The 57671-nt window shown below is 41.3% G+C and carries 51 protein-coding genes (1 of these 51 running past the window's edge); 29 read left to right on the top strand and 22 right to left on the bottom strand.

Annotated features, from left to right (window positions below):
• On the top strand, nt 1-114 hold the 3' end of the coding sequence (locus ACYRY3_RS31845) for a hypothetical protein (RefSeq protein WP_460205668.1). 426 nt of this gene lie to the left of the window's left edge; only the last 114 of its 540 coding nucleotides appear in the window; the start codon falls outside the window, past its left edge; its stop codon occupies nt 112-114.
• A 660-nt stretch (nt 115-774) separates the two neighbouring features.
• Here the strand turns inward: ACYRY3_RS31845 and ACYRY3_RS31840 are convergent.
• Nucleotides 775-945 (bottom strand): hypothetical protein, encoded by a 171-nt coding sequence (locus ACYRY3_RS31840; RefSeq protein WP_460205667.1) that lies wholly within the window; start codon nt 943-945, stop codon nt 775-777.
• A 309-nt stretch (nt 946-1254) separates the two neighbouring features.
• Between ACYRY3_RS31840 and ACYRY3_RS31835 the strand changes: the two genes are divergently transcribed.
• Nucleotides 1255-2010, top strand: a complete 756-nt coding sequence (locus tag ACYRY3_RS31835) for a DUF3800 domain-containing protein (RefSeq protein WP_460205666.1) — start codon at nt 1255-1257, stop codon at nt 2008-2010.
• A 205-nt stretch (nt 2011-2215) separates the two neighbouring features.
• On the top strand, nt 2216-2428 hold the full coding sequence (locus tag ACYRY3_RS31830) for a hypothetical protein (protein ID WP_460205665.1): 213 nt from the start codon (nt 2216-2218) through the stop codon (nt 2426-2428).
• Here ACYRY3_RS31830 and ACYRY3_RS31825 read toward each other — a convergent pair.
• Nucleotides 2421-2867 carry a hypothetical protein gene (locus ACYRY3_RS31825; RefSeq protein WP_460205664.1) on the bottom strand — a complete coding sequence of 149 codons (447 nt, stop codon included), beginning with the start codon at nt 2865-2867 and terminating at the stop codon, nt 2421-2423. The two genes, ACYRY3_RS31830 and ACYRY3_RS31825, sit on opposite strands and share 8 nt — an antisense overlap.
• 309 nt (nt 2868-3176) lie before the next feature.
• Between ACYRY3_RS31825 and ACYRY3_RS31820 the strand changes: the two genes are divergently transcribed.
• The 3 genes from ACYRY3_RS31820 to ACYRY3_RS31810 all read left to right on the top strand — a co-directional run bounded on the left by ACYRY3_RS31820 (nt 3177) and on the right by ACYRY3_RS31810 (nt 6329).
• Entirely contained in the window at nt 3177-3521 is a 345-nt protein-coding gene (locus ACYRY3_RS31820; protein WP_460205663.1) for a hypothetical protein, read from the top strand.
• 53 nt (nt 3522-3574) lie between these two features.
• Complete coding sequence (locus ACYRY3_RS31815; RefSeq protein WP_460205662.1) at nt 3575-5713, top strand: pentapeptide repeat-containing protein; 2139 nt, start codon at nt 3575-3577, stop codon at nt 5711-5713.
• A 124-nt stretch (nt 5714-5837) separates the two neighbouring features.
• The gene (locus tag ACYRY3_RS31810) at nt 5838-6329 is read left to right on the top strand and encodes a hypothetical protein (protein WP_460205661.1); all 492 of its coding nucleotides are present in this window, start codon (nt 5838-5840) and stop codon (nt 6327-6329) included.
• Between the two features lie 120 nt (nt 6330-6449).
• Here ACYRY3_RS31810 and mtnA read toward each other — a convergent pair whose 3' ends face one another.
• From mtnA to ACYRY3_RS31785, 5 genes are all read right to left on the bottom strand, one after another.
• Nucleotides 6450-7511, bottom strand: coding sequence for an S-methyl-5-thioribose-1-phosphate isomerase (mtnA, locus tag ACYRY3_RS31805; RefSeq protein WP_460205660.1), 1062 nt, complete (start codon nt 7509-7511; stop codon nt 6450-6452).
• A 180-nt stretch (nt 7512-7691) separates the two neighbouring features.
• Nucleotides 7692-7838 carry a hypothetical protein gene (locus ACYRY3_RS31800; protein WP_460205659.1) on the bottom strand — a complete coding sequence of 49 codons (147 nt, stop codon included), beginning with the start codon at nt 7836-7838 and terminating at the stop codon, nt 7692-7694.
• Between the two features lie 99 nt (nt 7839-7937).
• Nucleotides 7938-9635, bottom strand: coding sequence for a R3H domain-containing nucleic acid-binding protein (locus tag ACYRY3_RS31795; protein WP_460205658.1), 1698 nt, complete (start codon nt 9633-9635; stop codon nt 7938-7940).
• A 602-nt stretch (nt 9636-10237) separates the two neighbouring features.
• Nucleotides 10238-10897, bottom strand: a complete 660-nt coding sequence (locus ACYRY3_RS31790; protein ID WP_460205657.1) for a Uma2 family endonuclease — start codon at nt 10895-10897, stop codon at nt 10238-10240.
• Nucleotides 10898-11125: 228 nt separating this feature from the next.
• On the bottom strand, nt 11126-11311 hold the full coding sequence (locus ACYRY3_RS31785; protein WP_460205811.1) for a hypothetical protein: 186 nt from the start codon (nt 11309-11311) through the stop codon (nt 11126-11128).
• Nucleotides 11312-12204: 893 nt separating this feature from the next.
• Between ACYRY3_RS31785 and ACYRY3_RS31780 the strand changes: the two genes are divergently transcribed.
• From ACYRY3_RS31780 to ACYRY3_RS31760, 5 genes are all read left to right on the top strand, one after another.
• Entirely contained in the window at nt 12205-13371 is a 1167-nt protein-coding gene (locus ACYRY3_RS31780; protein WP_460205656.1) for a DegT/DnrJ/EryC1/StrS family aminotransferase, read from the top strand.
• A gap of 177 nt (nt 13372-13548) precedes the next feature.
• The gene (crtB, locus tag ACYRY3_RS31775) at nt 13549-14451 is read left to right on the top strand and encodes a cyanoexosortase B (RefSeq protein ID WP_460205655.1); all 903 of its coding nucleotides are present in this window, start codon (nt 13549-13551) and stop codon (nt 14449-14451) included.
• A 75-nt stretch (nt 14452-14526) separates the two neighbouring features.
• Complete coding sequence (locus ACYRY3_RS31770; RefSeq protein ID WP_460205654.1) at nt 14527-15237, top strand: cyanoexosortase B system-associated protein; 711 nt, start codon at nt 14527-14529, stop codon at nt 15235-15237.
• A gap of 114 nt (nt 15238-15351) precedes the next feature.
• Nucleotides 15352-16722, top strand: coding sequence for a polysaccharide biosynthesis/export family protein (locus tag ACYRY3_RS31765; protein WP_460205653.1), 1371 nt, complete (start codon nt 15352-15354; stop codon nt 16720-16722).
• Between the two features lie 176 nt (nt 16723-16898).
• Entirely contained in the window at nt 16899-19052 is a 2154-nt protein-coding gene (locus ACYRY3_RS31760) for a GumC family protein (protein ID WP_460205652.1), read from the top strand.
• Nucleotides 19053-19202: 150 nt separating this feature from the next.
• On the opposite strand, the gene ACYRY3_RS31755 is transcribed toward ACYRY3_RS31760, so the two are convergent.
• Genes ACYRY3_RS31755 through ACYRY3_RS31745 form a run of 3 tightly spaced genes read right to left on the bottom strand, consistent with a single transcriptional unit; the run spans nt 19203 to nt 19761 of the window.
• A complete protein-coding gene (locus tag ACYRY3_RS31755) occupies nt 19203-19385 on the bottom strand; it encodes a DUF6887 family protein (RefSeq protein WP_460205651.1) in 183 nt (60 codons plus the stop codon).
• On the bottom strand, nt 19366-19554 hold the full coding sequence (locus tag ACYRY3_RS31750) for a DUF6888 family protein (protein WP_460205650.1): 189 nt from the start codon (nt 19552-19554) through the stop codon (nt 19366-19368). Before ACYRY3_RS31750 ends, ACYRY3_RS31755 begins: the two co-directional genes overlap by 20 nt.
• Nucleotides 19555-19566: 12 nt before the next feature.
• The gene (locus tag ACYRY3_RS31745; RefSeq protein ID WP_460205649.1) at nt 19567-19761 is read right to left on the bottom strand and encodes a hypothetical protein; all 195 of its coding nucleotides are present in this window, start codon (nt 19759-19761) and stop codon (nt 19567-19569) included.
• 715 nt (nt 19762-20476) lie between these two features.
• On the opposite strand from ACYRY3_RS31745, the gene ACYRY3_RS31740 reads away from it, so the two are divergent.
• Nucleotides 20477-22693 carry a GTPase family protein gene (locus ACYRY3_RS31740; protein ID WP_460205648.1) on the top strand — a complete coding sequence of 739 codons (2217 nt, stop codon included), beginning with the start codon at nt 20477-20479 and terminating at the stop codon, nt 22691-22693.
• Between the two features lie 177 nt (nt 22694-22870).
• On the opposite strand, the gene ACYRY3_RS31735 is transcribed toward ACYRY3_RS31740, so the two are convergent.
• From ACYRY3_RS31735 to ACYRY3_RS31720, 4 genes are all read right to left on the bottom strand, one after another.
• Complete coding sequence (locus tag ACYRY3_RS31735) at nt 22871-23035, bottom strand: hypothetical protein (RefSeq protein ID WP_460205647.1); 165 nt, start codon at nt 23033-23035, stop codon at nt 22871-22873.
• Between the two features lie 243 nt (nt 23036-23278).
• A complete protein-coding gene (locus tag ACYRY3_RS31730) occupies nt 23279-23512 on the bottom strand; it encodes a hypothetical protein (RefSeq protein ID WP_460205646.1) in 234 nt (77 codons plus the stop codon).
• Nucleotides 23513-23852: 340 nt separating this feature from the next.
• Nucleotides 23853-24428, bottom strand: coding sequence for an FAD-dependent oxidoreductase (locus ACYRY3_RS31725; protein WP_460205645.1), 576 nt, complete (start codon nt 24426-24428; stop codon nt 23853-23855).
• Between the two features lie 99 nt (nt 24429-24527).
• Nucleotides 24528-26891: a tetratricopeptide repeat protein gene (locus ACYRY3_RS31720; RefSeq protein WP_460205644.1), complete on the bottom strand. Its 2364-nt coding sequence runs from the start codon at nt 26889-26891 to the stop codon at nt 24528-24530.
• A 280-nt stretch (nt 26892-27171) separates the two neighbouring features.
• Here ACYRY3_RS31720 and ACYRY3_RS31715 point away from each other — a divergent pair, with 280 nt between their 5' ends.
• Both ACYRY3_RS31715 and ACYRY3_RS31710 read left to right on the top strand, forming a co-directional pair.
• Complete coding sequence (locus ACYRY3_RS31715) at nt 27172-27990, top strand: hypothetical protein (protein ID WP_460205643.1); 819 nt, start codon at nt 27172-27174, stop codon at nt 27988-27990.
• A gap of 156 nt (nt 27991-28146) precedes the next feature.
• Nucleotides 28147-28380 (top strand): DNA-binding protein, encoded by a 234-nt coding sequence (locus tag ACYRY3_RS31710; protein WP_460205642.1) that lies wholly within the window; start codon nt 28147-28149, stop codon nt 28378-28380.
• An 86-nt stretch (nt 28381-28466) separates the two neighbouring features.
• On the opposite strand, the gene ACYRY3_RS31705 is transcribed toward ACYRY3_RS31710, so the two are convergent.
• The 5 genes from ACYRY3_RS31705 to ACYRY3_RS31685 form a co-directional block, all read right to left on the bottom strand.
• On the bottom strand, nt 28467-29825 hold the full coding sequence (locus tag ACYRY3_RS31705; protein ID WP_460205641.1) for a hypothetical protein: 1359 nt from the start codon (nt 29823-29825) through the stop codon (nt 28467-28469).
• On the bottom strand, nt 29822-31015 hold the full coding sequence (locus ACYRY3_RS31700; RefSeq protein WP_460205640.1) for a caspase family protein: 1194 nt from the start codon (nt 31013-31015) through the stop codon (nt 29822-29824). The genes ACYRY3_RS31705 and ACYRY3_RS31700 overlap by 4 nt, the downstream gene beginning before the upstream one ends.
• Complete coding sequence (locus ACYRY3_RS31695; RefSeq protein ID WP_460205639.1) at nt 31012-32220, bottom strand: hypothetical protein; 1209 nt, start codon at nt 32218-32220, stop codon at nt 31012-31014. The genes ACYRY3_RS31700 and ACYRY3_RS31695 overlap by 4 nt, the downstream gene beginning before the upstream one ends.
• A 179-nt stretch (nt 32221-32399) precedes the next feature.
• Nucleotides 32400-32630, bottom strand: a complete 231-nt coding sequence (locus ACYRY3_RS31690; protein ID WP_460205638.1) for a response regulator — start codon at nt 32628-32630, stop codon at nt 32400-32402.
• Nucleotides 32631-32646: 16 nt separating this feature from the next.
• Nucleotides 32647-33384 carry a PAS domain-containing protein gene (locus ACYRY3_RS31685; RefSeq protein ID WP_460205800.1) on the bottom strand — a complete coding sequence of 246 codons (738 nt, stop codon included), beginning with the start codon at nt 33382-33384 and terminating at the stop codon, nt 32647-32649.
• Between the two features lie 268 nt (nt 33385-33652).
• On the opposite strand from ACYRY3_RS31685, the gene ACYRY3_RS31680 reads away from it, so the two are divergent.
• Nucleotides 33653-34510, top strand: a complete 858-nt coding sequence (locus ACYRY3_RS31680) for an RNA-guided endonuclease InsQ/TnpB family protein (RefSeq protein ID WP_460205637.1) — start codon at nt 33653-33655, stop codon at nt 34508-34510.
• Here the strand turns inward: ACYRY3_RS31680 and ACYRY3_RS31675 are convergent.
• Nucleotides 34472-35389, bottom strand: a complete 918-nt coding sequence (locus ACYRY3_RS31675) for a S1C family serine protease (RefSeq protein WP_460205636.1) — start codon at nt 35387-35389, stop codon at nt 34472-34474. The two genes, ACYRY3_RS31680 and ACYRY3_RS31675, sit on opposite strands and share 39 nt — an antisense overlap.
• 33 nt (nt 35390-35422) lie before the next feature.
• Between ACYRY3_RS31675 and ACYRY3_RS31670 the strand changes: the two genes are divergently transcribed.
• The 5 genes from ACYRY3_RS31670 to ACYRY3_RS31650 all read left to right on the top strand — a co-directional run bounded on the left by ACYRY3_RS31670 (nt 35423) and on the right by ACYRY3_RS31650 (nt 40833).
• Nucleotides 35423-35557, top strand: a complete 135-nt coding sequence (locus ACYRY3_RS31670; protein ID WP_460205635.1) for a hypothetical protein — start codon at nt 35423-35425, stop codon at nt 35555-35557.
• 33 nt (nt 35558-35590) lie between these two features.
• Complete coding sequence (locus ACYRY3_RS31665; RefSeq protein ID WP_460205799.1) at nt 35591-36172, top strand: MAPEG family protein; 582 nt, start codon at nt 35591-35593, stop codon at nt 36170-36172.
• A gap of 63 nt (nt 36173-36235) precedes the next feature.
• On the top strand, nt 36236-36427 hold the full coding sequence (locus tag ACYRY3_RS31660) for a hypothetical protein (protein WP_460205634.1): 192 nt from the start codon (nt 36236-36238) through the stop codon (nt 36425-36427).
• Nucleotides 36428-36908: 481 nt separating this feature from the next.
• On the top strand, nt 36909-39728 hold the full coding sequence (locus ACYRY3_RS31655; RefSeq protein WP_460205633.1) for a GAF domain-containing protein: 2820 nt from the start codon (nt 36909-36911) through the stop codon (nt 39726-39728).
• Nucleotides 39729-39777: 49 nt separating this feature from the next.
• The gene (locus ACYRY3_RS31650; protein WP_460205632.1) at nt 39778-40833 is read left to right on the top strand and encodes a CHAT domain-containing protein; all 1056 of its coding nucleotides are present in this window, start codon (nt 39778-39780) and stop codon (nt 40831-40833) included.
• Between the two features lie 115 nt (nt 40834-40948).
• Here the strand turns inward: ACYRY3_RS31650 and ACYRY3_RS31645 are convergent, their stop codons facing one another.
• Both ACYRY3_RS31645 and ACYRY3_RS31640 read right to left on the bottom strand, forming a co-directional pair.
• Nucleotides 40949-43561 (bottom strand): CHAT domain-containing protein, encoded by a 2613-nt coding sequence (locus ACYRY3_RS31645; RefSeq protein ID WP_460205631.1) that lies wholly within the window; start codon nt 43559-43561, stop codon nt 40949-40951.
• Nucleotides 43562-43573: 12 nt separating this feature from the next.
• The gene (locus ACYRY3_RS31640) at nt 43574-46618 is read right to left on the bottom strand and encodes a two-partner secretion domain-containing protein (protein WP_460205630.1); all 3045 of its coding nucleotides are present in this window, start codon (nt 46616-46618) and stop codon (nt 43574-43576) included.
• A 94-nt stretch (nt 46619-46712) separates the two neighbouring features.
• Between ACYRY3_RS31640 and ACYRY3_RS31635 the strand changes: the two genes are divergently transcribed.
• From ACYRY3_RS31635 to ACYRY3_RS31595, 9 genes are all read left to right on the top strand, one after another.
• A complete protein-coding gene (locus ACYRY3_RS31635) occupies nt 46713-46877 on the top strand; it encodes a hypothetical protein (protein ID WP_460205629.1) in 165 nt (54 codons plus the stop codon).
• 655 nt (nt 46878-47532) lie between these two features.
• On the top strand, nt 47533-49977 hold the full coding sequence (locus ACYRY3_RS31630) for an NF038122 family metalloprotease (RefSeq protein ID WP_460205628.1): 2445 nt from the start codon (nt 47533-47535) through the stop codon (nt 49975-49977).
• Between the two features lie 589 nt (nt 49978-50566).
• On the top strand, nt 50567-51304 hold the full coding sequence (locus ACYRY3_RS31625; protein WP_460205627.1) for a DUF928 domain-containing protein: 738 nt from the start codon (nt 50567-50569) through the stop codon (nt 51302-51304).
• Between the two features lie 235 nt (nt 51305-51539).
• Nucleotides 51540-54125 (top strand): EAL domain-containing protein, encoded by a 2586-nt coding sequence (locus ACYRY3_RS31620; protein ID WP_460205626.1) that lies wholly within the window; start codon nt 51540-51542, stop codon nt 54123-54125.
• A 223-nt stretch (nt 54126-54348) separates the two neighbouring features.
• Nucleotides 54349-54483, top strand: a complete 135-nt coding sequence (locus ACYRY3_RS31615; RefSeq protein ID WP_460205625.1) for a hypothetical protein — start codon at nt 54349-54351, stop codon at nt 54481-54483.
• A gap of 138 nt (nt 54484-54621) precedes the next feature.
• Nucleotides 54622-56319 carry a tetratricopeptide repeat protein gene (locus tag ACYRY3_RS31610; protein ID WP_460205624.1) on the top strand — a complete coding sequence of 566 codons (1698 nt, stop codon included), beginning with the start codon at nt 54622-54624 and terminating at the stop codon, nt 56317-56319.
• A 162-nt stretch (nt 56320-56481) separates the two neighbouring features.
• Nucleotides 56482-56613 carry a hypothetical protein gene (locus tag ACYRY3_RS31605; protein ID WP_460205623.1) on the top strand — a complete coding sequence of 44 codons (132 nt, stop codon included), beginning with the start codon at nt 56482-56484 and terminating at the stop codon, nt 56611-56613.
• Nucleotides 56610-56879, top strand: coding sequence for a TniQ family protein (locus ACYRY3_RS31600; protein WP_460205622.1), 270 nt, complete (start codon nt 56610-56612; stop codon nt 56877-56879). The genes ACYRY3_RS31605 and ACYRY3_RS31600 overlap by 4 nt, the downstream gene beginning before the upstream one ends.
• Nucleotides 56880-57230: 351 nt before the next feature.
• On the top strand, nt 57231-57671 hold a 441-nt coding region (locus ACYRY3_RS31595), incomplete at its 3' end, for a type II toxin-antitoxin system antitoxin SocA domain-containing protein (protein ID WP_460205621.1).

Here is a 57671-nt window from a genome sequence, read left to right as displayed (position 1 = left end):
CTTCGCATTCCCACTCCTTCAGTCCTCGTCTTTAAAAACGGTGAAGTAGTAAAGTCTATTCCTAGTTCCAGTTCACCACAAGAAGTATTAAAATACATCAACAGCATATCTTGAGATGATTTTCTGAACATCACGAGTTTTAGAACCCTGGTTTCTTTGAAAAACTGGGGTTCTTGTTGCCCGAACCGTATTGCCTAATAATCCATAAAACGCGGATATAACCTATCATTCCTTCCCCTTAGGCGAAGATTTGCCGTGAATGTCACCTAAGGAATGCTGGTAAAGCGATCGCTACTATTTTTCTCAGTCAGCGATCGCCGCTTTTTTGTTCACCTCTTTGTTATCTAGTGCATTGCCACAACCGTTCCAAGCGAAGTAGTAGTTTCGTAGTAGTTTCGTAGGGTGGGCACTGCCCACCGTTAACTAATTGACTAAGTCAGTCGAGCACACATAATCTCATCACCGTGCTCAGATGCTTCTTGCTGGAATAGACTGGAGAAATTATCTGATACTAAATCCGGTTTATAAACCCCTTTTTTATGAAACCGCCAAGACGCAAAGAGCGCCAAGAGAAGACAAAGAAGATAAAAGGAGAGCTAACCCGGATTTGTTATGATAATTGGCTTCTAGACACTATCGATGAAGATCGGCTGCTTTATTTTTCACAGATCTCAGCTCTGCACTCCGTGCCATCCGTGAGTTGTTTCATGCAAAGCGATCGCTTGTGTAAGCCTTAATGGATCTAGGTTTAACCGTTTGCCAAGAATAGCGAGGCTATAGTTTGTTGAGTGGAAAACTGGCAAGACGGGTTTCAATGTGGGTTTTCTCCTTGTCACTGAGCCCAAACATTTCATAGACTGTTTCATCAATATGTGTCATTGCTGAAAAGAAATCAGACTCGACTTGTTGAAAGTTGGCAAATTTTTGTCGATAGGTTTGCATCACGACAGCATACCAAGATACTTGCTCTAGGGCAGCAAGGCTGCGCTTGCTCTAAGGTTTCACCCATTATCCGGTCGGCACTGCGCTTGTGGATATGACCTAGCCCATGTCGGTTTGGGAAGAGATGCGGGTTCTTAGCGCATGCTTTTCTCAATTTAACATTGGGCTTCCGGCTGAGAAGCAAAGTCAGCGTTTGCGTTTGTTTGGGGCAATTAAAACAGATTGAACATTGAATAAACTTAGTCTTTACCATTACATTTACTTAGCGTATAGTCATAGACTAAATGATTTTTTACAAAAAACGATTACCAAATGAGGATATATACTGACGAAAGCTGCACTCAGCCCGATCAAGGCCCATACCTGCTCATTGGAGGAATTGTCACAGACAAAGAAACCTCCAAAGAAGTTCGTAAAGCTATTCAAGTGTTAAAAAACAAACACAATCTCCAAAATGATTTTGAATTTCATTTTTCAGATATAAGAGATAACAATATTGAGGTATATCAAGAATTGTGTAGTATCTTTTGTAATTTTTATGAGCAGAAATGCTCTTATAAACGGGGGCTTCAGACACCTAGAATATATCGACGCGTCTGTTTTGATGTAATATTAATACCTCACTCAAAAATTGACCATCTAAAATTTAGCCAAGGGGACTCTGAAATCGGTTTTTTTCAGTTTTATTATACTTTTTTAGCTTCTGTCTTAAAAAAACATTATTGTTCAGACCGCAAATTTCATATTACCATTGATGCAATTAGAACAAAGAACCCCCGGATGGTTCCGAAGTTACACAAAAGGTTACAAACTTGTCTGCCAGATGTTCAGGAACCTGTGAAGACTATCCAACCTCAAGACTCAAAAGCGGAATTGCTTTTGCAAATGGCAGATGTGATTCTAGGTTCTGTAAGCTTTTCATGGAACAAGTCAAAAACCGAAACTAGTTCAAGAATTGATGCAAAAAGAAAAGTTGTTCAGCACCTTGAAGAAAATTTGGGGCAACCACTAAATCAAACTACCTACTTTGCTAAAAGCTTCAATATATGGGAATTGACCCTACAATAAAATAAAAACACACTGAGCCTAGACTTTTCAGCCGTAGCATCGCAGAGCGACGTTGTTCGGAACCTCAGTGTGCTTTTCATTCATTATAGATCTTTTTAAAATAAGTTTCAACCCTCCGTCGAGATTGCGCTTTACTAACCTCTCACCGTCTTTTAGCATTAGGCTTTCGTCTGCTGCCCTTTGCTAGTCAACGGCAGGCACGCGAGTGCCATCGCGCTATTTTGGATTCGGCAATCTTTCAGTCACAGTCACAACACCCTTGCTTGCCCTCGATCTTAACGGGCGAGACGCCCGTTCCACAAGAAATTTTGGGATATTTTTTATTGGGAAGCTTTTAACCACCAACCACCAACCACCAACCACTAACCACTCACCACTCACCACTCACCACTCACCACTAACCCTTTCAGCTATTTAGCACTTTTATTCGGCTTTTGTTGCGAGATGGAGAGGGTATAGTTATACTGTCCTTGGGATAACTCACCCACATACAAAGCGTAGTTGCCCTCTTGCCAGAAACCAGAAATTTCTGGCTTGCCTCCAGAGTAAGTATCTGCTAACACACAGAAACGTCCCCCCGGACCATCAATTAATAGAGTTGGCTTGCCACCGCTTTCAACTGTTAATCTCAGGTAAGGTAGCGATTGTGTAATCCTTATCACTTGACTGGGTTTAGCAGCAATCTTGCCACAGTTGCTGTCCTGCGTTCCTCCAGATGTACCATTCACAACTAACGGATCGGGCTGCAATTTAGGGCTAACTTGCACTACTTCTCCTTGCGCTAAACCAGCATTAGTGAGACCTAAAGCGATCGCTAACGCTATGGTAATACTCTTTGGTAGCTTGCACTTCTTCATAATATCATCATGCTCCCCAACTTTTATAAAGCGATTATTAATACACCTTTCTCTAGTCCAAAAGACGGATTTTCACTGTTCCCTGTTCCTAATTTGTTTTTATTTTTTTATGAATAAATTCTCAAACAAATCATATATTAAAAAAAATAAAGTTTCTGAGCAACGGTAATGCCAGAAGCTAGAACCTTAACTACTAGGAGCGATTTTTAAACTTAAAAAATTTCGCTAAAATCACAGATGTCAACTGCCAATCCTTGAGATAAGAGTTGGCAAGTCGATCGCAAAGTGTCCTAGCTGAGGTAAAAAAACATGAGTTCCCAACCACAAGATGACTTGCAGCGTCGCCTCCAAAAGCTAGAGGCGGAAATCAATTCCCAATCTGCAGTCAGCCCACAATCGCGAGAAGTGACACCATCGCCTAAGGGGTTTCCCAGATTTTACTCAAAACCCATAGAGAAATTTATAGCTTGGTTCAAAAGTCAGTCTCCTATAGGAAAGCTAGCGATTGTGGGTGTTGGCTTTGTGTTGGGATTTTCTATCCTGCAAGCAGTTTTTAAACTCGTTTCTGCTGTTATTAGTCTGGCAATCTTGTCAATCTTAGTGTACCTTGGATACAAATTTTTCGTATCAAGTAACTCTCAAATTAAGCGGTAGTTTTTTAAACGAGGCGAGAGTGACGTAGAAATAAAGTTAAAGGAAATTATCTAATGGCAAACCCAATTGTGAGGAGACATAATAACGCAAAAGAACAGGGAACATCTAGCTCTCTACCCTTGACAACAAGACGCATTGCGGCTTGGGCAGCAGAAGTGACACTGGTGGTGACTAGTGGGTTGATTCCCTTCAGTCTTGGTGCATATGTAAATTCTAGAAGTGATGTAAACCGCGTACCACTCAATCCCGTGCTGGTACAAACAGAACGTGCGATCGCCCGTCCACTTGCTTTACCAGTGAGCTATGGTGTTCGTAACGTAGCATGGCCCACAGATTTCTTGTGGACAGTATCCTTGTTAGTGCCTTTGACACTCTCGGGCTGGCAATTGTACTTACTAGCGAAAACAGGAAGCACGCTGCCCAAACGGTGGTTTGAAATTAAAGTTGTCTCCTCAGACGGGAAACCACCCGGTTTGGGACCAGTTTTGATAAGGGAAGGACTTGGTCGTTGGGCTGTACCGATGTCTGTCGCATACCTTCTGTGGCGTTACAGCTTTTTATTCCCCAATTTCAGTGCTTTCATGAGCTTGGCTACTGTGGTGCTGCTATTAGAAGGAACGGGCTTCCCCTGGCAGCAAGACCGTCGCGCACTCCACGATCGCCTGGCTGGGACTTATACTGTAGATGCCCACAAGCCTTTTACACTCTCTTCCCCTAAAGATAGCAAACGCGCTCAGTCTCAGTGGGTGGAAGGAGATGAGGAAGCTTCTATTGCGTCGGTTGTGATGTCACCTGAAGCGTCATGGCGACGCAATTTCTTGCAGTGGATACAACAACAAAATCCCAATCAGACACTGCTTGGAGTTGCGATCGGTAGTATAGGTTTACTATTGCTCACCTTAGTTGGGACGCAACTCTATATACAGAGTTTGCAAAATCAGCGAGTTACCGAACAGCGCAACAGCGAACAGTTTCTGGCAATGGTGAAACAATTAAACCCTGACTCTAGTGCTAGCGTTGAGGAACGCCGCAGTGCAATATCAGCTCTGGGTACCTTCAACGACCCGCAGGCGACTCAGTATCTTGTGGATCTCCTAGTTAGAGAAACGAACCCCGTACTTATTGATGCAATTCAGCAAGCATTGGTTGGCATTGGCCCCAAAGCCATCCCCGATTTAAAGCGGACGAATCAGTTTCTTGCTGGCGAATTAGATGGAAATAGTAAATCTCAAGTACCAGAAGTACGACAGCAACAACTTTATGCAAATCAACGGGCAATTAACAAAGTTCTATCAGCATATCATGGTAAGATAGAAGGTTCGGATTTAAGTAATACCCAACTCGGTCAAAGTGCCTCTGGAGATACTTCTTTCAGACTGATATTAGACAAAGCTGACCTTTGGGGAATTAAGTTCAGAGGTGCAAATTTATCCTTTGGCACTTTTAAGGGCAGTCGCTTCCGGGGACTGGGTGAGGATGGTCGTTGGGATACTTATGACGATTCGGTTTCGGATCTCAGTCAAGCAAGGATGACGCAAGCTAATCTCACGGAAGCTAACCTCAGCCGTGTTTCAATGATTCGTACCGATTTGAGTCGCGCTACCCTTAACAAAGCCAACTTATCCAATGCACGTTTATTAGGTGCTAACCTCAGCAGTGCCCAGCTTGTAGGAGCGGATTTCCGTGGTGCAGTCCTGCAAAATGCTAGCCTGACTGGAGCAGATTTAGGTGATGCCAAATTCAATGAAGCAGATATGTATGCGGCTCGTTTAGGTCGTGTTATAGCTGTAGGTACGCAATTATCTTTTGCTAATTTAATGAAAACAGATTGGCAGGGTTCGGATCTGTCAGGTGCTTACTTAGATCGTGCTAATCTTAGCGATGCCAACCTGAGTGCTACTCGCCTGACTGGTGCTGTCCTGAACTCTGCTAATTTGCAGAATGCCAACTTCCGAAATGCTGACTTGAGTCTTGCAGATTTGCGGGGCGCAAATTTGAATGGGGCTGATTTTCAGGGGGCTATTCTTTCTCCCAACAGACAAGACCCCACAGATCAGTTTGTACAAACCCCAAGTCTGGGTACGCAATCTGCTGTAGTGGAGGGAGTTGATTTTACTCAAGTGAAGAATTTAGATCCCAAGCAGATAGCATACATTTGTACTCAAGGAGGCATTCATCCTCGTTGTCCATAGGAGGTTCTTGGTTAGTAGTGAGTCGTTAGTTGCTCTTAACCACTAACTACTAACCACTAACCACTACCAAAATACAAAACAGAAATCTACAATAGTGTGATGAATTATGTGAGGAGTGGGGGGAATGAAGCACATAAAGTATTTAGTCTCGGTTGTTGCCGCTAGTTCAGTTTTAAGTTTTGCCCAATTCACCCAACCCGCACAGGCTCAGGTCGCATATGGCAGCTATGTTGGTGTAGGTCCAGCAGTTGGGTTTGGAGATGGCGTTCAAGTAGGAGCGGTCATCGCCGGTCGCTACAAATTTCTAGAATTGCCAATTTCTCTCCGCGCTCAAGCTTTTCTTGGTAGGAGTGCAGCCCTGGTTCCAACAGTGTCTTATGATGTTCCCCTCAACTGGCAAACAGATGCTTACTTGGGGGCTGGGGTTGTACTTGCTAGTGGTGATGACCCATCTCCTGTTGGTAATAAAATCAGCTTTGCTTTGCAACCCGGAGTTGATTACATGGTTCCGAATAGCAACACTGTTATATTTGGCAATGCCATCATTGCTTTTGATGCTATCCGTGATGGTGGTACAGCTTTCTCTTTACAAGGTGGGGTTGGTTTAAGGTTCTAGAAATCGGTGAAAATAATAATGATAAACGAGCAAAGCAATTTCTTGCTGGCTCGTTCACCTATCTAATTAACAATCCTACTTATCCCGTTTTATAGGTATCAAGTTTAACAGCTATTGCGGTTAAGCCAAGATTTTTTCCTGGGATTTTATTAACTCTCCAGGGGCAAATGTACCATGCTCTGTAATGATTCCTGTAATTAATTCAGCTGGTGTCACATCAAAAGCTGGATTGTAAAATTCCACACCTGTTGGTGTAAGCATTGTATCTCCAACTTTATAGATTTCCTCGGGATTGCGCTCTTCAATGGGGATTTTGCTGCCATTAGATAAAGAAAAATCAATGGTGGAAAGGGGTGCAGCAACATAGAATGGAATATTATGTGCTTTAGCTACAAGTGCTAAACTATAGGTGCCAATTTTGTTGGCTGTGTCTCCATTGGCAGCAATTCTGTCAGCGCCAACAACCACAACATCTATCAAACCCTGCTTCATGCAGTGAGCAGCCATGCTATCGGTAATGACTGTTACTGGAATCCCTTCTTGGACACACTCCCAAGCAGTTAATCTTGCTCCTTGCAAGCGAGGGCGAGTTTCGTCAGCAAATACTCTTGCTAAACGCCCTTCTCGAAATGCAGAACGCACGACACCTAAAGCAGTTCCGTAACCTGCTGTTGCTAACGCACCTGCATTACAGTGGGTCAGAATGGTAAGCTGTTCTGGAGTAGTAGGTAATACGGAAAGACCGTTGTCACCAATTGCATGACAAGTTTGCAAATCTTCTAAATTAATGCTGTGGGCAGTTTTTAAAAGTGTTTGTTTTATCTCTTCAATGGTGCCAATAGTTTCGTAAGCGCTTTTCATCATCCGCGAAATTGCCCAAAATAAATTCACTGCTGTTGGGCGTGTTGAGCGCAAGAGTTCTGCAACTTTCTCCAAACCGTTCAAAAACTTATCGCGATCGCCAGTTTCAATTTCCCTTGCGCCAAGATACATTCCGTATGCCGCCGCTACTCCAATTGCTGGTGCGCCTCGCACAATCATAGTTTTGATCGCTTGCGCCATATCTTCGCAACGGCTGATTTCTACAAATGTGTACTCATTTGGCAAGCGGGTTTGGTCTATCAGCGAAACAGAGTCGTTGTGCCAAATAACTGGATAAACTTGGTTTGTGGAAGAATTCATGGAACCGAACGTCATTAAATTTTTTAAATTGTAACGTTAGCAATTCTACTAGTTAACTAGGTCGGCGGAAATAAAAGCAGTTATGTTAAGGAATGTAAACAAAGATTATAACCCTTATTTTTTCGTAATATACGGCGATAGCATCCCTTTGTTGTTGGTGCGATCGCAAAGCCCTACCTATCAGGGAACAGAGGGAAGCTGAAGTTCAATTCCTAATTTACTTCCTAAATCTAGAGCGTTATTAGTAAAATCAGTAATCCCGGCAATGGGAGTGGCAATCGTTGCACCAAATTTAGTAGACCGAAAAGTTTTGCGAAGCGATCGCACTCATTTTTCGGTCTACTGACTGTATTAAATTCAAGTGAGAAACGCTATATAAAGACTGAGAGGTCTTTAGAATCCCCGATTCCTAAAGGGCGAGGAGTGTCAAGCTGGATAAATTCGCAACCTGCGGAAAGGTTCTTCACCAAAGCTTTGGGATTTGAGATTGTACCGTTCAACCAATTCGTGTTGCATTGCACGAACTTTAGCAGAACGAGGAAGTAATTCCACGGGCTGTTTCTTGGGAATCACAATCTCTTCCACCGCAAGTCTGGCTTCTTCTAAGGCATCAATTTCATCTTCACTTCCACCTCGCACAAATCGGTTCCCTTCGGGTTCATCGTCTGTACTCAGTTCTTCTATACCCAAGACTTGCTGTAAAGTTCTGGTAATTTGAGTGAAGGAATTGGCTTTCATGGTGAAGAGGGGTACTTGATGGTCTTCTGCCATGCGCCTTAAATTGGAGTGTTTTCTTGTATGCGATCGCAGCGCCACAATAGCTTGGGCACTGTTGATATCCTTTGTTAGCACCACTGGCAAGCTCAACTCGCGAATAACTGTTTCCAACTGGTGGTAACTAATGCCGTAAGGGTAAACGTAGCATAACTCGTATTCTCCCTTGACATCTGGTTGCTCACCAGCAAACTGTCTGAATTGCTTAAAGGATCGATCTAAGGAAGGTTCAAATTCTTGTTCTCCTGAAATGCCATGTTGGTTTTGCATCTGGGAAAATTGCAGTATTTTCCCGGTTTTTGGTCTTCTATAGGGCTGGTTGGGAAAGTCAGAAGATTCGTTAGAGTCGCTGGGTAACTCTCGTGTAATTGTAACCTGACCGTTTTCATTGACAGTTCTCACTTCGGGATTCGGCTGATGTCCTCTAAGTAAACTATCTATCGTGTCAGCAACACTTCTGTGTACTACCCAGCGTTGCCGTTCCAACATTTCTATTGCAATATCAAAAGTAGGCGGAGCTTTTCGTTCCAAAACTGTCTTTTGAGTGCGTCGCCGTCTTGCTTCTTCATCCCCTAAGGTGACTGATTGGATGCCACCAACTAAATCGGACAATGTGGGGTTTTTAATCAAGTTTTCAATTTCGTTACCGTGAGCAGTACCTACAAGTTGCACTCCACGTTCAGCAATGGTACGAGCAGCCACAGCTTCTAGTTCTGTACCAATTTCATCAATAACGATGACTTCGGGCATATGGTTTTCCACTGCCTCAATCATCACCTGATGCTGAAGTTCTGGACGGGCTACTTGCATCCGTCTTGCCCGACCGATTGCTGGATGAGGTACATCTCCATCGCCTGCAATTTCGTTTGATGTATCAATAATTACCACGCGTTTATTGAAATCGTCTGCTAAAACACGAGCAATTTCTCGCAAAGCTGTGGTTTTACCTACTCCAGGGCGACCTAACATTAGAATGGATTGACCGCTTTCTACTAAGTCGCGGATAATGTGAATAGTGCCATAAACTGCCCGACCGACACGGCAGGTCAGACCTATAACATCCCCTGTACGGTTTCTAATAGCACTGATGCGGTGTAGAGTTTGTTCAATTCCGGCACGGTTATCTCCGCCAAACTCTCCTACCCTTTGGGTACAATATTTGAGATGTTCTCGGGTAACTGCTGTTTCAGAAAGATACTCTGCTTTGTTTGGAAAGCGAGCTTCCGGACGCCGACCCAAATCCAAAACAATTTCAATCAAATCGTTGCGCTGTGGATGCTCTTGTGTAACCTTTTGAATTTCTGGTGGCAAAATCTCCAGTAACTTTTGGAGATCCTCTGTCATTTGCATGATTTTAACGTGGTTTTGATAAGAACGAGAGCAATGAAAGTAGAGAGTATGGGTTTGTTATGTCTTAATCAGAAGCAACGGAATAATTTATCAAACTCTACACTCAACTTAAGTAGTTTAATCTAGCAGTGATGTTCTCTTTTATACAATTTTACAATGAATAATTTAAACTTTCATAACACTTCTAATTGATATTGTGACAAAAACCAACTCTGGCTCTTTTGTGGAAATTACGAATATACAGGTAGTGTTTTCCTTACTACTTTCGTTTTAAGGAGGTTGAAAGGATATGGAGACATTCCTTCTTCTACTTCTCAATCTGTCTGTATATATTATTGTAATACGATTATAATACAAAAAAGAGTTTTGGATGATAAGTGCGATCGCGTCCCTCCTGACCTTTAGACATCTGGTGAAAATTAATTATGCGTTTGTCAAAACCCTTGGTAGCTTCGCTAGATCTACGCCTGGTAGGGGCGGAACGGTCGAGAGCCCTTAAATCATTTCTGGAGATGTCTTTTGGACAGACAGCTTGGTAAAACAGATGCCCGTTATCAGACAAGAGAGTGCTTTGGGCATTCTCTATAAATTTCCGGGTTACTCTAACACTGTACTTGCTGTTTAACCCAAGCGCGGAAAGATATTTCAGCTTCCACTTCATCAATGTGACATTCTTGGAGAAATTGGTAAAGCCGTTCTTTAATTTCCCAAGAAAACGTAGGACTGTTTTCTACCTCAATATACTGATGTTCCTGAAGTTGATAAATTCGCAACTCTTGACCGTTATAACGCCAGAATTCTCGTACACCCATACTGGCATACAAATTTAGTTTATTGATATCAGTGTGGGTAATATCTACTTCCACAATCAAATCTGGTGGGGGGTCTTGATTGAGATCGACCTTTTTCCCTGCCACTTTAGGTTGATTTTGAATGTAGTAACAGTTGTCAGGTTCGGCACTTTTTTCTAGATCGGGACGATTTAAGGTAGTTGACCCCATTGTTTTGATTTTTAAACCAAGTTCTACTACCAAAATACGTATGAACAGTTCAATTAATCTGGTAGCACGTTCGTGTTCTTCTAGGGGCATGGAAATTTCTAAAGTGCCTTGGTCATATGTAAGTCGAGACGAACGACCTTCACCGAGTGCTGCTAAAATTTGCTCGTAAGCTTGCCAACTGATGTTGTGAAAAACTACTCTCTGTTCTGCCAAGGTAGCTTCTGGGGGAATATTGCTTGGTTTAGCGGATGTACTAACCATATATGCTTTCGAGTTTAGCTTAAGAATTATTATAAAGATATTTCACTCGACCTTAAGGCAAAGGATGAAGGGCAAACCTTTTAGGAACTTCAGAACAATATGGTTCTTCTATATTACGTTATTACGTTGTATTAAAAACCAAACAAAAAGCCTCTCTAAATTAGAGAGGCTTTTTGGTGAAAATATAAACCTGGCACCGAGCTATTTTAGCAGGCAGCTACCCACCAACTATCGTCGCCGCAGCCGTGTTTCACACCTGAGTGCAGCAGTCTGAGTAGCTTCTTCAAAAACTGGAATTGTCTCTGGTTGACGCAAACCTAAATCGGATAATGCCTTAAGACGTTGCTGTTCTCGCGATTCTTGAGAAGCCCAACCATCCTTAAGGGTAAACAATTTGTTTTCAGGCTCTACCATTGCCACCGTTACCTTAATAATCGCTAGATGCTGTAATCTACCTAACCACTGAGTGTGGTTATTTGCTATTCCTAAGATTCCCCAAATTTGTCACAGACAAACAAGATCGGAATAAATTTTTTTTCAGTACAGGTTTTTAGCTATACAAAGATTGTCTTCTATTGATACATGGGTTACGCTAGTAATAACTATGTTTTATAACAAACATATATAACTTTTTGGAATATGTATTTATACGGTGCAAGTCATGAAAATTTTGTATTTCTAGAATGCAGGAGTGCGAATCTACTTAGAAAGTGAGATTTGCAATCATTCACGCTTCAATATATAAGGAAAAAAACCGAACATATGTACGGTTTTGTTGGGTAGAATTCCTGAAGTTGGGTAAAGTTCCTCAACCCAACCTACAAACATTCCTATGGGGTTTTGTTTGGGTAAAGTTCCTCAACCCAACACACACAAATTCTTCCGCGAATGTTTGGCTGTTTTTATATCGGACAGCGTTAGTTTTGGATTCAACTTGGGTATTATAAACTATAAAGAGTAAGGAGAGGGAAGAAAGAAGATTTTTTTCTCCTCTTATCTCTAATGTTATAAGAACAAGAATTTGATGCTTTGCGATCGCGAAAATTCCCAGGCTAATTTCTTAGCTTGTGTTTTTCATTTCGATTGTTTGGGTTTTTCTTTCCATCGCATTTGCTTGGAATTCTAAATATAAACTTTTAGATTATTAATACAAATTTGATCGAAGAGCAAGATATATCAAAAATTGATTAAAAATTTACAATTTCTTTACAATGCTCATTTGCTCTAATTTTAGTATTCAGTCAAGAATGTATTAGCTGCCTAAAGAACAGCGTTTTGATATTTTATTTTTTGGGGCTGCCCTAACAATGAATAACGTGACTATTAGAGTTCCATTTGTAGACCTTAATTTGCAACATGAAGCAATTCAACCTCAACTAGAGCAGGCAATTCGGGCTGTAATGGAACGAGGAGATTTTGTATTGGGGCAAGCACTGAAAGATTTTGAGGCAGCATTTGCCGCAGCATCGGGAACAGAATATGGTATTGGTGTTGCTTCGGGGACTGATGCGATCGCCCTTGGTTTGCAAGCCTGTAATATTGGACCTGGAGATGAAGTCATTTTACCTGCCAACACCTTCATAGCAACACTGATTGGCGTGCTACGTACCGGGGCAAAGGCTATTTTAGCAGATTGCGATCCGCAAACAGCATTAATTGATTTGGAGTCAGCAGCAAGGGTTATTACACCTCGAACCAAAGCAATTATCCCCGTACATCTCTACGGTCAAATGGTATCGCCACGGCAGCTATTAGACTTCGCCCAAACCCACAAATTGCTGATTTTTGAGGATGCAGCACAGGCACATTTGGCCGAAACAGAAGGATATCGAGCCGGTTCGGTGGGAATAGCAGCAGCTTTTAGTTTTTATCCCAGCAAAAATTTAGGAGCATTTGGAGATGGAGGCATGCTCCTGACTAGAGATCCCGATGTAGCCCAGAAAATGATGCGCTTGCGGAATTACGGCGCAGCCCAAAAATACATTCACGTTGAAGCAGGTACAAATAGCCGATTAGACACATTGCAAGCAGCAATACTGCACCAAAAACTACCACATTTGCCAGAATGGAATCATCAGCGTCTGAATGCTGCTCGGCAGTACGACACTGAACTTGCACCCTTAGCATCTAGTGGTATTCATCCCATAAAAAATCAAAGCGGCGAGGGACACATTTATCATCTTTATGTCATCAAAGTTAATAGTTCTTGTCCTATTAAAAGACAACAACTGCAAGAAACACTCACAGCAGCAGGAATTCAAACTGGAATTCACTACCCAATTCCCTGTCATCTTCAACCTGCATTTACCTATCTGGGCTATCAACCTGGAGATTTTCCCAATGCTGAAATGCTGTCAGAGCAAATATTATCCTTACCGATATATCCTGGTTTAAGTAGTAGTCAAGTGAGGGAAGTTGTTGCAGCAATTGCCTTAAGCTTCAATGATGAAGAACAAAACTTACTGTGCATCTAAAGATGGTGCCGTTAACCGCTTAAATTGCATACTTATTCCTGAAGTTTGTCCTTTGTCATGAGTCATCAATCATTTACAACCCAAATGACGAATAACAAATAACAAAGGATAAATAACACTGGACAAATGAAAAATAACACTTGAAAAGTTATTCGTACTTCATAATTCCATAAAACCATGCAAATTCAGCGTCAGCTTAAAAATACAAGTTCCGCACAACTGATAACTATAGCAATAATAGTTGTCTTGGTATTGCTTTACGCTCCTGTGTTACTGCACTGGTGGGAAGGTTGGGTTAGAAAAAATATTAGTACAGAACACGAATATTTTAGTCACGGTATCATTGGATTGCCATTTGCTGCTTACTTATGCTGGAAAAGCCGAACGAGATGGCAGCGATTGCCGAATATTTCCCATCCCTTAGGGGGCTTCTTACTAGTGATGGGAGGGATTTTTTATCTGAGCGGTGTTAGTGAATGGGTTAATATATCCTTTCCGGCGATCCTAGCAGGTATATGCCTTTGGTTGAAAGGAGCTCCTGGCTTGAAATTGCAAAGCTTTCCCCTGGTGCTCGTGTTTTTAGCTACACCAACGGCGATTCCGTACCTGATTGCTCCTTACACTTTACCGCTTCAAAGTTTCATCGCGGGCACTGCTGGCTTCATTCTGAGCCAATTTGGTTTGCAAGTGACGGTAGATGGCATAAACATATATACAGGTGGACGCATTGTAGAAGTTGCGCCTTACTGTGCGGGTCTAAAAATGTTGTTTACCACTCTCTATGTCGGCTTAATGCTGCTTTATTGGACGGGTGCTTTGTCGTCCCGACGCACCACGCTTTGGTTTTTGGTCACAGCCGTCGCGATTAGCGTTAGCGCCAATATTATTCGCAATACATTACTCACCTTCTTTCACGGTACGGGGCAAGAAGGGGCTTTCCATTGGTTGCATGACAGTTGGGGTGGAGATGTTTACTCTGCTTTAATGTTGCTAATATTAGTACCTACTCTGAATTGGATCGACCATTATTTCCAAGAAGTTCCAGCAGTTCAGCCAGAAGCTGAGATATCTGAAAGATAAAAAACGTAAATATTACTAGAGCCAAAGCCACAGTGAAAGAAGTAAAATTTTACATAACTGCTGTAAAATTTACCGATGACTTCCTTTTCCAAGTTTCTTAAGGAAAATCAGTTTTCCCAAGTAGCGGTACTGTTGCTGCTGCTATTACTGCTGGCTTTAGGGGCTATTCCTGGTTATTTAAAAGGACACTGGGATTGGCACGAACCACCACGAGTCGTTACCCTCAAGGAATTGAAGGAGATACGCCACAAGGGAATTTCTCTTCCTGGTTGGAAAACTGTCGAACAACGGGAACAAGAAGTTGGTGCCCATAAGTGGTCGTACCAATTGATTCAAAAAGAAGGTCAACAAACCAGCGCTCTTTTACTTTTGCTACCGCAAAATGGACCTAGAGAGCAACCCCAAGTAGAGTGGACGGAAATTGATAGTCTTTGGCAATGGCAAACAGCCCAGCATCGTTCTGCTGAATTTACTGTAAAACCACCTCAAGGATCGGCTTCTGCAAATACTGAAATTAAAATAGAGGCCAGATTCTTCCGCGCTACAGCAAATCAACAAACCTTTGCAGTCTTGCAATGGTATGCTTGGCCTACAGGTGGCAGCTCGTCACAAATAGCATGGTTTCTAGCAGACCAACTAGCACAGTGGCGCAAAAACCGGGCTCCGTGGGTAGCAGTTTCTATTCTCTTTCCAATGGAACCTCTCGGGCAAGTAGAAAAAACGTGGAATGAAGTGAAGTCAATCGGTCAAGCAGTGCAGGGTGCTTTGATGGCGGGACCGTTGTAAGGTTTTATATAAATATTTTTTCAATAAAGAAAGAATATTGCGCGTTTTAACGAAGTAAAATAAACACTCGGTCAGCGCTCTACAATAACGATTTGTCTAGCTCCTGGTTATCATATGCGTATATTTAGCGCCCTATCTTTTGTGGGGATTCATGTCGGCGTTTATTTAGTAGCAGCAACGGTTCAACCTGTTGTGGCTCAGAACGTACCAACTCAAGAATTATTACCAGGACCATCTACAACGCCTCCAAATTTCCCAGAAGGACAAGCACCACTCCAACCCCCCATACCTCCAACGAGCCCCGAAATAGATCCGTCTCTCAATGATGAGGTATCAAACCGATTTAACCGTTATCTCTTGGGACCGGGAGATGCGGTGACTGTTTTAGTTCAGCGTCCTCCCGGTCAATACCGCTTGGGACCGGGAGATGCGATCGCTGTTTCGGTTGTGCGCTTTCCAGATTTAAGCTTTCAAACCCTTATCAATCCAGAAGGAAACATTGTAATACCCCTATTAGGAACAGTATCGCTTAAAGGCTTAACCCTGCTACAAGCGCAAGAAAAAATTCGTAAGGGTTTAAATCGTTTTGTTGTCGATCCCATTGTGGCATTAGCTTTGACGGGACAACGTCCGGAGTTGACCTTTGGAGCCCAAATTAACCCAGAAGGCAACATTATAGTTCCCCAAGTAGGAAGTGTATCTTTACAAGGGTTGACTTTAGAAGAAGCTGAAGAAAAAATTCGCCTAAGTTTAAGTCGGGTTTTGGTTGACCCAGTGGTGTCACTCTCACTTGCAGGACAGCGACCAGTTCAAGTGACAATTAGTGGGGAAGTGACACGACCCGGAATTTATCCGATTGCTTCAGGTTTACCCCGTGTCGGGGATGCTTTACTCTTAGCTGGGGGTACGAGTGTAAATGCAGACTTGCGACAAGTACAGATACGGAGACGATTAGTTGATGGTTCCGTAGTATCACAAAATGTAGACCTTTACACTCCGTTGCAAAATGGGGGTGCAGTGCCAAATCTAAGACTACAGGATGGCGATGCTATCATCATACCCCGTCGTGAAATTGGTAACGAAGATGGTTATGACCGCAACTTGGTCTCTCGCTCAACCTTAGCAGTACCGCAAATTAGAATCAGGGTTTTAAATTATGCCTCTGGGGGGATTGTCACAATACCGCTACCCAATGGTAGTAATTTTCTAGATGCTTTGGCGGGAATCAATCTTGATACCGCCAACCTGAGAGCGGTTAAGCTTTTTCGCTTCGACCCGGAACGAGGTAGAGCGATCGCCCAAACACTGAATGCGAGAAAGGCACTGTCAGGGGATGCATCTCAAAATGTGCCACTTCAAGATAACGACGTTATCGTAGTAGGTCGGAACCTAATAGGTAGAATCACAAACGCCATAAGTCTCATTACCCGTCCTTTCATAAGTATAAATGCTTTCCTCGACTTCTTTAATGACTTTGGAGACTAACAATTAATCGAGGTAATTGCCATAAATAGCACAGCTTGGAAGTCACAACAGAGGATGAAGAGAAGGAGAAGAACAAGATCGTTTTTTGTAACTGACTCCCGATAATTGACTTCCGAGTATAAAGTTAAATCAAAAGCTAAAATTTTCAGTTTGGTCTGTTTTTATTTGATGTTGCTATGACTCCACCGATTGTTAAACGCTACCTCATCGCCTTTGATAAGTACAAGTGGATTGGACTAGCTAGTTTTGGTTTGGTTGTAGCGGGTTCAACGGTGGTAGCTCTGCAACCCGAACCAGCACCTACCTATGTCGCTAACGGAGCACTGACTTACAATCGCCCACCAGTTGCATTCTCGACAACTGGTGCGGAAATTAACCTCCAAGGGCAGGAACTGAGCGAGGAAGTTCTGCTATCAGATCAAGTGATTGAATCTGTAGCCACAAAATTAAATATCAGCCCGCAAAAGATTGGTACGAATGTAACTCTCAGGTTGCCAGTAAAAAGCAAGGACCCAGCAGAACCACCATCAACACTGATTGAACTAAGATACAGAGATAGCGATCGCCAACGAGCAAGGGACACCTTAGACGAATTGATGGCAGCAATGATCCGCCTGAGTAGTGACATCAATACACGGCGGTTAAATGCGATTATTACAAAAGTTAACGAACGTCTACCAGCCGCTAAACGGGAATTGCAAATTGCTGAGCGAAAACTAGAACTTTACGATCGCAGAGAACGACCAGCAATATTGGCAGCAGAAAACGGGAGTCTGCTCGACGCCGTTACCGCAAGTCAACTTCAACAACGGCAAATTCAACTCTCCCTTTCTGGAATTGATGCTCAAATTCGCAGTATCCAAGAAAAATTGGGTTTAAACGTTAACCAAGCCTATGTCTCGTCTGCTTTAAGCGCCGACCCAATAATTGCAAACTTGCGAACACAAATCTATCAAGCAGAATCTCAAATTGAGGTTTTAAGAAAAGACCTCCGTCCCGATCACCCAACTATGGTTCAGTTGCGGCGTCAGAAAGAAGCCTACGAACAATTACTGCGGCAGCGGGGGGGTGAGGTCATAGGTGGTAATGATGGTGCTGCACCTCTGGCTGGTACCGTAGCCATTCGCTCTCGAAGTAACCTAGATCCAGCAAGGCAATCTCTGGCAAATCAAATGGTAACTTTGCAAACTCAACGCGAAACACTACAGCAGCAATTATTAGACCTGGCAAAAGATGAGGCACGATTGCGGCAGGAATACGCTTTAATACCTAACAAGCAATTAGAGCGATCGCGTTTGGAACAAGAGGTAGGACTCAAAAAAGCAGTTTACGACCAAATGCAGGTCAAGCTAACCGATGCGAAAACAGCAGAAGCCGAAACTGTCAGCAGCCTTGGTGTTGCCAGACCACCCGTTGCAGTTGCCACTGTTACACCACCTAAGAATGTACCTCTAACTCTGGGTGTGGGTGGTTTACTGGGATTAGTGGTTGGTGGTGGCGTCATATTCCTGTTGGGAGCTTTAGAAGGTACCTTCAAAACCAAAGAAGATATTCGCGATACCCTCAAACAACGGGAGGTTCCTTTACTGGGCGAGTTGCCTTTAATGCCAGTAGATGATTTACCACCCGGAGCAGTGCCAGTGGTACTTTCTGCAGAATCCCCTTATCTGGAGTATTATGAAAAGTTCCGCAGTAATTTGCGCCGTATTGGCGGCAGAACTTTAAAGGTAGTCTTAATTACCAGTACTAGCAGTGAAGAGGGTAAGACGGTTAGTGCTTATAACCTTGGAGTAGCATCTGCTCTTGCCGGGAAACGAACCCTGATTATCGAAACAGACTTGCGATCGCCCTCTCATGCTTCATCCCTGAGAGTGGCTCCCGATCCCGATGCCATTATTGAACCTTTACGCTACTACACCAACTTGAGCGAGTGTATCCGCTTAGTACCGGATGTAGAAAACTTATACATTCTTCCCAGTCCCGGTCCCGTGCGTCAATCCGCTGCCGTTTTAGAATCCAGCGAATTCCGGCGGCTCATGGAGGATGTCCGCGAACGTTTTGACTTTGTCATTCTCGATACCAATCCTATGGGCTTATCTAATGACGCCCTGTTAATTCAACCCTACAGTGATGGCATAGTCCTTGTGGCACGTCCAAACTACACCCAAGAAAATATGCTCACTGAAGCTATTGACCAACTGACGGAATCGGAGTTGGGGCTGTTGGGAACTGTTGTTAATGGTGCCGATATTATCGTTACTGTACCAGAGCCAATTGTGCGACCTAACACTCCACCTGAAGAAGAACTCTCAGTAGGAGCGAGAAGATAAAGTATAAGTTTTGCTACAGATTCTATCCTGTATTTTCCAGATTCTCACTCAAATAGTGCTATAGCTACTAGTAAAATAGAAAAAGCCCCGATAAACGAGGCATTTGAAGCGTAGAGTTAGAAACTGGTGGTCGATCTGGGTTGCCAGTTTTTAGCCTGCTTGTAGTCGTTTGGTTAATTCGGCTTCTATCTGGTCTGGGGGTATTCTTACTCTCCCCGGTGCAGTTTGCAACAAAGCCATATATCTTTGGAATGCTTCATTGTCTTGAGGATGTTGCCGGACATATGCCAACAATTCTGCTCGTGTCATTTGGTCAAAATCTAAGTTCGCCATAAATCATTTCTCCATTCACATCAATTTCTATTTCTATTGTCTCTCCAACCAGTATGAATATGTGCTTGGTTGTTTCGTCTAATCGAGTCAGGTTAATTGGTTTGAGTAAATTGCTTACCATAACACATACTCGATATAGGGTTTTTAGTTGGTCTATTGTTGGTTGCATTTCAAGAAGTCCTCAATCATAACTCAATTCCCCATCAAAATCTTCTGGTTCATCAACATCAATCACAATAACTTCTTGTTGCTGGTTTTTTTTAACTTCGGTTATCGCTTCTACAATAGTCACTATTGGCTGTTTACCGTCTAGATATTTAACACGATTGTTGGTAAATACCCGATTGAACCAAATCCCCAACTGACGTTGAGCCAAGAATCCCCCGGCTTCTAGCCGTGGGGAGTGTCAAGCTCATTAAATTTAACAACAGAAGATTTAGCCGCACTATCAGAAACAAACCTTTTGTAGATTAAGGATTTTGGGCTGGTTCTTGCCTAACCAACTTACATCGAACTCAAGTTCTCTACACAACTCGCTACAACGGTGGGCAGTGCCCACCCTACTTTCTGATGACAAATGACAAAAATATTGTTGCGGACAGCTGATTTTCCTCTCATTCTTAGATAAAAAGGTAATGGGATAGAGGAGTGTCGGGGTGAGCATTTTGATGAAAGTCGTATTAACTTTGTCCGGAAAAATTTAGCAGTTTTAAAAAATTGACATTTTTATTGTGTTTGATGGCTCCTTTCCTCAATTGCGAGCCTATTCTGCTAATTGACTCAGCAAAAATACTGATTGATATTATGTTCGACTCATTACTTATGATACACAAATTCTAACCCACCCCGAAGTTCGCTCAACTCTGGGAACCCCCGCACGCGGCTTCTCTGGGCCTAACGGCACCCTCCCCTTACTAAGGTCTGGGTTAGGGAGGGGTATTTATATTACAAGTGTTTAACCGAACATGATATGACATATTAAACTTCAGTCTTTACCTGAGAAAAAATAAGTATATTTTTGTACCAAAAAAGGTAAATCGTCTTTTTCCAACTTTAGATATATACTTAGTAACGGTTAAATAAGCTGTCAGATGAACACAAGTAAGACTGGTAGCGTTACCAGTATCATTGAAAAGCGTCGTTCCCTTGTTGAAAAAGTAGCAGTCATAGAGGCGGAGTTAAAATCTTTGGACTCAGCTTTACAAAATCTTGAAGGACATCCCACGCAGTTAGTAACAAGTGTTGATGTCCAAAATGGTTCTGGGCTTTTACAGGACAACAATCTAGCAGAATTACGGCAAAGTATTAAGACTGAGTTAGAAAAGCTGTACGCTCTCAAAGAGCACTTTTTCCAAAAGAAGCTAAAAATTGGGGTTGTTGGACGAGCAAAACAAGGTAAGAGCCAATTATTACGGAGTTTTACAGGGCTGACTGGGGTTGAAATTCCAAATGGAGGCAAGCAAAATTGTACGGGGGTTTACTGCAGTCTTCATCACGAGCAAGTAGAGGAAACTTACGCTGAGGTTTGGTTTTACTCAGAACAGTCATTGCTGGATGAAGTTATAGGACCCTGTTATGAAAAACTCTTTTTAGGGTCAAAGCCAAAGACACTTCAAGAATTTGCTGCCAGACCCCTACCGCTGTTACCAAGTGTATTTTCATCAGAAGCTCAACAGGAAGGTATGTATTTGCACTTGGCACGGCATCAAATCCATGTAGAAAAGTACCGTCACCTGTTAGGGCAAGCGTCTCCCCGTCGCATTTCTCAAGAGGAAATTAGGGAGTATGTAGCGCAAGAGACTGCTGATGGCGATCGCAGCTTTTTTAACTATTTAGCAGTCAGGGAAGTGAAGATAGTTTGTCAATTTCCCCAGAGTGATGTTGGAAAAATTGTCTTTGTGGATATACCTGGCATTGGCGATACAGGTAACTGTAACGAGCAGTATTTTATCAACAAACTCGTGGAAGACGTTGATGCAATCTTGTTTGTGCGAATGCCAAAGTCAAGCGGAGATCGCTGGCAAGAAGTCGATGTCAAATTATATGACAAAGTACGTGCTGCAATGGTTGATTTACCAATCCAAGAGCGGTCTTTTATGGTAATGAATCGTACAGAAGCTCATTCACGCTTTCACGATAATCTAAAAATCTGCCAAGATTTAGCGTTAGATACCAACAAAAACATCAATGTTGTTGAATATATAATAACTAACTGTACAAACACTCAAGAAACGCAGAAACTTTTAGAGCGAGTCGTTCACTATATAGAGGAAAAAAATACTGATTTAGGTAACAAAGAAGTCTTGTTGAGCCAGCAGAAATTGGCTATAGTTCAAAGCAAAGTTAATGCTAAGTTAAAGAAAGTGGGAAAGCCTTTGGATTTATCAACACAAGATACTCATGGATTTGCACTATTTGAAATCAAATTCAAGGAACTTTCGCAAGAGTTGACCGATGGTCTGGAAAAGTTGCTTCGAGAACTGAGGAAAACACGAGAATCTGTTGATTGGGAATTTAAAAAGCAGGTTGACGTGGCTTTACAAGCTGGTCGAAGTGATACAAAAATTCCCTCAATTGAAGAAATAAAACATCGGTATAGCGTTGAAAAGAGCTACCCTATTGTCTATGAGAAGTATTTGAATGAAATCCGCAGCCATCTATCAAAACATCTTTTATTATTAGATGTAGGGTTAAAGCGATCGCTTGACAAAGTGAAATCGCAAGTGGCGGAGATATTCGTTAAAAAGGGACGTTTGGGCGGCTTAACAGAAGCCAGAGGTGCTGAATTTATTCATGCAGTTGCCAATCAAATACCAGATGAACTGATTCCAGGTATACCAAGCCAGCTCAAATATGGGTTCAAAACACTGGCTGAGTATCAGCTTTCTTACCGGGGATTCCTACAGCACCGCCTTCGTCAATATCTTGATGGGCTGACAGCCAATGAGCCTGTAGCGCAGAAACTAACTCCATCAACCTCTGCCGAACAGGTGCATTTAAATCTCAAGATTGCTCATGCAGAAACTCTCAGTAAATGCGAAAATGCTTTGAAACAGTTGCTCGGCGAACCGAATCAAGCGGCTTTTGCAATTGTGGAAGAATTTTTCGACACAATCCTTCGCTCTCCAAACATAGAAAGTGAGTGGCGGATATTTTTACAAGAGATGCGGGGACACATTTGGCGGGAATTCCAACAAACGAGCGATGGTTCCGAGACAAAAGGCGATGTCCTTGATTCTGTAGAACCAGATACAACTACAATGCCAAGTCAATCAGATTTAATAACCAATGGTCGTAGGGTTCGTTAGGAAGTGACTCGATATTTCTAGCTAGTGGCGCATCTATTCTTTGGTACATTACACAGTTCTCTTGTGGTACGGGCGTCTCGCCCGTCAATTTTTATAACTCTTTTATTAAACCCAAACCTGACTTTTCACGTCATGTGGAAAAGCTAACAGAAAACCTAACCCCCCAGCCCCCTTCCCTTATAGGGAAGGGGGAGAAATCAAAGCTTCTCTCCTTGTAGGGGAGCCAGTGCGTTGCTCTTCGGGAGTTGTAGCAACTGGCGTGAGAGGAATGGAAGTGGGGTTTTCCAAATACCGTGAAAAGTCAGAACCCAAACAACTCAAAGTCGGGGCTTTCCATAACATACAGCAGATTGCAAGTAGGTACGGTACCGACTGTTGTAAGGGCGCAAGACCGCCGCGCCCCTACAAATGTGGTCTAATTACCTGAAAATTGCTGCAATCAAACTTGGGTATAAAAAACCCAGTTTCTGTGCCTAACTGAGAATTAGGATGGGAAAAAATAGCATTGGCATTAGCACCTAACCGGGAATTGCCTTCAAGAAACCAGATGAGTGCATGAGTATCAATGACTTACTTCATAATTGCCTATGACCAATCTAATTCATCCTCGTTATCCCTATAAAATTCAGCAATTTGGAAATCTTCTTCCGTTGATTGTTTTCTTCCAGAAAACATCCCAAATTGCATTAATTGGTTTTGCACTGAAGTTGTTTCTGTTTCTAAAAAAGTGACAAGAACACGACTTTCTGATAAATCTAATGGGGATTCAAAAAGTTTTATCTTACCATTTTTATAAATTCCTTCAATCGAGCGTAACATAATTTTTACCAATTACTTATATAAACTATAAAATAGCTACTACTGTATTTTACAGAAAATCCTTCTATTCTTTTAGTAAGAGAGTCATGAGGAATTACTTTTGCTAGTAACTGGTATTAAAGTCAGCAATCGCATAGACGAGCGGGGTCAGAAAATACGCCTTTCTGTAGCTTGGCTGGGTCAAAAATCTCCTGAGAAAGAGTAAAATTTACGAGCGATCGCTGTCACGAAATTAGATTTCAAACCGATCGCTTTACCTTGTTAATCCAGCCCTGATTGAAACTCAACACCTGGGAATAGGGCAAATCTTTATCTAGCAGCAGATCGACTACAAACAGCTTCACCCAGATGCATCCGGCACATAGTTTTGGTCACACTGCAAACCCGCATCCTGGGCTAAATAGTCACGAATGTGCGATCGTGCCCCATCTGCAGCCACCAAGCGATCGTAAGCAACGGTGAAAGCCTCACCCTGCTTCGGCTTCAACGTCACGGTCTTAGCTTTCCTATCTACTAAAACACACTGACAGCCAAACTTAACTACAAGCTGTTCTGAGGTGTAGGTTTGAGTTAAGTGCTGCAAGAGAATCATGACAAGGCGATTGCGGTCAATAGTGAGAACTGGACCTGCAAACGGAATCTTACGGGCTTTGCCCTGCTTGCGATGAATTCTCGTGCCATTGCAGAACATACCGGAAGCGGCGATCGCCTCCTCTAATCCTGCTATCTCGCGGATTGCCTTTCTCCCCCGTTCTTGTAGCCAGATTGGAAACGTGCGGTCTTTCGATAAATCTACCAAACGCGGGTCAGGGCTCCGCTCATAGAGTTCAATCCGATACTTGCCCCGACACAACAAATAATGGGCAAGTAACAGTCCAGCCGGACCCGCCCCAATAATGACAACTTTTTGGAGCATAAACTTTATCCAACACTCTGATGGCTCGGAGTTCATACTACTATTTTAGCGATCGCATCGAAAGGACAGTTAGACTATCCACAGCTGTAGTAATACTAACTAATCTTTTTCAGCTTTCAGTGCTTGAAGTATCTTTTTCACTTGCTCGGGCGCTTCCATTCCCTCAAAAAGTTGAACTGCTCTTGAAATGTATTCGTTACCCTTGACACGCTCGCCAATTTGTTGGTAAGTCAATCCTCGTTGAAAATAAGCTTCAGCAAGGTCAGCTTTAGCGCCTAATTTATCTAATATTTTAATCGCCTCTAAAGAATAATCAAGTGCAGCTTTAAAGTCATGCTTTTCTCGGTACAGATCTGCTAAACCATTAATAGCCTTGCCTAAAAGTTGTGGAAAATCAACCTCCTTAGCATAGGATAAAGCTGATTGCAACATATTTAAAGACATCTCGTATCTCTTCAAATTTTTGAATGTTAATCCTAAAAAAAGCAGACGGTAGCCTGTACTTTTAACACCCAGAGGATTAACAGAAATTTCTCTTTCAACTTTGTCAGCAATATTAGCAGAAATTTCGTTCTGACCTAAGTATGAATAAATAAATGCTAAGTAGAAAGAAGCACATACAGCACGTGTATGCCATTTTGTATTTTCGGAAATCTTAATGACATCTTCAAAAATTTTTACGGCTTCTTGAAGTTCTCCTAGCTCTATATAGCAGCGACCTATATTATAAGATGAGTCTACTACTATATATTCATATCTATGATAATCGGCCATTTCTCTTGATTTTTGATAATCAACAATAGCCTTTCTAAGACTACCTAATCGCCAATTAACCTCACCTAAAGTATTGTAAAGTTTACATAAAATAAAATCTGACTTAATCTTGGTAATAACTTGAGTTATTGCAGAATGTATCTGCAGAAATAGACCAAGCCTACAGAACGAGCCACATAAACTAGATTCCTGTAAAGTGCTTGAATTAAAACTAGTATTCCAACTATTAACTCTTTCTTTAATGAGAACTTGACCAGCCTGTTCAAAACTTTCAATTTCCATGTAGTGAAAGTAAGCCTCAAGTGCTCTTTTGGCATCATTTATTGTTTCAATTGTTTTTATGCTTTCTGTCCAAAATTCGGCAGCTTTTTGATTGGTTGTTTCCCAGTCTTTGCTCTGTCTCAATCGATTGAGAGCTTCCGCTTGAATTACTGGATGCAGCGAATACTTTCCATTTTCAAAACTAACCAGAGACTTATCTTGCAATGCTTTAGCTGTTCGTCTCTGAATCGTCTCTGGAACATCCCACAGTAGGCATAACAATCCTTCAATTGCAACAGCAGAAACATCTTGATAGCGGTAACATCCCATACGACAGAGCAAATTGTAGGCATTCACATCAAGTTGTTGCAGACGATTAAACTGATTAACAACCAAATCTTCTAGATTTCGTTCAATAAACAAATATTCCTGATTGGCTTGCCAGTATGCTTCTGAATTTCCTGCAAAATCCTCCTGAATCACACTGCTGAGGATTTCCATTGCCTTAGCATTGCCACCGTAAGCTCTATGTAGAGCAGTTAAAGCAGGTGTATCTGTCTGAATCTGACGGCTCTCAAAAAACTGCTGCCATGCTGAGAGCTCTAGGTTTTTTAATAGATAATGTTGAACTGTAATGTCCGATTCCTGCAAACGCTCTCTACTTGTAATCAATGTGACAGATTGCACGAACGGATCGGACAGTACTCGCAGTAATTCAATATAAGAACGATGCGACTCAATAAGCTTGCCAGAAAAATCTAGCAGAGTTTCCAAATTATCAATTAAAATTCCAACTTTACAGGAAGGATTACGTAACTTATGTCGGAGCCGTCCCAGCATGATACCAACTTCCTGTCCTGGTTCCTCATTTAAGTCTCTTCGCAGCCATTCCTCAATCACCCCTTCGACTGAAGTAATATACTGGGTTTCCTTCGCAACCCATAACTCTAAAACTATATCAAAACTCAGAGTTTTAAAGTATTGGAGAGCTAGAGTTGTTTTTCCGACTCCACCACTAGCTTGAATAACAATAACTTTCGCGCCTTGACTCATTAAACTATTAAGGTCGGCGATTGCGCCTTCGCGTCCAACAAAGGTAGGAGCTAGCTTAGGCTGCTGTATGTCTACGAGCGAAGGTAGTTTTGAAATGTCTTGAACCTGTCTTGCTGTGTATGCACTTTCTAAATGTGTACGGCAATTACTCTTGATAACCTTTAGTCTCAGTGCCTGAGACACGAGTTTCCACAAATTAGCGCCCATATCCTTAATATGTGGCTCACTGTATCCCAAAGATCTGGCAATCTCTTCATAGGTTTGACCTGCTAAGGCTCCCCTCAAGACAGCTATCTGGAGGTCACTGAGAGGCATATCTACCGCAGCGATAACTAATGCATTTGCGAACAAAACCAGTTCTTCTTCAGCAATCACTTTTTTACAACCAGTAAGCGACTATGGTTGACTTTGAGGACACTTCACTCCTTATCCTACTTTAACCGACTTTTTCCGACTTTAAATTTCCTACTTTATCCCTACTTTATCCTATTGCAAAAGCAATTACTTTAAATCAGGATAGTGATTAAGTAAATTTTACTTATTTTTTCAGCATTTTTTACTGATTCAGAACAGTGTAAAGTTGTTTCTTTACTCTGCCCCTAAAAAGCGCTGTAAAGTTTTTCCTCAGTATCTTTGAGTAGTTCAGGAGTTGGATATGTTGCGAATAATCTATGACCTGAATACAAGCAAGCAAACTTATTTCAATCTTCATGAGTTTCCGATGTGGGCTGATTGGAATACGGACTACTCACAAATTTTTGAGGTGTGGACTCTTGAGAAGTGGATCGAAGATTTAAGTAATCAGCTTCTTAATACAAGGCAGAGACTCAACCAGATTCATGAGAAGATGGCTTCTTGGGGTAGGAATATTGGGCACTTGATTATTGAAAGTGCGATTGAATACTTAAGACCTGAGCTTCTTCAAATACGGAAGAGATATCGGCTTCTGCAAATAAGCAGGAGAGTTAACCAGATTTTTATTGAGAGAGTTTCTTGGAATACCAGTATAATACTTAGCGGGGGTGACGATCGGCTTATTGTGGCTAACCCTATAAAAAGTATTGTTGTAAAAACAGGTTTACCTATTAGTAACGATGGAAATAACTTAGGTAAAAGTGAACTAGATAAAGTTGTAATTCCTAACCTATTCACAAAATATCCTGACTTGCCTTACTTACCTAGTTCATCGATTAAAGGTAAACTTAGAGCAGAACTAATAAGTTCAATTTTAGAACGCTTATGGAAAATACCTTTTAATCGAGAATTAGCGAAACCCTATCATTATGAAAGTAATGTTTTAGAAGATTACTTTGTAGAAATTATAAACGAAAAAAATTATTTGAGTAATGGAACTGTGGAAGTTGTAAATTATAAAGGAAGAACTAAACAAATTTTATTGCTCCCATTCTATAGTGTCAAACTCTTTGAACTCATTCGCATTTTTGATTCAACTGATATTGTACTTGTTGCGTAGATTTGACGGCAATCAGTTAGTAAGGAACTTAGTGGGCGAAGAAGGAACTAGCGGAGAATACTCAATGTATACAGGGAGATTTGAGGTTAAGCCGGGTAACTTACCCATCACCTAGCAGAAAGTACTAGTAATTACGAGGAGATAGGAGAAAAGAAAATGACTGATTTTGAAAATGCAAAAAAAATTCGCTTGAGTTTAGACGTCACACCTGAACTTAACAAGACTATAGAAGATTTGTCAAAAACAATTGGTGGTTCTAAGAGTGATGTACTTCGTAAGGCGATAGCTCTGATGGAAGTGGTAGTAGACTACCAGAAAGAGGGTAAGAAGGTTGGAATTGCAAATCGATTAGGAGAACCTATGTTTGCAGAAATTGTTAATCTTTTATAATCGGGACTTTCGTTTACTTAAGTTGAGTGACTGTATGTGGCATACGAATATTACTCCACAGTAACTATGTTATAAAAACTCAGAAATTAGGCAGCTTCAATCATGTTTATCTCAATCTTATAATTTCTTCTGTTGGCAAGTTCTTCTATATCTTCCTTCTTTACTACTTTATTTACTTGGTCTTCTTGAAGATTCGAGTTAGTGATGTAGTAGCGCTTGTCTTCCTGACTTCCAGTAGAAGTAGCTTCAGTTTCTGGTTCGATAGTGAGTTTTTGACGATAAAATGTCGTAAGATATTGATTCCAATCTACTATAGCGGCACAGTTACGAATACGCTTAAGGGATTGTTCAACCTGTTCATCTGACTTCCCTTGCACATGAGCTTCGCCTGCAAACATTTCCAGCGCATCAATTAAAAGGCGAAGCCCTTGTCTGTAGATTGGAATTCCCAGTCCTCGATGAGTTGCCTCTAGTAGTCGTTCACGAGCTAAAGTTAAATCATTATCAGAGCGCTTTGGTTTACCAAGTAACTGGTAAGCATGAATTATAGCTCCGTCTGGCAACCAAGGAAAATCATAGTCCAGATTTTCAGACCAATTCCCTATTCGCTCATAAGCCCCTATTTGCAACAGATAGTAACCCCCAATGACTGCGCCTACTGGATTGGCAATTTTCTCTCTCGATAATCTCTCAGCATCTAGCAAAAGATCTTCTGACAAAATACTAGCAGCTTTCAGTAAACTGGACTTGAGATAGTGGGAAAAAACTTCAACCTTTTTGTTAAGAGTTAGTACCTTGGTTTCAAGAGCCAGCCTCTTTACTAAGCCACTATTCCATTTATCAGTCGTCAGTGATGAACTTATAATAATTTGTACTACTTCCTGATGCGTTGGGGGAACAGCGAGAAAACGCCAAGGAACAATCGGACTACCCAATTGAAGAAAGTGTAGCTTTTCGGGTAACAAATTGACTTCACAGATGACAAAATTCTCATTTTCATACTTCTTATGCAGCCATTCAGAGGGCGGAAGCGCTACCCATTGCTCTTCTCCTGGGGATACTGAAGTATTGTATTGCCATAGACATAACGATGATTGTGGAAAAGCAGAGAGCGAAGGTGTTCCTTCCGTATGAATAGCTTCACCAAGAAAGTGAGACCACCAAGCCCAATCTTGAAAGGGTCGTGAGAGTTTCAATCGCACCTCTTGTAGCTTTCCCTCCTCAACACGAGTGTTCGCGGTCACTATTTCACCAGAGGGTAGATAAGCCCTGACAATATATAAACCCGGAACTAGATTAATGTCAGCTGTGCCAAATACTAATCTTTGACTGACGATCTCAAATTCTTCGTTGATGATCTCAACTGAGAGCGGTATATCGTTATATCTGTCTGTTGAGCCATCATTAATATTCTCGTGGAAACGAACGCGTAAAATACTGCTCATAAATTCATCTCTATCGGAATTGGATCTGGGGAATGAAACTGAGGCATCACAAAAAGGGGTGCATCCAGATTTCTGTATCGACTTGATGAGAACCTCGTGCTTAGTTGGTAAACTCTGCCAGCTTCAACTTCTTCTATCTTCCATTCCTTATGGTTATTGACCTGTAAGATAGATTCAGGTCTTATAGGCGGCAAAGAAGAATTTCCCAAAAATTGAAGTTCTAACAGGGTTGCTTCTGCCATAGCTTCAAGTGGTTCAAATCGAAGAGTTACAGGAACCAGAGGAGGACTTTGTCGAACAGTCAATTGACCCCAACCTTCAGAAATAGCATATGGTAGTTGATTGCTGTTGTTCCTTCTACTTGCTTGCTCCATTAACCGTTGGACACAATGTACAAGACCCGGTATACTCACAACCCATCGACCATCTTTCTTTTCACAACCCACTCCGTTTAGGCTTTTAATTAATGCTTGGGTAAAGCGACTAACTTCTCTTGGGCGGGCACCTGTGGACTGACCTGGTGCAGCAGCTTTGAACAACAGCCTTGAGGTGCGTTCTGAGTTTAGAGTTATCAATCGTGGGGTAACAAAGCATTTGGCGTTGGCATTTTCTAGACGAAGTTCTTCTACTGAGCCATTGTTGCAAGCGTCAATGAAAAAGCATTGGGTTTTAGCTTTACACTGTAGCATTCCCCGGTAAATCTGGTCTATATTGATGGCATTACTATAAGGAGCGAGCTCATCAGCACCGAAATCCTCAGCTAACAGTATTGACTCCTGCTGGATATTAACGCCATGACCACAGAAATAAAAAATAGCTATATTTGAATGACTATCGCACCTCTCATACCATGACCGAAATGCAGCTTTAATGTTGGGTAAGGTGGCAGCTTCGATAGGAACATTTTCCCTACCTACTTTAAAGTTTGTGTCTCCTCTAACGTCTGATAGCAATAACTCAACAGAGCCTAGAGGTGCTTCTTCATTTTCAAAGCTATCAACGATCCACTGAGCAAACGATCGAGCGGAGATGGGTGGGGACGTAAGCTGCTCAAGTCTCGTACCTTGGCTAGCCATAAAACCTTGCCTGTAGCCATCTCCGCCTTGTAGGTGATGGTAATACCCTACTCCAATTATCAGTACATGAGTCTGCCCTGTATTTGTTGGTTGTTTTTGCCAAATTAGGGTCACAAAACAATACTCCCCAACCTTTCAGCAAGACGTTTATGGAAGCTTAGCATTGTGAAGTAACTACCGTGAGCCATAAGAAGTCCTTTACCAGTTGAGTAGCGAAAATCTTTGGTTCCCTCGAATATATCTTCAACAGCAAAAGCAAATACATCATTGTCATCAAATACATTTAGCCAGTGAGCCACGTTGGTTAGAGGGCGAACGCGGTCTAATCTTGGATTTTGAGGTAGTGTTTCGTCACTTGCTCTAAATAGTTTCATCTCCTCAAATGCTCCTACTTGAGACCCAACCGTCACAAAAACATCAATGTTTAAGTCAGGGTTTAATTTAGGAAGAAAGTATGAGAGTATATCATACATGATGTTGCCACCCATACTATGAGCAACAACGATTAGCTTTGAATCGTTAGGATTCTCCATTTGAATCTGTTTTGCCTGTACCAAAGCAGCAATAACTTCACTCACTATCTCACCAGGCGCGTCTACTGTACCTCGTTTGTTCAAGTAAACAAATGCATCCCCAAGAAAACGAGTTACCATTTCGTTAACTGATTTGCGTAACAAGCTTAAAAGTGTTCGACTCATCAGCCTACTAACAGCATTCTGAATACGGAGTCGAGCTTCACTAAGTTGCTCCCATACTTCATCAATACCAAATACTTCTGGTTCAGCATAATTGGGATTAGTGCCTGCCCATTGTCTCACATGAAAGGCAAGCTCACTTATGAAGCGATCGTCATTGCTTACGTTGTCGAGCCAGTCAGGTTTTGGATTACTGTATATGTAATTAGTAGTATGCTCCGCCAAAGAACCTAAAGATTCTGCCTCAATATCACTGGTAACTTGTTGTGCAGCTGCAGTCCATAGCAAATCAGTGGCATCTATCAGGGAAATACGCGCTACCTCTAATAGAATAGTGTTTAGATTAGTGTTTTCCCTACCCAGAGTTTCGCCAACAAGCAACGCTAGTATATCTTCCTCAGATTCACCAAATAGCTCGCTGCCTTCCCTTGGCAAACAAGCATAGTCCCAACGGAATTGAACTCCTAAATGTCCCCAGAAGGGATTGAGAATTGCACATTCTTGAGGATTTGCTGAAACAGTGCTTAGAGCAAATTTTCGGAACAGAGCATTTCTTGCCCTTACCTTACTTTTATATCTATCGTTAAGGCGAACATTAACACCATGTACAAAAACAAGTGGCATTTCCAGTTTTTAGAGGAAACATAAAGATTAATAGAATCATAGAGCTAGAATGACTAAAGTAAGCAAAAATTAAAAGAATCTACGTATTTTTTACGTTTCACAACATGAAGTGTGCCTGTTGAGGTATGTGCAAAATGGAACACTTTGTTAAATTTTATCCACTCCCCTTCTCCCCAACGCTATCGATTCTTTATTAATTCAGCAATCAAAGCAATTAATTCATCTGCGACGACTGGCTTGGCAACGTGTTTGGTAAAACCTGCTGCCAATACCTGCTGCTTGTCAGTTTCACCAGCATAAGCGGTCAGAGCAATTGCGGGAATATCCCTGCCTTGTTCTGGTGACATGGCTCTGATTCGACGAATAAAGCTATAACCATCCATTTCTGGCATAGCGATGTCACAAAGCAAGATGTCTGGTGGAGACTCAGTAAAATGAGATAATGCTTCTAGTCCTGATGCTGCCTGTGTCTGCTGCCCAGCCGATTGTTTCTACTGCAGCTGCAATGACCCCTGCTAAGTCCACAGAAGTTATTTCTAGAGTCAGTTTGTGACGGAGAATCCGGGAGACATCAAGTAAGTCATCAATCAGTTGAATCTGTAACTTGGCATTACGTTTGATAATTGTGAGTGCCTTAGCAGTCGTAGCGGTATCAAAGGAACGAGATTGCAGCAGATTCACCCAACCGAGGATGGGATTGAGGGGTGTCCGGAGTTCGTGGGAGAGAATAGCAAGAAATTGGTCTTTGACTCGGTTGGCAGCTTCAGCTTCTTGACGGGCAGATTGTTCGCGGGCTAGGATCTCTTCTCTTTGTTGCTCCAACCGTTTGCGATCGGTAATTTCTTGCACAATGATGTTGATACTCAGCACTTGGCTATCTGCATCTAGGAGGGGATAGTAACTTACAAGCCACGATCGCAGAATACCGGGTTGGGCTGGAGTTTCACCTTGAACTTCACAATTGAGAATTGCTAATCTGGTGGCAATTATTTGCTGGAAAATTGGCTCCTGCAACTCGCCTAACTCTGGCAATACCTCCCTGACAGTTCGCCCAAGATGTTCTGATTCTGGAATGCCATTGATTTCGGCTAACTGCTTGTTAACACGAATATATCGGAAATTGGTGTCCAACATACACAGCCCAATGGGGGCGTTAGTATAGATAGCTTCAATTTCTGTCAGTTGTTGTCGGATAGTTTCTTGGCTTTGACCGAAATAATGGGATACAAGCCCCGTGCTTCTAGCACGGCTTTTTATTGATTTTTAATTTTCTAATCAACTCTGTGAGTACATCAGATTTTGTTCTCCCAGAGGCTTGGCAATATTTTTCAAGATGCTCTAACTCTTCTTCAGTTAATCGAAAAAATCTACTTTTATTCATTGCTTTATATATCGATATAATATACAATCATCACAAATTTAGGGAAAAATAGTGAAAGCAAGGTACCAGTATCGTTTTTACCCAACAGACCAGCAACAACAGAGTTTAGCTCAGTTGTTTGGTTGCGTTCGCGTGGTATGGAACGATGCCCTTGCTATTTGTAAGCAGTCTGAAAAGCTACCGAGTAACAGCTACTTGCAAAAGCTAGTAATTACACAAGCTAAAAAGACTGAGGAGAGAGCATGGTTGTCTGGTGTTTCCAATATCCCATTACAACAATCTGTTGTCGATCTAGGAGTTGCCTATAAAAACTTTTTCGACTCCCTTAAGGGTAAACGCAAAGGTAAAAAGGTTTGTAGTCCTAAATTTAAAAGGAAATCAGCACGACAATCAGCACGGTTTAGAATTGGTGGATTTTCAATTAAAGGTTCGGAGGTCTATTTAGCCAAAATCGGTAATGTTAAACCTATTTGGTCTAGAAGTTTACCGTCATCCCCATCAAGTGTAACAGTCATTAAAGACTGTGCTAACCGCTATTTTCTTAGCTTCGTTGTAGAGATAGAACCTATTCAATCCAATGCTAAGAACCAAAGTATTGGTATTGACTTAGGTGTAAAAACCTTTGCAGTTATGAGTAATGGTGAAACAGCACTCAGCCCTAATTACTCAAAGAAAGACCGCAAGATACGCAAACTGCAACGTCAGCTAGCAAGACAACAAAAAGGTTCTAAACGCCGAGAGCGCACCCGTCTCAGAATTGCCAAAAAACACAATCAAATTGCAGATACTCGCAAAGATTTCCTACACAAGCTATCGGTCATTGGTCATTGGTCATTGGTCATTTGTTATTTTCCTCCCTCCCTCACTGCCTCACTCCCTCACAGATTTTTCGCCGATGGCTATTGCTAACTCAACTAACGCCCCAGCGCGGATAATTTGTGCTTTAACAGTTTTACCAACGCGATCGCCACTATTCAAAAGTGCCAATACATCACCCGTATCATTGACAACAGAACCATCAAAAGTGACTAACACATCTCCAATCAGCACACCAGCATTATCGGCAGGTCCATTTGGTTCCACGTTAACAACAATCACACCACTTGCAGAAGTTAAATTAAGTGCTGTTTTCAAATTATTTGGCAAACGAACGGCCTGCATACCCAAACCAAGATAGCCGCGTGTCATCCTTCCCTTCGCTAAGAGTTGGTCAACAACCCGATTTACAGTAGAAGCAGGGATAGTCAAAGCAGTACCCCGTCGTCCTGATGTGTTCATCCCGACTACATAACTGGCAGCATCTACCAGTGGTCCACCCGCAAAGCCCCGATAAAGCGTAATATCTGGACGGATGAATTGGTCAATATTTCCACCGCTCATACTCCGCCAAGCACCACTTACAACACTGACAGCCCCCATTGCTGCGCGGATGTCACCTTCCCCACTTCTTGCCAATCCCAAGACGAGATGACCGACTTTGAGAGTTGTGGCATCACCAATTTTTGCTACAGGGATTTCTATTTGTTGTAACTTTAACTTAAAGACGGCAACATCAGTACTGGAGTCATGCCCTAGGAGAGTGACTGGTACAGTACTACCATTTGATAGGGTGACAGTGATTTCTTCATAGCGATGAAGAGATTCATCAGAGGTAACAATTATACCATTGCGCCAGTGAATACCACTAGAGGAAATACGGGAACCAGAGTTAACGGCAACAACAGTGCTTCCAACTTGCTCTACAATTTCTGCCAAATTATTAGAAAGAGCTAGTAGGGTATTAGACATTTCGTTTCTCCAGACAATTAAGAATTTGGAATTTTGAACCGCAGATGGGTGCGAATGGACGCGGATAAAAATACGCCTCATTTGCGTGAAGGGTGCGATCGCAATAAATTGATGATGCCGTTTTATGCTGGCAGTTGGCATCAGAAAAATGAGGAGAATACTACCTAGAAAAAAGACTAGTATCTATTTTTAATTAACTTGATGCAATCGCGTAAGTATCGTTGTACCGTCAAATTGCTAACCCCCAAATATCAAGCTATATTTCATACTGTTTCTCATGTAATATCAAGTACTGTAGATGTTAATGAAGTCGGCAAGAGAATATGTAAATGTCTGTTTTGTCAAGATATGAACACAAGTATGATTCCGATATCGGCTATCTTCATTGGGCTTAACGGTCTTATCGCCTTTGTTCTATCCTGTATTGTAATAATGGAACGAATAAAAACCAGGATTTGGCACGGTGGGTCAAAAGAGGATGTTGCGACCCAACCCGATCCGGTGGTGAATCCGACAGCGTGGGTTACTAGGGTCGAAAAAATGAGCCAAGAGTTGTCAGTCAACAAAACTACTGATGAAGATGTTTTACAGCGCAAAGTTCGCGCTCACGGTAATTTTGTAGAGTACGTACCTATTGGCTTACTATTCATTATTGCGCTGGAATTGATGGATTCTGTATCTTGGTTAGTGTGGCTTCTCGGAGGAATACTCACATTAGCGCGAATTTTCTATGCCTACGGTGTAATTACCAGAGAGGCTATATTTTCCTTAAAGGCTGCGTAAAGCTTCAAGAGATTGCTGATAACTTAGTGGAGAGGTTATATCTTTTGACTAACAGATAGCACCTTGAAAAAAATCTTAATATTATCAGCAAATCCAAGAGATACAAACAAATTGCGCCTGGATGAAGAGACTCGAAAACTCCAGGAAGCGCTGAAACTAGCTAAAAATCGAGATAAATTTGAAATTTTCACCGAATGGGCATTACGAGTAAAAAATTTGCGGCAAGCATTATTAAACTACAGTAAAATGGAATAGGGGAAGTAAATTGAGCCAATTACTAAACTTAGAAAACGATGTCCGATTAGTTGCCATCGTGCTGCTTCATGGGTTAACCCATATTCTCATCTTTAACATGGGTCAGGTTGAACTCTCGGTCTGATATCGGTGAAAGTCCTGTATGCCATACTCAGGTATGGCTCCCTACCTAATCCACGCCAACGAACTCAATTTCTGGGGAACGAACAACTCTCTGTTCCCTTTTGCCTATTTAATGCTGTTTTTTGCAATATTTTTTAGAGGAGCATCGGGAAATGAATCAGATACAGCTATGTATGAACCATATTTGATTGGTTAAATATTCATATTAACGTATTTGTTACTTATAAATATAGCTACGGTTACATTTGGGCTTAATTTCTATTTATCTTCCACTAAAAACATCTCCATTAAAGTGAGATATATCACGAGACCATAACTTTTTGACAGGTCTATTTTTTAGAAAAACAAGAGATAGTTTATGGTTAATCAACCCGGAAAAATAAATTTAGAAAACCTCGATCAGCAATTTTTAGATGCTTTAGACCAAGTAGAAAAAGCTAAATCAAAACTATCTAACATGGAAAAAATTCTTGAAGGATTTTGTCAACATATTAAAAAATTAGATTTTGATTTTGCTAATATATCTTTAATTTCTTACGAACAAAAAACTATTGAATCAGTACATGGAATTGGCATTGGCAAACAATGGTCTAGTTTCCCCAGACATTGTCTGGAAGAAGATCCAGAACTACGGGATATTCAAGCAGATATAATTGCAACTCGTCGAACTGAAATTATTTCAGGATGGGATAAACGCTTCGATCGCTGGATTTATGAAGAGTATGGTCATGAAAATGTTATTCGTGTTTTCACGCCTATTCTACTAGTTGAAGATGAAAATGGTAGGTTAATTAAAAATTGGTTTGAACACTGTTACTTGGAAACTATAGATTTTCAACCAGAAGCAAATGGGGAAAGGCAAGGGCAGCATAAAATTTACCAAATGCGTCTAGTAGAAGATTGGCAACCTGAAGGACGTAAACCAGAGTTTATAGTAATTGGTACAGTGGAAGCGGGATATTGCTCTTCTGAGAGACTAATAGACCAGGAAAAATTAAAAGAATTGCTTAAATGCATTGCTAAATGGTCTCTGCGTATTTGGCAAGCACAGCTTTCTCGTGTTTTAGAAACTATTGCTGAGATAGCCAGGAAAAATCTCAAAGCTGATGCAGCCACCCTCCATTTTCTATACGATCCACAACAGGGTCGCTACATTTACGAAGTCTTTTCTGGCGGAGTCGGTAAGCAATTTCTCAAAGCTTGTCCACCTCGTAATAATGGACTGGGGCGGGTAGCAATTAGAGAAAGGAAATATAAGTTTATTTCGTCGAATCAGTTTAATGGTTGCGAAAACTCGACAAGAGTAGAGTTTAACCCAAAAGCCTTTGAAGCAGGGATTCAAGCGATGGTAGCCTTTCCATTGTTGGTTGATGGTAAGGAAGGAGTCCTGTATGTTCTTTTTCAGCGTCAGCATGAATTTATTGAACCTAAATTAGATTGGGTAAACAGATTCGTGCAGCGTTGGGCAGTTAATGCCATTTCCTACTCTGCCAGAATTCAACAAATGCGGGATGAGATACGTTGGAAAGCCCTCCACTCAATCACTCAATCACTTAGCCGCGTACCAGAAGTTAGTGATGTTCTGCGTCGTATTGCCTGGAATACCTTGAATATGCTGGGGGCAGATGTCGTTAATATTTACGAATATATTCAGACTGAGAAGAAATTTAAAACTCCCCCTACAACAGCAGGGTGGCTCAAGAAAGAACAGATGATGCGCCTAGAGATTATTGGTGAACAGGAGGTGCCATTTTTACTTATCAAAGGTGGAGAAAATATCTATGCCCCATCCCTGGAAGAAAAACCAATATTCCAAAATTCATCCTTTATTAGCCGGGAAAGAATCAAATCCACGGCAGGTATTTTGCTAAAAGAAGATAATCAAGATATCTTTGGGGTGATGTTAATAAATTATCGCAGAATTCATAGTTTTTCTGAAGACGAGAAAAAGATTATTGAAACTCTTGCTTCTTCAGCAGCGATTGCTATTCGAAATCATAGGTGGTTGAAATCTCGGGAAGAAATAAATCGCCTGATAATCACTACTATAGATCGTGAAAAACTACTGAGATTTATTACCCAAGAAGCATTAAAGATTACTGGTGCTGATGTTGCAGGTATCTATTTGTTTGATTCAAGTAAGCAGGAGCCATTTACAAAATTTGAATACGATCCAAATAATATAAAGATTAATTCGTTAGAAAAGCGTATTAGAATAAATCAAGGTATCATTGGTTGGGTGATAGAGAATCGTAAGTCAGCTTTAGTGAAAGATGTTCAAAAGGACGAACGATATTTCTCTGTTTTTGACAAAATAAGTTCCGAGTTATGTGTGCCACTTTTGGACGAAGAAGAGCGTGTATTTGGGGTGCTAAACGTGGAAAGCCAACGTATCGCAGCTTTCAACCAAATACACCAAGGGATGCTGGAGGCTTTGGCAAACCAAGCGGTTATTGGTATACAAGACTGTGAAAATAAAAAGCAACTTGTGACAATGAAAACTATGATTACATTAGGCAACGTAGCTAGTTCATTAGTACATCGGATGAATAGTGACGTTGGTGCAATCCGTATGTGGGTAAAGGAAATTATTAATCAGGGTGATAAATTTAGCAAGAGCAAAGCGGAAAGAATTCTATCAAAAACAGATCAAATTATGCAAGCAACAGATGGCATGGAAAGCTGGATTCAAGAGAAGCCTCAGCCTGTAAATCTGCTTTCTATAGTGGATAGTACATTAGAGAAAATGAAAATGGAGGATTATCCAGAAATTACTGTACATCGTAATGTACCCGAAAACTTGCCCCCAGTATTTGGTAATAAACAACAATTTATTAATATTTTTGAAAATCTTATTCAAAATGCTGTAGAAGCTATGTCCCAAGAAGGTGAATTGTTTATTACTGTTGAGCTTGTACAAAGAGACGTAGGGAATTGGGTTCAGGTAAAAGTCCGTGACACAGGTGTAGGCATAGCAGCCGAAAACTTACAAATAATTTTTGAACCTGGTTTCACCACAAAAGAGGCAAAAAGAGGTATGGGTTTCGGATTGTGGTGGACAAAATTGAATGTTGAAGAATTGCTTGATGGGCGTTTAGATGTCAACAGTAAACCTGGAGAAGGAGCGCAATTTACTTTGTTATTACCAGTTTATCAGATGCCAGAAGCTAAGTTATAAAAAAATATCAAATTCTTATAAGTGGTTCTGAAAGGAAGGTAATGTGGAAATGGTAAGAATACTTTTGGTTGAGGATGATCCGGATTGGCAGAATATTCTTAAGGACTTAATAGAAAATGCATGTAACAATATTCGTGACCAAATTAGTGACCAACAAGACATAATCAAGTCTGTTAAAACTTTTACAGAAGCTCGTACAATGCTTCAAAACAGTGATTGGCATTTGCTGGTCACCGATATCGGACTAATAGATTCATCTCATTCTAATAAGGACAAGCTGGGGAAGCACCTCGTTGAATTTGCTCGTAAGAAAAATATTCCAACTATTGTAGTCAGTGGAACACCAGTTATCAGTACTAAGGACGTTCGTAATCTCCTTAAAGAACATTCTATAGTCGATTACTTTAGCAAGCGTGATTGTGATGGTCAAAAGTTTGTTAGTACAGTCGAACAAGTTTTGCAACAGCAACTTCAATCTTCACCAAATAGTGATAGATATCTAAGAAAAGATAGTAATATTAAAATTTTATTTTTGGCATCAGAACCTACTGATGCTCCTCGACTGCGATTGGGACAAGAGTTGCGAGATATCAAAGAAACGCTGCGACTAAGCAAAAACCGAGATAAATTCAGGCTAGAGGAGCGAACGTCAGTACGTTTACAGGATATTACCCAAGCAATACTTGATTTTGAACCTCAAATTGTACATTTTTCAGGTCATGGTACAAATACTGGTGAGCTTTGTTTTGAAGATTCATCAGGAAATATGAAATCTGTAAGTGCTGAAGATTTGGGAAATATATTTAAATGTTTTGAAGAAAAAATACTAATTAAATGTGTAATTTTGAATGCTTGTCATTCAATAATTCTGGTTAAAGATATCGTTAAATATGTTCCATTTGCTATTGGTATTAGCGAAGAAATTATTGATTCAGCAGCTATCAAATTTGTTACTGGTTTCTATAGAGCTCTTGGGTCTGGAGCCAACTTTACTATTCCAGACGCTTACAACTTAGGTTGTGCAGAAATGGGAGCGGGAATGGACAAGACTTCAACCAATAACAAACCTGTTCCTGTCCTTTGTCTAGGGACTTCCAAAGAGTGAGTTGCCACCAGAAATTGGACAGCTTTCCAACCCGAGACCAAGATAAATGACAAATGACTAAGGACTAAGGACTAAGGACGACCTTCGCCAGTTAATTTTATTTGTACAGATTTACTTACAACCAATTTCCTATTAAAATATAAGGTGCCCAGTAAATGGGATGCTCATATTGTGGGTCTTTTAAAATTGCTAATTGGGATTTCCTTAAGGCTTCTGCTTTACTTTGTTTTCTATTAGTTAACTGCTTGTAAAATTCCCCCATCAAGTCGGCGGTGGCTTCATCATTGACAGCCCATAATGTTGCTAAAGTACTGCGAGCACCTGCCCTAACAGCAATTCCTGCTAGTCCTAAAGCAGCACGTTTATCTCCTATGGCAGTTTCACAAGCACTTAGAACTAAAAGTTCAATTGCCTGTTGCCGTCCTTGTTGATTTTTTTGGAGTAAATTATCTAAATCATCGATATGAATCTTATCATCCCAAGTTAAAATAAAAGTTTCTGATGCCTTAGAGCTAAAGTTTCCATGAGTCGCAATGTGAACAACTGGGAAAGAAGCTGTTTGGATTTCCTTTTGGAGATTGTTACGAGTAAATTCTTGATTTAAAAGAACTAAACTGGGTACTTTAGATTTAATTTCCTTTAATTCCTTTTCCACATACTCTAGGGAAGAAAAGCCCTGCCTTGCTTCAGTTAAACCAGCAGTCAACACTCTAAAGTTTTCTTGTTGTAAATGTTTCGGAGGTAACAACTGCAAACCAGGTGTTAAAGCAATGTTATACTTTTCTATTAAAAATTGCTTGCCATCGTGTAAAGCTGCCATTGGAATGTTCCGTAAGGCACCATCCAGCACAAAAACTAATGTCTTAACTTCACTTTTGACTAAGTTAGTTTCAGCAGGTTGAAGCAACCATTTATAAAGTTGTTGCGATAATGCCATATAGTCATCCCTGGAACGGATAACTAAATTTTGACGTAGGTTCTCTAGAACATTTTCTAACTGATTTTGAGCAATTGAGGCTGCATAGTGACGCAAAGGTTGTTTTGGTAAGCTGAGAATAACTTCTAAACGATCTGGTAGGATAATAGGATAAAAAATCGCTGCTTGAGCATCAAACTTATCGATAATATCGGGTTTTGTATCCAAACAGGCTTCCTGGAAAAAGTTATCCAATTCTGCTAATTGTAAAGACTCAATAACTTGACGCGCTTGAAGGAGGGATTCTTGAGTGGGCTCGGTTTTGCCCGGTTGTAGAAGCAAGCTCACCAATTCTCGATAAACTGGTTCTACTCTTTCCCGAAATGAAAATTGTACGTCTGGTTCGACGGTAACCAAATCACTGCGTAGGGATTGAAGAGTTTTGACAGCTTGAGTGTATGCCGCGATCGCTCCTGTGACATCCCCTTGTGCTTTTAAAAGCCGCCCAAGCTGCCACTGCCAGAGGTAGGCAAAATCTGGTATATTGAGTGCTTGGGCAAGTATCAAAGCTTGCTGGGTTAAATCTTGAGCAATTACCCATTGCTGAGTCTCTTCGTAAAGGTGACCCAATTTCCCGAGTGCATAAATTTCTGCTTGTTTATCTCCTATGCTTTTCGCCTGTTCCACAGTTTTTGCAACCAGTTGGGCAATCCTTGTGATTGTCGGTGCATTTTGAAGATTTCCATGTTGCAAGCGACTTAAACTCCGGGCAAAGTTAAGCTGCATATAAACTGTGGCTCGACTAGGGGGAAAACTAGCAAGTTGAGATTCAATGCGGCTGGTTAATTCCAAAGCACGAACCCATTGTTTTGTATCAATTAAGCTGTTGAGTTTGTTCAGTTCGGCTCGAGTTTTGATGATTTTTAAGGGAGCAATATCTACAGCCTTTTGATAAAAAGCTAAAGCTGATTGTAGATTTTGATTTGTACGAGCTATGTTCCCTAAATCAATTAATGCAGCACTTATGTCTAGTGGCGATCGCAATTTTTGCGCGATCGCCAAACTATGTTGCAAAACCTCCTGGGCTTGTTCTAATTTACCAATCAAACGCAAGTTATTACCCAAGTTACGCAAGCCTGCTGCTTTAGAAAGCGATTCTGGTTCTTTTTCAAGGATTTGGTTAACTTGAGTGAGGGTGGATAAAGCTCGACGATATAATCCCAAAGCCCTCAACGCCTGTGATTGATTAATAAGACTGCGGATAACTCCTGTCTGATTCTCTGCATAAGTATAGGTTGTAGTTGCTGTTTGCCAGGTTACAAGCGCTGCTTGGGGCTGTCCAATAGCTAACTGTAAATTTCCCTGAGTGTTTAGCACTTGAGCTAAAACTTTTAACTGTTCCTTGGAATGATTGACCTTCAGCAATTCCAGACTTTGGTGAAGGACGTCAGTTGCTTGAGACCATTGTCCGAGTTTTTGATAAGCTAGGGAGAGATTGCTTAAAACTCTGGCTTGATTGAGTTTATCTCCTTGGGATTGGTAAAGTTGAAGAATCTGTTGCCAAACTTTCACAGCTTCCAAAAACTGCTCTGCTTCATAGTATTCTCGACCCCGTTCCTCTTGGCGTGCTACATCTCCCATTCCACTAACATTGTCCCTCCTCTGTTGTAAGGGAGAGGGGAAGGTTGGTTGAGAAGCAGCAATGTACTGCACACCTGTTCCAGCAATAAATAAAGTGAAAACTAACCCTAAGAACGTCCAAAAGATAAATCTGATGAACTGACGATAAGTTAATATATATTTAATTAGCATACTTGCATACCATTACTGCCCATAACAATTTGTTGAACGTAACCAGGGGTCGTGGGGAGAGACTGTAGGCGCGAGCGCTGTTAAAATAACTTCTCCTTGTGAATTGACGACTATGGCTTGAGCTTCTGTAATTGAATCGGGAGAGTGAGCGGAAGTTGGGAACACACCATCCCTCTTACCTGTTTTAGTAAGGGTAGCTCTCCCAGTTTGGATTGGAGATGTATCCAAATCTTGCAATGAAATATCTGCACTCAATATGCTTTCAGGGTTAGGTAAGAGCCCACCCCGCCCGGTTACTATAAACTTACCACCCCCTTGTCCTTGGTTAGCTCTACAACCTTGAGCAATTCGACTAGAAGCATCAGCCAATTGTATGGGTAGGTCAACTAATCCTCGGGAGGGGTCAACATCAGGGGTTTTAATTTCCACGACACCACTGACCCCATAAGTAGAACTAGCAGTAATATCACTCCAGGCAGTCTCTTGCAGGCGAAACTCAGTGCCAAAAACACTCTGAGCTAAGATTTTAATATTGCCTCCCCGTCCTCGAAATGCATCGGCTTTGATATCGCTATTTTCTGAAGAGACTGCAACTAAAAAAGTTGTATTGATATCAATATTGCCACCATTTCCCTGTCCGCTAACAGTCCCTGCAGTTGCAGAAATCAAGCTGCCGCGACGCATTTGTATCATATTTCTCACTTGCAATGAAATTTCGCCCCCATCATCGGAAGCAGTCTCAGCCAGAATTTTGCCTCCCCCATCAAGCACAAGAGAACCAGCACTGAGGTTAATATTGCCTGCTTTTCCAGTTCCGGTTGCTTGTACAAATAATCCACTACTTGCTTCACCATTTACTGAGGTTCCAATCAGATTGACAGCATCAGATGCATTAATGGTTATATTTCCTCCGTCACCCCCACCAAAGGTAGAAGCAGAAATACGCGATCCATCGCTTACAAAAAGATTGCGGGTACTAATAGTTAAGTTACCAGCAGGTGCTTCACCTAATGTTGAGGTAAACAAACCACCAGGAGAGCGATCGACAGCAGACGTTCCGATAAGTTGAACTGTATCTGCACCTATGACTTTTACTGTTCCACCGGGTGCTAGACCATTGGTTGCTGCTTGAATTTGGGCACCATCCCGAACTAATAATTGCTGGGTGTTGACACTAACGTTTCCTCCCAAACCTTTGTCCTTTGTAGAGGCTGAGATAATGGCGTGCCCTCCTTGGAGAGTAAGTTGGTCAGCTTCTATAGCTATATTACCTCCCTGACCTGTAGCTCCAGCCTCTACCTGAACAAACAAACCGCTGAATTTTGAATCTGTCGCTTCACCCCAGACTTCCACCGTAGGAGCAATGACCGAAATACTTCCTGCATTACCAGTTCCAAAGGTACCAGCTGATACTTGGGAACTATCTTTAATGCGTAATGTTCCAGTTTCAATTTTAATGCTGCCTCCCTGACCGCTTGCTCCTGGCTCAACTTGGCTAAACACACCACTAGCTTGAGCAGCTGTTGGGCTACCTATGAGTTCTGCTTGTCGAGTACGAATAACTACACTACCCGCAGATCCATCACCATATGTAGAAGCAGATACTCTGGCTCCATCTTTGATACTTAACTTTCCAGTTTCAAGGATGATGTCTCCACCTTGTCCGGAGCTGCTTGTTTCAACAGACAAACGGCTGCTAAACAATTCATCAAATAGCTCTGCCTCTCCTACTAATTCAATGGAGTTTGAGGCTTTTATTATTAGCTTACCACCCAATCCCCGATCGCTCGTATTGGCTCCTATCTGTGCTCCATCCCGAACAGTTAAGTTCTCCGTTTCAATCGTGACATTTCCACCTGCTCCGCTCCCTCTGGTTTCAGTTCCCAAGATACTAAGGTTGGTTAATTCTAGATCGGCTGACCGAATGGTCATATTCCCTCCATCACCTTCACCCTCTGTTTCCGCAGAAACAATTGTGTCAAATCCACTGAAGGATATTTTCTGAGCTTCAAAAGTTAGATTTCCTCCTGAAGCTGAACTAGATGTCATGGTCTGAATTTTAGAATCACTGACAAATAATTCACGGGCTCGGATAGTAATTCCACCCCCACTTTGGATACCTGTGATATCGGTTATGGCTAAAATACCCGATTGGTTTAAAGTAACTGCTTGCCCCGTCAGGTGAATATTGCCACCGCCAAGACCGGTGACATCAAGCAAAGACTCTTGAAGTTGAATATTTTGAAAATTTGCAACACCTGCATACCCCAGGGCGAATCCTTGAGATGTCGGATTCAAGCTCACAAAGCTGTCATCGCCCACACTGCCTAACTCAATTTGACCGTCGGGAACGGTTATATTTCCATTTGCCCCGATAACTTCACCACCAACAAGTGCCAGGGTTGTATTCGATTGTCCTTGAAGCCCAGAGGGTGAGCCAAAAAAGTTTGTGGCTGTTCCATCCCCATTAAATTGGGATTGGTTAATAATAGAACCTGGATTTTTGCCAAATTGTAAGCCGATGGGAACACTAATGGTCAATAACGGGGGAGTAGGATTTGTAGCGCTAAACTCGTCTCCATTAGAAAGTTTTAACTGGGTGGCAGTACTGGCAATAAAGGAGCCATTAATATTCAGTGAAGCGTTTGAACCAAAGATAATACCATTCGGATTAATCAGAAACAGGTTAGCTTTGCCATTGGTGTGAATTAAACCGTTGATATTAGATATCGCTCCCCCAGTGACACGACTTATAATGTTTTGCAAGCTTTCTTCATTGTTGAACACGGCAGAACCTCCTGTAGGCACGGAAAAGCTTGTAAAGCTGTGAAACAGGTTACTACCTACTTGTGTTCCCCCTGTAATCACAAAATCAAGACCGGGTGTTGCACCGTCTGTAACTACCGTTGGATTGGGCAGCGTACTGTCTGGAGAAATTTGTGCTATTGCTGGGCTGGATAATGTTAGAAAGAAAATAGTAAGCTTAGATATACGAAGGATGCGATCGCTATATGGAACTTGTCTCAAGACTTTGATGACTCCTGGCTTACCATTCATAACCGAACTTTCCTGTATTCATATCTTGCATGAGTTTTAAGAGCAGGATTACTAAACGCCACGAATCCATAAATGTTCTTCCGGGAAAAGTACCTTGCCTCATATCTTGCACCATCACCTTATTGCAAAAATCAAAGCCCAAAAAGCCGATCCCGATCGTAGGATGGGCACTGCCCACCACCTCCTCCCACAAAGAACGTGCAAGATGTCAGTTGCCCAATCCTTCTTTGTCAAAAAAGATTTGAGTTTGCTGGAATGACTGTTCTGTTGTAATTCACAATTGTGTCAACTGTAAAGTTATCATTGAGTAGCTTTCAAAATTTTCTAGTGCATGGTGGGCAATAGTTTTGTGGGACGTTGTATCTCTTGTCCAATTAAAGTGAAAGTACTCAAAACCCCACTTGATTGGAAGATTCGATCGCCACACTTTGCGATTGCAGTTATCCGAATTTTACCAAAATTCCTGCAACCTCAAGCATCAGTACCATTTAGTTATTTCAGCCTATTGTTATCTGGTAATTATTACTATTTTTACGTACAATCTCTTTCTTTTATTAAGAAAGTATAATGTCAAAAGATTGAAGATTTCATTTATGATAGAAGTCTATAACTCCCGCTCCTTACCTTTATCGCCATATTTAAGTTAAATAACCCCTATTATCTTAATAAAATCTCAATCACGAAGATTATAATTTCCATAAAGATTTCTACAAAAAAGCAAAATATTAATTACGTGAAAATACGCTTGTTTTTTGTTAATGTAACACATGAATATAAAAGTTATTAATTCTTAAAATATTAAAATAAATAAGCAATATTTAAAGAATTAATACAGCTAGAGATATTCCTACTAAAAACTGCTTTAAAACAGACGTTTTCAAAAGCAGAATTTTGTGTTTCCTATCAAAAGTAAAATGAAATTTTCTACATCAACTTGTCTAAAACTTGTTTCAGTAATTACTTTGAGTTTTACAGGTGTTTTAAGTAGTAACCTTCAAGTTCAAGCAGCAAAATTAAGCTTCCAGTTTGCGTCAGATACACCACAAGCTGTTATTGATGGTTTTGAGAAAGCTGGAAGTATTTGGTCATCAAAGCTTCAAGACAAATATCTCGATCCAGAATGCTACTGCAATCGCCAGACTAATATTAATATCTATATTAATTTTGGTGAGCTATCCAATCCCTACGCCCTTGGTGGGGCGCGTCCCTCAATGGTGCAGGTTAATTACCAGGATTTTCTAACAAAATCTTTTCGCAATATTAACTCAGCCAATGATTTGCTGGCGTTTAAGAACTTACAATCTTCTAGTAGTATTACCCAAAACATTCTGCAAGGTTTGGGAGTCAACACATACAATACGGATGCTCAGAATAGAGCGATTCTGGCACAAGCGAGTTTTGCTATAGACCCAAACAAAGCAATTGTTGAACAATATCAAGAGATTTTCAATCAACTAGAACTCCACCACGTTCAAAGCTTGAACAGGAATTCTGTTGAGTTTGGTAGTTCAGAATTTGCAATGGTTGTCAATAAGACGAGTGCTATTAGCTATGAAAATCCTCAAGTTTTGCAGGAGATAGATAGCAATACCTTTATCGATCGCAATGGAAATGATAATAACAAGACAATTTGGCTGAGCAGTGCAAACGCCAAGGCATTGAATCTCATTAACGACGATCCTGAGAGCGGATTTGACGGTCAAATCCAGTTAAGTAATTCAATGCTAGATGCAAATGGGACAATCATTAGCTATTCAAGTTGGACACAACAGTTTGATGATAGTAATTTCACGAAAAACTCTATTTGGGATTTTTCAAGAGTCTATTCAGATAACGCTACTGTTGCTGCTGACAAGTTCGACTTCCTAACTGTAGCCCAACATGAAATTGCTCATGTGTTGGGTGTGTTAAGCGGAACTGATGCAGCGAGTATCTTAATGGATACAACAATGCAGGAAAATAGCACACCCATACAGGATAAGGACTTGACCTACGTTACGCCAATGGACTTGTTTCGCTATTCTGATAACAGCAAAAATCAAGGAATCTTCGATTGGTCTAGAGGTGGGGGAAAATATTTCTCTATCGATGGTGGCGTTACTAAGTTAGCTGAGTTTGATGGTGGCGATTATAGAGGAAGCCATTGGAGTGCTGCGGGATCTTCTTTGGACATCATGCATCCTGTTTTAAAAAGAGGTCAGACACTGGAAATATCAGAACTAGATCTTACCTTGCTAGATGTCATGGGCTGGGACCTCAAACCCCAATCGAGTGACATGAGTGGTGTGAATCTCAGCATGACAACAGCAGATGGTGTTTTGACCTCAAAAGTAAAAGCATTAGGATTAGATTGGTTAGGGTTGGAGAATTTACTGACAAAAGCTGCAGCCAGCTATTTGAGCGAATTAGCACAAGAGAGAAATGCGATCGCACTCAGTCAAAAATCTCGCCTAGAAGCAGAATTACAAGAACAACAAACACAACTGCAAGCAGAGTTAGACAAACCAACAAATGACGTATCAAAGATTGAAGCATTAAAAGCAAAGATTACTAATTTACAACAACAATTAAAAACTCTGGATTCACTAGAAAATATAGCAGGGGAGTTAGCACAACAAGCAGATCCAGAAATTGTGAAAGCTGAACTGAATCAACTCAGAGCAGTACTAGAAAGTCAACTCAGTGAACTCCAAAAAATCGGGGATGGTCCAAGAAGAATTGAGGAAGAAAAAAAGACTTTAGAGCAAATAGCCAACTTAGCTCAGAAACAGGAGCAAGCTTGGAATCATGTTATTTTATCTCATGAATATGCTTTGTTTCAAGGGCAAGAAGAGCAAATTCGACAGTGGTTAGAACTCAGCCCAGAAGAGCTTAAAAATCATATCGCCAACGCAACTCTACGTCAAACTGCAATTTTGCTGAATCTTATAGACAAGGCAAGTGATTCACAAAAAGAGACGTGGCAAACTAAATTAAGACAGGCGATGATGCTGCTGAAAAATGTTGATGAGACAACAGCAAAGCAAATGCTGAACGCTGCTACAAAAGAACTAACCAATGCTTTAAAGAACAGTAATTTTGAGATTTTTATAACCCGCAATAAAGGAGGTTCTTCCGCAGGTGGGACTCGTTACTGGCAGACGATGGAACCAAAGTATATTAATCCGGAGCAATACAGCGAAATAAAATATGGTCCGGAACAAAATATTAAACTCTTAAATCAACTCTTCGATCCAAACCAGGAAGAAGAATATTCTCAGGTTGCTGTCCCAGAGTCCAATACAATAGTGGGGTTCGGGGCTATGGGAATACTTGCTTTTATCTCACTATTGAAAAAACGTAGTAGAATGAAGCTCTGAATGAGCGGTTGTAAAATATCTGACTTTTGTGAACAGTCGGGATTGCCAAGAAATAAATTAACTCATATCTTGCACCATCACCTTATTGCAAAAATCAAAGCCCAAAAAGCTAATCCCGATCGTAGGTAGGGCTATGCCGCACACCTCCTCCCACAAAGAAGGTGCAAGATGTCAGTTAACCAATATTGTGGGGTGGAGAGCAGCGCCGTGCGGGGGTTCCAAGCGTTGAGGCGACTGCGGAGCGTCCTCGCCCGCCACCTGCGACGTCTGAGACAGACATACCACAAGAAATTTTTGAGTATTTTTTTATTTGGAAGTCCCTTACCATGTGTAACCCAGTTAAGCCTTATTAGAGATACAAGAAAGATAAATGTATAAATTATATTCATTTATTAAACTTACGTAAGTAGATAACTAAGGTAATTACAAAACTAAAAACCTCATATACTTGATTCTACGGAACTTTTGAATCATTCTTCAATCAACGATTCTTTTTGTGAGAATTTCATAAATATTAGTCATTTTATATACCCGTTATTAAAGTAGATGAGATATCCCTATTATTGGGGGAATTTTTTGGGAGGCAACTATGAAGAGCTACAACAATATATCCAAACAACATCTCCGGATCGGAGTGTTGACAATCGTCTTTTGGACTTCTCTACTTACCTTTTCATTTGCATTGCCAAAACCAATCATGGCAGAGTCCAGAGAAGGTTTGCCAGGACGAAGGGTGGGAGGTGGAACACGCAGTAATTGCGATGCTAGTATCAAGCAATTGACTGCATTATCTCCCAAAAACAATTTGGGATTGACAAAAGCACCATATCCAACGCTCTTTTTCTTTTTACCTCAAACCTCTACTCCTAAAATGGTGGAGTTTGTTCTTCGTGATGATAAAAATCATCTAGTCTACGAAAAAACTTTTACAAAAACTGCTTCATCTGGAATTATTAATATCACCTTACCTCAATCTACATCTTTACCTCCACTTACAATTGATAAAAACTACCGTTGGTATTTGTCAATGATTTGCGAACCAAAAAATAGAGCTAAAGATATTGTGGTCTCTGGTTGGATTAGACGAGTACAATCTAACCCCACCTTAAGCAAGAAATTAGAGCAAGTACCAGCAGCAGACCGTGCTGCTTTATATGCGGATGCCGGTCTTTGGTCTGATGCTCTAGTTACATTAGCGCAACTTCGTTACAGCAAACCTAATGATTCTAAGCTGATTGCTAGCTGGACACAGCTTTTGCAATCTGAAAAACTAGAAGCGATCGCACAAGAACCCCTTTTAAATATCGAACCTTCAACTAACCGTTAATGTTAATAAGTAGGTCGGTAAGGGTCGTCCTGTGTCATTTGTCCTTGGGAACCACTGCGTTGCTCTGGTTTCCAGAGTTGTAGCAAGTGGCGTTCATTAGTAAGGGTTTCAGATGCATTTACATTTTGTAACTCCTGTCTGTTTATTCACGCCGACTTATTTAGTTAGTTGATAGTTGTTAGTTGTTTCCCACTACCCAATAACTACTAACCAATAACCAATAACTAATATTTCTGTGATTGCTCAATTTAGCAAAAAAATTATTTCATTATTATCAGTTGTTAATAATTACTGTCAGCATAAAACTATTGCAACATTAAGTGTCAAACAGTCGGTTTTCGCTGCCAGTATTCTCATAACGGGGTTAGTGCTAGGTACCAGACATATCGGGGCGTTGCAGTTTTTAGAATTACTTTGCTTCGACCAGATGGTACGTCTTGAAACCGATGCTGGTTCCGACCAACGGCTTTTGATAGTGGCAATTACAGAAGCCGATCTTCAGCAACTCAAAAATTGGCCTATCTCTGACCAGACCCTTGCACAAGTCTTCCAGAAACTGCAACAGCACAAACCCAAGGTCATTGGCTTAGACCTATACCGCAATATTCCAGAACCGCCCGGTCATAATGCCCTCCTCAAGGAACTTCGTGCCCCCAATGTCGTGACCATTTATAATCTTGGAGATACAAGTACCGAAGGAGTGCCTTCTGTCCCTGGTGTATCCCCAGAACAAATTGGTTTCAACGACTTATTACTCGACCCCGATGGTGTTATCCGTCGTAATTTGATTTATGCTTACCAAGGTGAGAAAAAGTACTACTCCTTCTCCCTAAGATTGAGTCTTAAATATCTAGCAGACCAAAATATTTCACTTCAAGTGACATCAGATGCACTGAAGTTAGGAAATACCATATTACCTGCGTTACGTAGCAAGACAGGAGGTTACCAAAATCTTGACAGCGCGGGCTATCAGGTCTTAATTTCCTATCGTTCGCCGAATATAGCGCGACAAGTCTCTTTAAGCCAAGTACTTAACGGGCAAATCAACCCCAACTGGGTGAAGAACAAAATCGTCCTTATTGGTACGACTGCACCCAGTTTGAAGGACTTGTTTTTCACTCCCTACACTGCTGGTCAGTCAGCCAATCCAAGAATGCCAGGAGTATTACTCCACGCTCAACTGGTGAGTCAACTCCTGAGTACGACACTAGACAAACAACCACTCATCTGGGTTTGGTCGGAATGGGCAGAAAGTTTATGGGTATGTGGTTGGGCATTGGTAGGGGGGGTGCTGGCATGGCGGCTGCGACATCCTCTATATCTAGGGGTGGTTGGAGTTGTTGTTTTGGGGGGTTTATTTGGTATTTGCTTCGCTATATTTACTTTAGGTGGTTGGCTACCTTTTATACCCTCTATTATAGCATTAATTGCTACAGGAAGTAGCGTTTTATGCTACGTATTGCTACAGAATGCGCTTCACGACCCTCTCACCAAACTGCCCAATCGGGACTTTTTTCTCAAACGTTTGGAAGCAGCGATCGCCTTCGCAAAGCTTCGCCAAAACGTGCGATTTGCCGTATTGTTTTTAAATTTAGATCGCTTCAAAATTATCAATGAAAGTCTTGGGTATGAAGTTGGCGACCAAATACTCATCAACGTGTCTCAAAGATTAAAAGCTGGTGTAGGACGTAGGGGAACAGTCGCAAGGGTAGGAGGAGATGAGTTTGCCATCCTGCTGGAAAATATCAACCATACCAGTGAAGCAACGCACCTAGCCGACGAATTACAACAGCAAATGCTTCAGCCCTTTAAGAAAGATGGGCAAGAAATCTTCACAAGTATCAGCACTGGTATAGCTTTTAATCAAAACGACCTGGAATACCATCCAGTAGAGTTATTGAGAGATGCACACATAGCTATGTATCGAGCCAAAGACTTGGGAAAGGCTCGCCATCAAGTTTTTGCCACAGGTATGCATACCCAAGTCATCAAGCGCTTTCAGTTAGAGACAGACCTCCGCAGAGCCATAGAATTGGAGGAATTGTATCTTGTTTATCAGCCAATAGTATCCCTCATTACCGAAACAATTGTTGGATTTGAAGCATTGGTCAGGTGGAATCATCCCCAGCATGGTTTTGTCTCTCCTGTGGAATTTATTTCAGTTGCAGAAGAAACAGGGCTCATTATTCCTTTAGGAAAATGGATTTTTCAAGAAGCTTGTCGTCAATTGTCCGTGTGGCAAACCCAGTTTCCTGGTAGCCCACCCCTAATGATGAGTATTAACCTTTCCGGGCAACAATTAACTCAACCGGGTCTTGTGGAATACATTGAGCAAGTTTTAAAACAAACGGGGTTAGATGGGCGAAGTATCAAATTGGAAATCACTGAAAGTGTAGCAATGAAAGATGTGGAAGCAGCAATCTCTATCATGCTGCGATTAAGGAGTTTAAATTTAAGACTCAGTATTGATGACTTTGGCACGGGTTATTCGTCTTTAAGTTATCTGCACCGCTTTCCTGTCAACACCTTAAAGATAGACCGCTCTTTTGTCAGTCGTATGGAAGATACCGACGAAGACGCCGCAATTGTTCAGACTGTAATCTTGCTGGGTCATTCATTAGGGATGGATGTGATTGCTGAGGGCGTGGAAACAGCCGAACAAAAAGCAAAATTGCAAGCCCTGAATTGTGAATACGGACAAGGTTATTTCTTTTCCAAACCTGTGGACAACAAGACAGCAACAGGATTGTTGGAAAATCAGTTTTCAATAGAAGATAGCTTTTCTGACTGTTCGCGGGATGTGGAAAAGTCAGTTCACTAGTGGCAAAACACAAAAACCGTTTCAAACCCCCAGTTCGAGAATCAATTACAGTCACCGGGAGTGCAAAATCTGATACGGTACAATATAAGTGTCAAAACTTGTTAGACACTTAGAAGCCATAATTTTATGTGGAGTGTACAAATAATTCTACTATCCCTACCGTAGAATTGCCCGGACAAGATGTACAAAGTCGTGAATATTTATATTGATCGTACTGATATCAGTGAGCAGTGAACAGTTAACAGTCAGAAAAACAGATACCAACCTACGTTACTTGCGGGATTTGGGGGAAATCCCTCCAACACAGAGGTTGCTGAGTTTACTTTTGGAAATTGACCGCTTGTATAAGTTCGGTTAGGTACCCATTCTTCTCTGTACTCTGGTGCGCCTCTATAGCTGTTTATAAGAACCCCAGAGAACACAGAGATTCCAGAAGACCTGATGTAACTGATAACTATGTAATTCATCAAACCACGATACTAGAGATTTACCAAAGATGAATCCAAAACCGCCTCTACCCAGCAATGAAATTGCCAGACTGCACGCACTTCGGCAGTATGAAATTCTCGATACTCCGCCTGAGAAAGTATTTGATGATTTCACCTTTTTAGCTGCACAAGTTTGTCGCACCCCGGTAGCCCTCATCAGCTTAGTGGATGGAAATCGGCAGTGGTTTAAATCCAAAATAGGTGTAACAGTCAGTGAAACTAACCGAGATCTTGCCTTTTGCGCTTACTCAATTTTGCAACAAAAACCATTGGTTGTTAGAAATGCATTGTTAGACTCTAGATTTGCCAGAAATCCTCTAGTGACTTCCGATCCCCATATTCGATTCTATGCTGGCGCACCCCTAATTACATCAGAAGGATTTGGTATTGGCACACTCTGTGTTATAGATTCGGTGCCGCGAGATTTAACTCCCGAACAAGTAGAATCATTGCGGTTGCTCAGCAATCAAGTCGTAGCACAATTGGAATTGCGACGCAATGCAATGGCTCTATCACGTAGCGTCATTCAGCGACAACAAGCAGCAGCACAGCTTCGCCGCCAGCAGGAGTTTATTGAAATATTTTACACCCGAGGAGAAGAGAAAGCAAACAAGGGAGATTATGAAGGAGCGATCGCAGAATTTAATCAGTTTCTGCGACTTAATCCTAGAGGTTTTAAAGCATACTACAGTCGGGGGATTGCCCGCCACAAATTGGGAGACTGTAAAGGAGCAGTGGCAGACTTGGATTTGTACTTGCAGTTTTATCCTAACAATAGCGAAGCCCGCTACTATCGAGGGCTTCTTCGCTTAGAACTAGGAGACTACCAAGGAGCTATTGCTGATTACAGCCATATCATGCACGATCCTGACAATATGACTGTTGGGAATCTTCATCTTAACTCTGAATTTGAACCTAACCAACAAGCTCTTTTTAAATACGATCGATCTTCAGAAATTTATCCCCATAATAATGTTGAAACAGATATTAATATCCTCCCAGATAATAATCTCCCTCAACTCAGCGATCGCAACAACTTAGTTGATACAGATTATCCTCATCCTTTGTTGCTTAATTATCACCAATCAGAAGTTTATATTAGCCCTAGTTATTCTCAATATGAAATAGAAGAAAGTACTAAACCTTTTGGTTTAAATTCCGCTCTTAGTCAAACACATATGAGTCGCGGTAATGGCTCCTTTGAGCTTGAAGATTCCAGCAGTTCAATTGATTCTTACACAAAACATTTGGCGCTAAACCCTGATGATACCGATGTTTATCTCAAACGGGCAGATGCTCTTTTTAAGCTCAAAGATTACAACGGTGCCCTTGAGGATTATACACAGTTTATAAGACGTAAACCCAACGATAGCAAAGCATACCTTAATCGGGGAAACTGTCGGTATGAGCTGGAAGATTACGATAGTGCGATCGAAGATTACAACCGCTCTGTAGAACTCAATCCTAATGAGCCTGACGTCTATATCAACCGCGCTAACGCTCGTTCTAAGATTAAAGATTACAGCAATGCAATTGAAGATTACACCCAGTTTCTACAGCTAAAACCTGATGATGCCAAAGCTTACATCAGCCGAGGCAATGCTCGCTCTAAGCTTAAAGATTACAGCGGCGCAATTGAAGATTACAAAAAGGTTTGGTCAAAGCCAATCCTTCAAAGCCCATCGCTACCAAGTGGAAATAGTTGAAGAAGGCAGAGGACAATTAGGTGGGGTCACTCATTCTTATCTTAATTGTCTTCTGCCTAGTTCAATTAAATGTGGAGTGAGAATCCGTTTGTTAGTCCCCTTGCTAAGAGATGGTTGGGAAAATGACATTGCCGCACTATTTAACAAAAGAATTGGCTGGGTGTGCAGTTGGGCTTTGTTTGTCATTTACGCGATCGCCTAGATGCAGTAATTAAGCGGTACGAACAAGTTTACAACCGTTTTCAGGCTTGTCAGTTGATGCCGATAGGCTACCGCCTGCTGGGGTGGGAATGAAAATTGAGCCGATTCGGTTATGTGCTGCTTGTTATGCCCAATCTTCATATCACAACATTGAATGGCAGTTTAAGGTAACGCGAGGGTGCGCGAGGCACAAATTAAGTGTGTTGTCGGAATGTCCTAACTCTGGAGCAAGGAAGATTCCGGCTTTATGGGTAGATGGTTGGTTTGAAAGATGCTTTGTGAAATTCGCTGAAATGGTAAAGTGGCAAAAGGTTATTCAGCCAAATGCAACAAGTCCATCAGATGCAAACAACATATGAGATTTTTATCAAACATTAATATGGGTCACATCAATCCCATGTTATAGTATAATAGTACTATCAACTGTGAGCAAGTAAGCTAACTGACATCTTGCCCCTTCTCAATAAGGCGAAGTGCAGCATAGCCTTACCTACGCTCGAGATCGGCTTTTTAGGCTCTATTTTTCTCAATAAGCTGATGGTGCAAGATCTGAGCTAACAAGTGGTCAAGGATTCGACAAAAAACTATAATTAAGCGATGTAAACTTAAGAAACCTCTCTAGAAATTTTTAAAGAAAAATGATTATGAATACTTATACATATCTATGTTGATTAACTTGGACTATTTTACTACTAGCAAAGAGAAGGATTATGTTGGATAAACTCATAAAATATTTTGTCTACGCGACAAAAGGGTATATTACAAAAACACAGTTAATCAAATTTTTGTATTTAGCCGATCTTTACTCTGTTAAATGGACGGGAAACCAACTGACGAACCTGGATTGGTGTTATTATCAATTTGGTCCTTGGAATGAGGGTATAGATGCTGCTTTAAATCAAATGAATGGGAAAGAGATTATTCAAGAGTCTCAGTATAATACAACATATATTAGACCTGTGAATCAAGCTGCTCAGGCAGATGATTTGGGAATACCTCTCAGTATTAAGTTTGTGCTGGATAATATTCGGAGAGAGTGGGCTGGCTCAGATAAACTGAATCAGTTACTAGAGTATGTATATAGCACTGCACCAATGGTGGAAGCAAAAAATACCCATAAACCAGAAGAGAAAGTTAAACTTAATTTACAA

The sequence above is a fragment of the Scytonema sp. NUACC21 genome, from assembly GCF_054684315.1.
The sequence above is the reverse complement of the archived record's forward strand: the minus strand, read 5'-3'. Positions and strand labels throughout refer to the sequence as shown.

Bases quoted from the DNA above. Each gene is read 5' to 3' on its own strand.
- ACYRY3_RS31795 (WP_460205658.1), bottom strand. From the start codon at position 9,635: ATGCAAATGACAGAGGATCTCCAAAAGTTACTGGAGATTTTGCCACCA.
- ACYRY3_RS31655 (WP_460205633.1), top strand. From the start codon at position 36,909: ATGGTTAATCAACCCGGAAAAATAAATTTAGAAAACCTCGATCAGCAA.
- ACYRY3_RS31815 (WP_460205662.1), top strand. From the start codon at position 3,575: ATGGCAAACCCAATTGTGAGGAGACATAATAACGCAAAAGAACAGGGA.
- ACYRY3_RS31735 (WP_460205647.1), bottom strand. From the start codon at position 23,035: ATGTTATGGAAAGCCCCGACTTTGAGTTGTTTGGGTTCTGACTTTTCA.
- ACYRY3_RS31740 (WP_460205648.1), top strand. From the start codon at position 20,477: ATGAACACAAGTAAGACTGGTAGCGTTACCAGTATCATTGAAAAGCGT.
- ACYRY3_RS31755 (WP_460205651.1), bottom strand. From the start codon at position 19,385: ATGGCGAACTTAGATTTTGACCAAATGACACGAGCAGAATTGTTGGCA.
- ACYRY3_RS31665 (WP_460205799.1), top strand. From the start codon at position 35,591: ATGCAATCGCGTAAGTATCGTTGTACCGTCAAATTGCTAACCCCCAAA.
- ACYRY3_RS31695 (WP_460205639.1), bottom strand. From the start codon at position 32,220: ATGCCACTTGTTTTTGTACATGGTGTTAATGTTCGCCTTAACGATAGA.
- ACYRY3_RS31835 (WP_460205666.1), top strand. From the start codon at position 1,255: ATGAGGATATATACTGACGAAAGCTGCACTCAGCCCGATCAAGGCCCA.
- ACYRY3_RS31705 (WP_460205641.1), bottom strand. From the start codon at position 29,825: ATGAGCAGTATTTTACGCGTTCGTTTCCACGAGAATATTAATGATGGC.
- ACYRY3_RS31765 (WP_460205653.1), top strand. From the start codon at position 15,352: ATGCGTATATTTAGCGCCCTATCTTTTGTGGGGATTCATGTCGGCGTT.
- ACYRY3_RS31715 (WP_460205643.1), top strand. From the start codon at position 27,172: ATGTTGCGAATAATCTATGACCTGAATACAAGCAAGCAAACTTATTTC.
- ACYRY3_RS31780 (WP_460205656.1), top strand. From the start codon at position 12,205: ATGAATAACGTGACTATTAGAGTTCCATTTGTAGACCTTAATTTGCAA.
- ACYRY3_RS31785 (WP_460205811.1), bottom strand. From the start codon at position 11,311: ATGGTAGAGCCTGAAAACAAATTGTTTACCCTTAAGGATGGTTGGGCT.
- ACYRY3_RS31640 (WP_460205630.1), bottom strand. From the start codon at position 46,618: ATGAATGGTAAGCCAGGAGTCATCAAAGTCTTGAGACAAGTTCCATAT.
- crtB (WP_460205655.1), top strand. From the start codon at position 13,549: ATGCAAATTCAGCGTCAGCTTAAAAATACAAGTTCCGCACAACTGATA.
- ACYRY3_RS31675 (WP_460205636.1), bottom strand. From the start codon at position 35,389: ATGTCTAATACCCTACTAGCTCTTTCTAATAATTTGGCAGAAATTGTA.
- ACYRY3_RS31650 (WP_460205632.1), top strand. From the start codon at position 39,778: ATGGTAAGAATACTTTTGGTTGAGGATGATCCGGATTGGCAGAATATT.
- ACYRY3_RS31725 (WP_460205645.1), bottom strand. From the start codon at position 24,428: ATGCTCCAAAAAGTTGTCATTATTGGGGCGGGTCCGGCTGGACTGTTA.
- ACYRY3_RS31790 (WP_460205657.1), bottom strand. From the start codon at position 10,897: ATGGTTAGTACATCCGCTAAACCAAGCAATATTCCCCCAGAAGCTACC.
- ACYRY3_RS31600 (WP_460205622.1), top strand. From the start codon at position 56,610: ATGAAAATTGAGCCGATTCGGTTATGTGCTGCTTGTTATGCCCAATCT.
- ACYRY3_RS31625 (WP_460205627.1), top strand. From the start codon at position 50,567: ATGAAGAGCTACAACAATATATCCAAACAACATCTCCGGATCGGAGTG.
- ACYRY3_RS31610 (WP_460205624.1), top strand. From the start codon at position 54,622: ATGAATCCAAAACCGCCTCTACCCAGCAATGAAATTGCCAGACTGCAC.
- ACYRY3_RS31770 (WP_460205654.1), top strand. From the start codon at position 14,527: ATGACTTCCTTTTCCAAGTTTCTTAAGGAAAATCAGTTTTCCCAAGTA.
- ACYRY3_RS31825 (WP_460205664.1), bottom strand. From the start codon at position 2,867: ATGAAGAAGTGCAAGCTACCAAAGAGTATTACCATAGCGTTAGCGATC.
- ACYRY3_RS31820 (WP_460205663.1), top strand. From the start codon at position 3,177: ATGAGTTCCCAACCACAAGATGACTTGCAGCGTCGCCTCCAAAAGCTA.
- mtnA (WP_460205660.1), bottom strand. From the start codon at position 7,511: ATGAATTCTTCCACAAACCAAGTTTATCCAGTTATTTGGCACAACGAC.
- ACYRY3_RS31710 (WP_460205642.1), top strand. From the start codon at position 28,147: ATGACTGATTTTGAAAATGCAAAAAAAATTCGCTTGAGTTTAGACGTC.
- ACYRY3_RS31630 (WP_460205628.1), top strand. From the start codon at position 47,533: ATGAAATTTTCTACATCAACTTGTCTAAAACTTGTTTCAGTAATTACT.
- ACYRY3_RS31645 (WP_460205631.1), bottom strand. From the start codon at position 43,561: ATGCTAATTAAATATATATTAACTTATCGTCAGTTCATCAGATTTATC.
- ACYRY3_RS31760 (WP_460205652.1), top strand. From the start codon at position 16,899: ATGACTCCACCGATTGTTAAACGCTACCTCATCGCCTTTGATAAGTAC.
- ACYRY3_RS31750 (WP_460205650.1), bottom strand. From the start codon at position 19,554: ATGCAACCAACAATAGACCAACTAAAAACCCTATATCGAGTATGTGTT.
- ACYRY3_RS31810 (WP_460205661.1), top strand. From the start codon at position 5,838: ATGAAGCACATAAAGTATTTAGTCTCGGTTGTTGCCGCTAGTTCAGTT.
- ACYRY3_RS31730 (WP_460205646.1), bottom strand. From the start codon at position 23,512: ATGTTACGCTCGATTGAAGGAATTTATAAAAATGGTAAGATAAAACTT.